The organism is Mycobacterium sp. NGS50 (assembly GCF_059812545.1).
The window spans coordinates 55,112-106,600 of the sequence record NZ_JCALCW010000002.1 but is presented as its reverse complement, the minus strand read 5'-3'; the positions used below and the strand labels follow the sequence as shown (position 1 = coordinate 106,600).

The 51,489-nt window shown below is 62.7% G+C and carries 66 protein-coding genes and 28 tRNA genes (1 of these 94 running past the window's edge); 33 read left to right on the top strand and 61 right to left on the bottom strand.

Features of this window, described 5'->3' with window-relative positions; translation table 11 throughout:
- The 5 genes from AC5Y36_RS02405 to AC5Y36_RS02385 form a co-directional block, all read right to left on the bottom strand.
- On the bottom strand, positions 1–38 hold the 5' end (the start) of the coding sequence (locus AC5Y36_RS02405; RefSeq protein ID WP_500039259.1) for a hypothetical protein. Its footprint begins 142 nt before the window's first position; 38 of the gene's 180 nt are visible here — the first part of the coding sequence; its start codon is at positions 36–38; the stop codon falls past the left edge of the window.
- Between the two features lie 14 nt (positions 39–52).
- Positions 53–505 carry a DUF7446 family protein gene (locus tag AC5Y36_RS02400; protein WP_500039258.1) on the bottom strand — a complete coding sequence of 151 codons (453 nt, stop codon included), beginning with the start codon at positions 503–505 and terminating at the stop codon, positions 53–55.
- A 224-nt stretch (positions 506–729) separates the two neighbouring features.
- Entirely contained in the window at positions 730–891 is a 162-nt protein-coding gene (locus AC5Y36_RS02395) for a hypothetical protein (RefSeq protein ID WP_500039257.1), read from the bottom strand.
- Between the two features lie 23 nt (positions 892–914).
- Positions 915–1,136, bottom strand: coding sequence for a hypothetical protein (locus tag AC5Y36_RS02390; protein WP_500039256.1), 222 nt, complete (start codon positions 1,134–1,136; stop codon positions 915–917).
- A 2-nt stretch (positions 1,137–1,138) separates the two neighbouring features.
- Positions 1,139–1,822 (bottom strand): nucleotidyltransferase domain-containing protein, encoded by a 684-nt coding sequence (locus AC5Y36_RS02385; protein ID WP_500039255.1) that lies wholly within the window; start codon positions 1,820–1,822, stop codon positions 1,139–1,141.
- A 505-nt stretch (positions 1,823–2,327) separates the two neighbouring features.
- Between AC5Y36_RS02385 and AC5Y36_RS02380 the strand changes: the two genes are divergently transcribed.
- From AC5Y36_RS02380 to AC5Y36_RS02335, 10 genes are all read left to right on the top strand, one after another.
- Positions 2,328–2,501 carry a hypothetical protein gene (locus tag AC5Y36_RS02380; RefSeq protein ID WP_500039254.1) on the top strand — a complete coding sequence of 58 codons (174 nt, stop codon included), beginning with the start codon at positions 2,328–2,330 and terminating at the stop codon, positions 2,499–2,501.
- A 314-nt stretch (positions 2,502–2,815) separates the two neighbouring features.
- Positions 2,816–3,097 carry a hypothetical protein gene (locus tag AC5Y36_RS02375; RefSeq protein ID WP_500039253.1) on the top strand — a complete coding sequence of 94 codons (282 nt, stop codon included), beginning with the start codon at positions 2,816–2,818 and terminating at the stop codon, positions 3,095–3,097.
- Positions 3,098–3,141: 44 nt separating this feature from the next.
- Complete coding sequence (locus AC5Y36_RS02370) at positions 3,142–3,489, top strand: hypothetical protein (RefSeq protein WP_500039252.1); 348 nt, start codon at positions 3,142–3,144, stop codon at positions 3,487–3,489.
- A 739-nt stretch (positions 3,490–4,228) separates the two neighbouring features.
- Entirely contained in the window at positions 4,229–4,699 is a 471-nt protein-coding gene (locus AC5Y36_RS02365; protein ID WP_500039251.1) for a hypothetical protein, read from the top strand.
- An 18-nt stretch (positions 4,700–4,717) separates the two neighbouring features.
- Positions 4,718–5,038: a DUF4031 domain-containing protein gene (locus AC5Y36_RS02360; RefSeq protein WP_500039250.1), complete on the top strand. Its 321-nt coding sequence runs from the start codon at positions 4,718–4,720 to the stop codon at positions 5,036–5,038.
- A gap of 193 nt (positions 5,039–5,231) precedes the next feature.
- Entirely contained in the window at positions 5,232–5,468 is a 237-nt protein-coding gene (locus tag AC5Y36_RS02355) for a hypothetical protein (RefSeq protein ID WP_500039249.1), read from the top strand.
- 11 nt (positions 5,469–5,479) lie between these two features.
- Positions 5,480–5,698, top strand: a complete 219-nt coding sequence (locus AC5Y36_RS02350) for a hypothetical protein (RefSeq protein ID WP_500039248.1) — start codon at positions 5,480–5,482, stop codon at positions 5,696–5,698.
- 81 nt (positions 5,699–5,779) lie between these two features.
- Positions 5,780–5,986 carry a hypothetical protein gene (locus AC5Y36_RS02345; protein ID WP_500039247.1) on the top strand — a complete coding sequence of 69 codons (207 nt, stop codon included), beginning with the start codon at positions 5,780–5,782 and terminating at the stop codon, positions 5,984–5,986.
- Positions 5,987–6,843: 857 nt separating this feature from the next.
- Positions 6,844–7,026, top strand: coding sequence for a hypothetical protein (locus AC5Y36_RS02340; RefSeq protein ID WP_500039246.1), 183 nt, complete (start codon positions 6,844–6,846; stop codon positions 7,024–7,026).
- Positions 7,023–7,364 carry a hypothetical protein gene (locus AC5Y36_RS02335; RefSeq protein WP_500039245.1) on the top strand — a complete coding sequence of 114 codons (342 nt, stop codon included), beginning with the start codon at positions 7,023–7,025 and terminating at the stop codon, positions 7,362–7,364. The genes AC5Y36_RS02340 and AC5Y36_RS02335 overlap by 4 nt, the downstream gene beginning before the upstream one ends.
- Positions 7,365–7,685: 321 nt before the next feature.
- Here the strand turns inward: AC5Y36_RS02335 and AC5Y36_RS02330 are convergent, their stop codons facing one another.
- Positions 7,686–8,123, bottom strand: coding sequence for a hypothetical protein (locus AC5Y36_RS02330; RefSeq protein WP_500039244.1), 438 nt, complete (start codon positions 8,121–8,123; stop codon positions 7,686–7,688).
- A 104-nt stretch (positions 8,124–8,227) separates the two neighbouring features.
- Here AC5Y36_RS02330 and AC5Y36_RS02325 point away from each other — a divergent pair, with 104 nt between their 5' ends.
- The 6 genes from AC5Y36_RS02325 to AC5Y36_RS02300 are packed head-to-tail and all read left to right on the top strand — an operon-like array spanning position 8,228 to position 10,875.
- Positions 8,228–9,043, top strand: a complete 816-nt coding sequence (locus AC5Y36_RS02325; protein ID WP_500039243.1) for a hypothetical protein — start codon at positions 8,228–8,230, stop codon at positions 9,041–9,043.
- 16 nt (positions 9,044–9,059) lie between these two features.
- Positions 9,060–9,512, top strand: a complete 453-nt coding sequence (locus AC5Y36_RS02320; RefSeq protein WP_500039242.1) for a hypothetical protein — start codon at positions 9,060–9,062, stop codon at positions 9,510–9,512.
- Positions 9,513–9,549: 37 nt separating this feature from the next.
- Positions 9,550–9,753 carry a hypothetical protein gene (locus AC5Y36_RS02315; protein WP_500039241.1) on the top strand — a complete coding sequence of 68 codons (204 nt, stop codon included), beginning with the start codon at positions 9,550–9,552 and terminating at the stop codon, positions 9,751–9,753.
- 43 nt (positions 9,754–9,796) lie between these two features.
- On the top strand, positions 9,797–9,997 hold the full coding sequence (locus AC5Y36_RS02310; protein WP_500039240.1) for a hypothetical protein: 201 nt from the start codon (positions 9,797–9,799) through the stop codon (positions 9,995–9,997).
- Between the two features lie 24 nt (positions 9,998–10,021).
- Positions 10,022–10,420, top strand: coding sequence for a hypothetical protein (locus AC5Y36_RS02305; protein ID WP_500039239.1), 399 nt, complete (start codon positions 10,022–10,024; stop codon positions 10,418–10,420).
- A gap of 35 nt (positions 10,421–10,455) precedes the next feature.
- On the top strand, positions 10,456–10,875 hold the full coding sequence (locus AC5Y36_RS02300) for an RNA polymerase subunit sigma-70 (RefSeq protein WP_500039238.1): 420 nt from the start codon (positions 10,456–10,458) through the stop codon (positions 10,873–10,875).
- A gap of 71 nt (positions 10,876–10,946) precedes the next feature.
- Here AC5Y36_RS02300 and AC5Y36_RS02295 read toward each other — a convergent pair whose 3' ends face one another.
- The 3 genes from AC5Y36_RS02295 to AC5Y36_RS02285 all read right to left on the bottom strand — a co-directional run bounded on the left by AC5Y36_RS02295 (position 10,947) and on the right by AC5Y36_RS02285 (position 14,294).
- Positions 10,947–11,072, bottom strand: coding sequence for a hypothetical protein (locus AC5Y36_RS02295; RefSeq protein ID WP_500039237.1), 126 nt, complete (start codon positions 11,070–11,072; stop codon positions 10,947–10,949).
- A gap of 391 nt (positions 11,073–11,463) precedes the next feature.
- Positions 11,464–11,754, bottom strand: coding sequence for a DUF6247 family protein (locus AC5Y36_RS02290; RefSeq protein WP_500039236.1), 291 nt, complete (start codon positions 11,752–11,754; stop codon positions 11,464–11,466).
- An 8-nt stretch (positions 11,755–11,762) separates the two neighbouring features.
- Positions 11,763–14,294, bottom strand: coding sequence for a hypothetical protein (locus tag AC5Y36_RS02285; RefSeq protein WP_500039235.1), 2,532 nt, complete (start codon positions 14,292–14,294; stop codon positions 11,763–11,765).
- Positions 14,295–14,444: 150 nt separating this feature from the next.
- Here AC5Y36_RS02285 and AC5Y36_RS02280 point away from each other — a divergent pair, with 150 nt between their 5' ends.
- Positions 14,445–15,206, top strand: coding sequence for a chymotrypsin family serine protease (locus tag AC5Y36_RS02280; protein ID WP_500039234.1), 762 nt, complete (start codon positions 14,445–14,447; stop codon positions 15,204–15,206).
- 620 nt (positions 15,207–15,826) lie between these two features.
- Here AC5Y36_RS02280 and AC5Y36_RS02275 read toward each other — a convergent pair.
- Positions 15,827–16,114 carry a hypothetical protein gene (locus AC5Y36_RS02275; protein ID WP_500039233.1) on the bottom strand — a complete coding sequence of 96 codons (288 nt, stop codon included), beginning with the start codon at positions 16,112–16,114 and terminating at the stop codon, positions 15,827–15,829.
- An 81-nt stretch (positions 16,115–16,195) separates the two neighbouring features.
- Here AC5Y36_RS02275 and AC5Y36_RS02270 point away from each other — a divergent pair, with 81 nt between their 5' ends.
- The 5 genes from AC5Y36_RS02270 (at position 16,196) to AC5Y36_RS02250 (ending at position 20,618) form a co-directional block, all read left to right on the top strand.
- Positions 16,196–16,474: a hypothetical protein gene (locus AC5Y36_RS02270; RefSeq protein ID WP_500039232.1), complete on the top strand. Its 279-nt coding sequence runs from the start codon at positions 16,196–16,198 to the stop codon at positions 16,472–16,474.
- A gap of 354 nt (positions 16,475–16,828) precedes the next feature.
- On the top strand, positions 16,829–17,494 hold the full coding sequence (locus AC5Y36_RS02265; RefSeq protein WP_500039231.1) for a vWA domain-containing protein: 666 nt from the start codon (positions 16,829–16,831) through the stop codon (positions 17,492–17,494).
- A gap of 180 nt (positions 17,495–17,674) precedes the next feature.
- Positions 17,675–18,574 carry a protein phosphatase 2C domain-containing protein gene (locus tag AC5Y36_RS02260; RefSeq protein ID WP_500039230.1) on the top strand — a complete coding sequence of 300 codons (900 nt, stop codon included), beginning with the start codon at positions 17,675–17,677 and terminating at the stop codon, positions 18,572–18,574.
- On the top strand, positions 18,571–20,190 hold the full coding sequence (locus AC5Y36_RS02255; protein ID WP_500039229.1) for a serine/threonine-protein kinase: 1,620 nt from the start codon (positions 18,571–18,573) through the stop codon (positions 20,188–20,190). The genes AC5Y36_RS02260 and AC5Y36_RS02255 overlap by 4 nt, the downstream gene beginning before the upstream one ends.
- Positions 20,191–20,402: 212 nt before the next feature.
- Positions 20,403–20,618: a hypothetical protein gene (locus AC5Y36_RS02250; RefSeq protein WP_500039228.1), complete on the top strand. Its 216-nt coding sequence runs from the start codon at positions 20,403–20,405 to the stop codon at positions 20,616–20,618.
- Positions 20,619–20,648: 30 nt separating this feature from the next.
- Here the strand turns inward: AC5Y36_RS02250 and AC5Y36_RS02245 are convergent, their stop codons facing one another.
- The 4 genes from AC5Y36_RS02245 to AC5Y36_RS02230 are packed head-to-tail and all read right to left on the bottom strand — an operon-like array spanning position 20,649 to position 21,856.
- The gene (locus AC5Y36_RS02245; RefSeq protein WP_500039227.1) at positions 20,649–20,966 is read right to left on the bottom strand and encodes a hypothetical protein; all 318 of its coding nucleotides are present in this window, start codon (positions 20,964–20,966) and stop codon (positions 20,649–20,651) included.
- 1 nt (position 20,967) lies between these two features.
- Positions 20,968–21,231 (bottom strand): hypothetical protein, encoded by a 264-nt coding sequence (locus AC5Y36_RS02240; protein ID WP_500039226.1) that lies wholly within the window; start codon positions 21,229–21,231, stop codon positions 20,968–20,970.
- Positions 21,232–21,236: 5 nt separating this feature from the next.
- Positions 21,237–21,530, bottom strand: a complete 294-nt coding sequence (locus tag AC5Y36_RS02235) for a hypothetical protein (protein WP_500039225.1) — start codon at positions 21,528–21,530, stop codon at positions 21,237–21,239.
- The gene (locus AC5Y36_RS02230; RefSeq protein ID WP_500039224.1) at positions 21,527–21,856 is read right to left on the bottom strand and encodes a hypothetical protein; all 330 of its coding nucleotides are present in this window, start codon (positions 21,854–21,856) and stop codon (positions 21,527–21,529) included. The genes AC5Y36_RS02235 and AC5Y36_RS02230 overlap by 4 nt, the downstream gene beginning before the upstream one ends.
- Positions 21,857–22,040: 184 nt before the next feature.
- Here AC5Y36_RS02230 and AC5Y36_RS02225 point away from each other — a divergent pair, with 184 nt between their 5' ends.
- From AC5Y36_RS02225 to AC5Y36_RS02215, 3 genes are all read left to right on the top strand, one after another.
- Entirely contained in the window at positions 22,041–22,556 is a 516-nt protein-coding gene (locus tag AC5Y36_RS02225) for a helix-turn-helix domain-containing protein (RefSeq protein WP_500039223.1), read from the top strand.
- Entirely contained in the window at positions 22,556–23,140 is a 585-nt protein-coding gene (locus AC5Y36_RS02220) for a DUF6036 family nucleotidyltransferase (protein ID WP_500039222.1), read from the top strand. The genes AC5Y36_RS02225 and AC5Y36_RS02220 overlap by 1 nt, the downstream gene beginning before the upstream one ends.
- Positions 23,141–23,304: 164 nt before the next feature.
- Positions 23,305–23,577 carry a hypothetical protein gene (locus tag AC5Y36_RS02215; protein WP_500039221.1) on the top strand — a complete coding sequence of 91 codons (273 nt, stop codon included), beginning with the start codon at positions 23,305–23,307 and terminating at the stop codon, positions 23,575–23,577.
- Positions 23,578–23,754: 177 nt separating this feature from the next.
- Here the strand turns inward: AC5Y36_RS02215 and AC5Y36_RS02210 are convergent, their stop codons facing one another.
- The 36 genes from AC5Y36_RS02210 to AC5Y36_RS02035 all read right to left on the bottom strand — a co-directional run bounded on the left by AC5Y36_RS02210 (position 23,755) and on the right by AC5Y36_RS02035 (position 34,796).
- Positions 23,755–24,597 carry a DNA-methyltransferase gene (locus tag AC5Y36_RS02210; RefSeq protein ID WP_500039220.1) on the bottom strand — a complete coding sequence of 281 codons (843 nt, stop codon included), beginning with the start codon at positions 24,595–24,597 and terminating at the stop codon, positions 23,755–23,757.
- 103 nt (positions 24,598–24,700) lie between these two features.
- The gene (locus AC5Y36_RS02205; protein ID WP_500039219.1) at positions 24,701–25,270 is read right to left on the bottom strand and encodes a metallophosphoesterase; all 570 of its coding nucleotides are present in this window, start codon (positions 25,268–25,270) and stop codon (positions 24,701–24,703) included.
- Positions 25,271–25,384: 114 nt separating this feature from the next.
- Complete coding sequence (locus AC5Y36_RS02200) at positions 25,385–25,930, bottom strand: helix-turn-helix domain-containing protein (RefSeq protein WP_500039218.1); 546 nt, start codon at positions 25,928–25,930, stop codon at positions 25,385–25,387.
- A 166-nt stretch (positions 25,931–26,096) separates the two neighbouring features.
- Positions 26,097–26,171 (bottom strand) — tRNA-Thr (locus tag AC5Y36_RS02195).
- Positions 26,172–26,189: 18 nt separating this feature from the next.
- Positions 26,190–26,263 (bottom strand) — tRNA-Ile (locus tag AC5Y36_RS02190).
- A gap of 4 nt (positions 26,264–26,267) precedes the next feature.
- Positions 26,268–26,340: transfer RNA gene (locus AC5Y36_RS02185), tRNA-Arg, on the bottom strand.
- A 7-nt stretch (positions 26,341–26,347) separates the two neighbouring features.
- Positions 26,348–26,422, bottom strand: a tRNA-Leu gene (locus tag AC5Y36_RS02180).
- A gap of 70 nt (positions 26,423–26,492) precedes the next feature.
- Positions 26,493–26,567 (bottom strand) — tRNA-Arg (locus tag AC5Y36_RS02175).
- A 15-nt stretch (positions 26,568–26,582) separates the two neighbouring features.
- A tRNA-Arg gene (locus AC5Y36_RS02170) sits at positions 26,583–26,656 on the bottom strand.
- A gap of 98 nt (positions 26,657–26,754) precedes the next feature.
- Positions 26,755–26,826: transfer RNA gene (locus tag AC5Y36_RS02165), tRNA-Ala, on the bottom strand.
- Between the two features lie 20 nt (positions 26,827–26,846).
- Positions 26,847–26,920 (bottom strand) — tRNA-Asp (locus AC5Y36_RS02160).
- A 1-nt stretch (position 26,921) separates the two neighbouring features.
- Positions 26,922–26,999: transfer RNA gene (locus AC5Y36_RS02155), tRNA-Ile, on the bottom strand.
- A 3-nt stretch (positions 27,000–27,002) separates the two neighbouring features.
- Positions 27,003–27,076, bottom strand: a tRNA-His gene (locus AC5Y36_RS02150).
- Between the two features lie 2 nt (positions 27,077–27,078).
- A tRNA-Ser gene (locus AC5Y36_RS02145) sits at positions 27,079–27,163 on the bottom strand.
- Between the two features lie 4 nt (positions 27,164–27,167).
- A tRNA-Glu gene (locus AC5Y36_RS02140) sits at positions 27,168–27,239 on the bottom strand.
- Between the two features lies 1 nt (position 27,240).
- Positions 27,241–27,316: transfer RNA gene (locus AC5Y36_RS02135), tRNA-Phe, on the bottom strand.
- A gap of 1 nt (position 27,317) precedes the next feature.
- Positions 27,318–27,391: transfer RNA gene (locus AC5Y36_RS02130), tRNA-Glu, on the bottom strand.
- Between the two features lie 4 nt (positions 27,392–27,395).
- Positions 27,396–27,467 (bottom strand) — tRNA-Gln (locus tag AC5Y36_RS02125).
- Positions 27,468–27,476: 9 nt separating this feature from the next.
- Positions 27,477–27,548: transfer RNA gene (locus AC5Y36_RS02120), tRNA-Gln, on the bottom strand.
- A 7-nt stretch (positions 27,549–27,555) separates the two neighbouring features.
- Positions 27,556–27,640, bottom strand: a tRNA-Tyr gene (locus AC5Y36_RS02115).
- Positions 27,641–27,644: 4 nt separating this feature from the next.
- Positions 27,645–27,717 (bottom strand) — tRNA-Asn (locus tag AC5Y36_RS02110).
- Positions 27,718–27,779: 62 nt separating this feature from the next.
- The gene (locus tag AC5Y36_RS02105; RefSeq protein ID WP_500039217.1) at positions 27,780–28,274 is read right to left on the bottom strand and encodes an HNH endonuclease; all 495 of its coding nucleotides are present in this window, start codon (positions 28,272–28,274) and stop codon (positions 27,780–27,782) included.
- A 43-nt stretch (positions 28,275–28,317) separates the two neighbouring features.
- Positions 28,318–28,392, bottom strand: a tRNA-Met gene (locus AC5Y36_RS02100).
- 14 nt (positions 28,393–28,406) lie between these two features.
- Positions 28,407–28,478, bottom strand: a tRNA-Val gene (locus tag AC5Y36_RS02095).
- 6 nt (positions 28,479–28,484) lie between these two features.
- Positions 28,485–28,563: transfer RNA gene (locus AC5Y36_RS02090), tRNA-Pro, on the bottom strand.
- A gap of 1 nt (position 28,564) precedes the next feature.
- Positions 28,565–28,640, bottom strand: a tRNA-Trp gene (locus AC5Y36_RS02085).
- 36 nt (positions 28,641–28,676) lie between these two features.
- A tRNA-Cys gene (locus AC5Y36_RS02080) sits at positions 28,677–28,747 on the bottom strand.
- 4 nt (positions 28,748–28,751) lie between these two features.
- Positions 28,752–28,822: transfer RNA gene (locus AC5Y36_RS02075), tRNA-Gly, on the bottom strand.
- 11 nt (positions 28,823–28,833) lie between these two features.
- Positions 28,834–28,906: transfer RNA gene (locus tag AC5Y36_RS02070), tRNA-Lys, on the bottom strand.
- 11 nt (positions 28,907–28,917) lie between these two features.
- Positions 28,918–28,991, bottom strand: a tRNA-Lys gene (locus tag AC5Y36_RS02065).
- Between the two features lie 4 nt (positions 28,992–28,995).
- A tRNA-Leu gene (locus AC5Y36_RS02060) sits at positions 28,996–29,070 on the bottom strand.
- Positions 29,071–29,075: 5 nt separating this feature from the next.
- Positions 29,076–29,165 (bottom strand) — tRNA-Leu (locus AC5Y36_RS02055).
- Between the two features lie 515 nt (positions 29,166–29,680).
- Positions 29,681–30,094, bottom strand: coding sequence for a hypothetical protein (locus AC5Y36_RS02050; RefSeq protein WP_500039216.1), 414 nt, complete (start codon positions 30,092–30,094; stop codon positions 29,681–29,683).
- A gap of 110 nt (positions 30,095–30,204) precedes the next feature.
- A complete protein-coding gene (locus AC5Y36_RS02045; protein WP_500039215.1) occupies positions 30,205–33,588 on the bottom strand; it encodes a type ISP restriction/modification enzyme in 3,384 nt (1,127 codons plus the stop codon).
- Between the two features lie 88 nt (positions 33,589–33,676).
- Positions 33,677–34,381 (bottom strand): hypothetical protein, encoded by a 705-nt coding sequence (locus AC5Y36_RS02040; RefSeq protein ID WP_500039214.1) that lies wholly within the window; start codon positions 34,379–34,381, stop codon positions 33,677–33,679.
- A gap of 49 nt (positions 34,382–34,430) precedes the next feature.
- Positions 34,431–34,796 (bottom strand): hypothetical protein, encoded by a 366-nt coding sequence (locus AC5Y36_RS02035; protein ID WP_500039213.1) that lies wholly within the window; start codon positions 34,794–34,796, stop codon positions 34,431–34,433.
- A gap of 775 nt (positions 34,797–35,571) precedes the next feature.
- On the opposite strand from AC5Y36_RS02035, the gene AC5Y36_RS02030 reads away from it, so the two are divergent.
- A complete protein-coding gene (locus AC5Y36_RS02030) occupies positions 35,572–35,988 on the top strand; it encodes an ASCH domain-containing protein (protein WP_500039212.1) in 417 nt (138 codons plus the stop codon).
- A gap of 493 nt (positions 35,989–36,481) precedes the next feature.
- On the opposite strand, the gene AC5Y36_RS02025 is transcribed toward AC5Y36_RS02030, so the two are convergent.
- The 6 genes from AC5Y36_RS02025 to AC5Y36_RS02000 form a co-directional block, all read right to left on the bottom strand.
- Entirely contained in the window at positions 36,482–36,829 is a 348-nt protein-coding gene (locus tag AC5Y36_RS02025) for a hypothetical protein (protein ID WP_500039211.1), read from the bottom strand.
- 98 nt (positions 36,830–36,927) lie between these two features.
- Positions 36,928–37,647: a hypothetical protein gene (locus tag AC5Y36_RS02020; RefSeq protein ID WP_500039210.1), complete on the bottom strand. Its 720-nt coding sequence runs from the start codon at positions 37,645–37,647 to the stop codon at positions 36,928–36,930.
- An 8-nt stretch (positions 37,648–37,655) separates the two neighbouring features.
- Positions 37,656–37,835: a hypothetical protein gene (locus tag AC5Y36_RS02015; RefSeq protein ID WP_500039209.1), complete on the bottom strand. Its 180-nt coding sequence runs from the start codon at positions 37,833–37,835 to the stop codon at positions 37,656–37,658.
- Positions 37,832–38,056, bottom strand: coding sequence for a hypothetical protein (locus tag AC5Y36_RS02010; RefSeq protein WP_500039208.1), 225 nt, complete (start codon positions 38,054–38,056; stop codon positions 37,832–37,834). Before AC5Y36_RS02010 ends, AC5Y36_RS02015 begins: the two co-directional genes overlap by 4 nt.
- A gap of 57 nt (positions 38,057–38,113) precedes the next feature.
- The gene (locus tag AC5Y36_RS02005) at positions 38,114–38,623 is read right to left on the bottom strand and encodes a hypothetical protein (RefSeq protein ID WP_500039207.1); all 510 of its coding nucleotides are present in this window, start codon (positions 38,621–38,623) and stop codon (positions 38,114–38,116) included.
- A gap of 28 nt (positions 38,624–38,651) precedes the next feature.
- Complete coding sequence (locus tag AC5Y36_RS02000) at positions 38,652–38,843, bottom strand: hypothetical protein (RefSeq protein ID WP_500039206.1); 192 nt, start codon at positions 38,841–38,843, stop codon at positions 38,652–38,654.
- 69 nt (positions 38,844–38,912) lie between these two features.
- Here AC5Y36_RS02000 and AC5Y36_RS01995 point away from each other — a divergent pair, with 69 nt between their 5' ends.
- Positions 38,913–39,212 (top strand): hypothetical protein, encoded by a 300-nt coding sequence (locus AC5Y36_RS01995; protein WP_500039371.1) that lies wholly within the window; start codon positions 38,913–38,915, stop codon positions 39,210–39,212.
- Between the two features lie 209 nt (positions 39,213–39,421).
- Here AC5Y36_RS01995 and AC5Y36_RS01990 read toward each other — a convergent pair whose 3' ends face one another.
- On the bottom strand, positions 39,422–39,682 hold the full coding sequence (locus tag AC5Y36_RS01990; RefSeq protein WP_500039205.1) for a hypothetical protein: 261 nt from the start codon (positions 39,680–39,682) through the stop codon (positions 39,422–39,424).
- 1,030 nt (positions 39,683–40,712) lie between these two features.
- A complete protein-coding gene (locus AC5Y36_RS01985; protein ID WP_500039204.1) occupies positions 40,713–42,332 on the bottom strand; it encodes a hypothetical protein in 1,620 nt (539 codons plus the stop codon).
- A 491-nt stretch (positions 42,333–42,823) separates the two neighbouring features.
- Here AC5Y36_RS01985 and AC5Y36_RS01980 point away from each other — a divergent pair, with 491 nt between their 5' ends.
- The gene (locus AC5Y36_RS01980; protein WP_500039203.1) at positions 42,824–43,039 is read left to right on the top strand and encodes a hypothetical protein; all 216 of its coding nucleotides are present in this window, start codon (positions 42,824–42,826) and stop codon (positions 43,037–43,039) included.
- A 55-nt stretch (positions 43,040–43,094) separates the two neighbouring features.
- Complete coding sequence (locus AC5Y36_RS01975; protein ID WP_500039202.1) at positions 43,095–43,292, top strand: hypothetical protein; 198 nt, start codon at positions 43,095–43,097, stop codon at positions 43,290–43,292.
- Positions 43,293–43,863: 571 nt separating this feature from the next.
- Here AC5Y36_RS01975 and AC5Y36_RS01970 read toward each other — a convergent pair.
- Positions 43,864–44,466: a hypothetical protein gene (locus AC5Y36_RS01970; protein ID WP_500039201.1), complete on the bottom strand. Its 603-nt coding sequence runs from the start codon at positions 44,464–44,466 to the stop codon at positions 43,864–43,866.
- A gap of 156 nt (positions 44,467–44,622) precedes the next feature.
- On the opposite strand from AC5Y36_RS01970, the gene AC5Y36_RS01965 reads away from it, so the two are divergent.
- On the top strand, positions 44,623–46,113 hold the full coding sequence (locus tag AC5Y36_RS01965) for an FtsK/SpoIIIE domain-containing protein (protein WP_500039200.1): 1,491 nt from the start codon (positions 44,623–44,625) through the stop codon (positions 46,111–46,113).
- A 473-nt stretch (positions 46,114–46,586) separates the two neighbouring features.
- Positions 46,587–47,435, top strand: coding sequence for a hypothetical protein (locus AC5Y36_RS01960; RefSeq protein WP_500039199.1), 849 nt, complete (start codon positions 46,587–46,589; stop codon positions 47,433–47,435).
- A gap of 287 nt (positions 47,436–47,722) precedes the next feature.
- On the opposite strand, the gene AC5Y36_RS01955 is transcribed toward AC5Y36_RS01960, so the two are convergent.
- Both AC5Y36_RS01955 and AC5Y36_RS01950 read right to left on the bottom strand, forming a co-directional pair.
- On the bottom strand, positions 47,723–48,772 hold the full coding sequence (locus AC5Y36_RS01955; protein ID WP_500039198.1) for a hypothetical protein: 1,050 nt from the start codon (positions 48,770–48,772) through the stop codon (positions 47,723–47,725).
- A gap of 101 nt (positions 48,773–48,873) precedes the next feature.
- A complete protein-coding gene (locus AC5Y36_RS01950) occupies positions 48,874–50,367 on the bottom strand; it encodes a PIN domain-containing protein (protein WP_500039197.1) in 1,494 nt (497 codons plus the stop codon).
- 320 nt (positions 50,368–50,687) lie between these two features.
- Here AC5Y36_RS01950 and AC5Y36_RS01945 point away from each other — a divergent pair, with 320 nt between their 5' ends.
- Positions 50,688–50,852 (top strand): hypothetical protein, encoded by a 165-nt coding sequence (locus tag AC5Y36_RS01945; protein ID WP_500039196.1) that lies wholly within the window; start codon positions 50,688–50,690, stop codon positions 50,850–50,852.
- Between the two features lie 338 nt (positions 50,853–51,190).
- Positions 51,191–51,451, top strand: a complete 261-nt coding sequence (locus AC5Y36_RS01940; protein WP_500039195.1) for a hypothetical protein — start codon at positions 51,191–51,193, stop codon at positions 51,449–51,451.
- Positions 51,452–51,489: the final 38 nt, after the last annotated feature.

Sequence of the window (51,489 nt, the reverse complement as noted above, 5' to 3'; positions counted from 1 at the left end):
GCCGCCTGCCGCAGTCGCACCGGGACGTGATCCTCCACCTGGACTCCCATCGTCACTGGTCGCGCTGCTCGTACCCGACAATCATGCCGCCCGGGTGCAGACCGTACCGGGACCCGTCCGCGTGTTGCCGCCCGATTTTCACCACCTCGATCTGATAGACGATCCCGTCCTCGTAGTCGACCTCCAGCGCCCCGTTGAACGCGTTGATGACGAACTCTGCGACGGATCGAACCGCCTCATCGGTCGCATCCTCTGGCTCACCGGCCAAGGCGTCTCCCGCCTCGTTGAGTTGCCCGACAACAACCCGTTCCGACGCACCGTTGAACTGAACACCGAACCGTCTTGCTTCCCAGTTCCGTTGCCATATTGACCTCCTTCTGTCAGGCAGAAAGGCGACGTTCGTCGAATGCCGCCGGCATACGACACATCTGAATCGGTCGGAAAACACGATGGGTGTCCGCACGAACTCGACAGTAGGTCCACACCCGCCCCAGCTGCGTCGCATCGATATACGAGACGCCCCCGGCCTCCCGGCACGCCATCCACGGATACTCGAAGTGCCACCACGAAAATCCAGCAACCGCCGGCAGCGGCCCATCTCGCAGCACCTGAGGGAAGTCGAGAATCTCGCCGGACCGGCACCCGTAACGCCCCACAGGATCAGCCACTCCGTTGTAGTTGGGCGCGTCAAGGATGACCACCTCGACCGCGGAATCGCCACGGGCACGGCTACTTGTTGTAACCGATACCGAGTGATTCATGCACGATCGTGTCGATCGCATCTGGAATCGACGAGTAAGGGATTGCCTGTACCAGCAACTCCAACTGAGCGTCCGTAAGCGTCACGCCCGCCCATTCTTCGACCTGCTGACGCGAAATAATCTCCAACATCGACTGAGATTCCTCCTTTTCGACTACTGGACTTCGGCATGAGTCGCGCCGTTGGCGTAGCGGGCAGCCCGTGTACAGCTGGCGCCGACAATCTCGATCTGCGGCACATCCTCCACAGCGCCACCGGTCGGGGCTATGGAAGCGACTTCAAACGGACCGCCGCGTATCTCGCGGCGACGGCCGTCCGGCCACACCAGAGCCGTGATCACATCACCGGAGATCAGATCGATAATCGGCTTGTCCACGGTCAGATCCCCAACCGAGGTGTTGCGTCAGCTCGGCCCGCCGATGCTCGCAGCTGTGCCTTGAGCCACGCCCGCTTGCCGGCCACGGTCAGTCCCTGCGCGGCCACGTTCTGCAGCAGGGGCTCGCCGGCGGCGGCCGCGCTACGCAGATCGCCTTCGGTGTATTCCACGACGTGGGCATCGTTTCCTGTCCACGCGGTCACCGATCGGGCGAGTTCCACCACCTGCTCCTCCCACACGTCTGAATCATCGTGGCGGTCATCCGATGGTTGCGGTTGAGACCGCTGCACCAGGAACAGGTCGATGTCGCTGCTGAGGGTCATCCGACCGGTGGCTGCGGACCCGAACACCGCGGCGTACACGGGTGGCTCACGCCACTGCATGAGCATCTCTTGAATGCCCCCGAGGAAGGTGATAGTGATTCGCTGCAACGCCAGGATCGGTTCGGCTGCAAGGTGTTCAGTGTTGATTCGGTAGATGTGGGTTCTGCCGACCTGGCCGTGCAGGACGATACCCTGGGCGGTCAGCCGCGTGAGGACCTTGCGGATGCCTTCGCCGGATGCCGAACCCACGATGCGCTGAATCTGGCTGATGGTGAACGTCTCTGTGGGGGCGCCGGCCAGCACGGCGAGCACATCGCCGTCCAGAGTGGGCGTAACCGTGGCGAATGGCCGGCTCAGCTGCATTTTCACCTCCCTGTGACCAACAATAGTTGGAATAACGCATCTATAGTTGGATTTCGGATGATGTCCGGCGACACAGCTCTGGCGTGAGGACACCTCAGCCTGGGCTGCCGCAGCACCCAAGCACCTCGGCGACTAACCCCGGTACGCCGTAGTCCGGCAGCATCTCCAGCCCGGCCACGACGCCTGAGGCATCGTCACCAACTCGTCGATGACCACCGCATCGGCTTCACGGACCCGCGGAACCCGCCGCTAGTTGTCGACGGTGTCAAGGGGACATCCAAGGCGGCCCGCGTGGCGGTACCGGAGAACGGTCCCGTAGGACAACCGCGCCGCCGCGCAGACCCACGTACGACCCAACCGAAGGAAAAACACCGCGACGCAGGCGCACCATCGGCCCAATGAGACAGACGCGGCGGCATGATGGTCGGAAAGACCACGTTTGCGGGCCGAGTTGCCAGGCCGGACGCAATTTAGTCCGCGAAACGCGCAAGCCGAGGAGACTGAGATGAACGTGATCCGCCGCGGGAGCGCTCTTCGCACCCCGACTGTCGGAGCTGTCGTCGGACACGAAGACGACGAGCGCGTATGGGTGGTCTGGGGCGATGCAGCATTCGCTCCCGCCGACCACCTTGATGAGTCCCGGGTCGAGCAGCTCAACGAGCTGGTCCCGGTCCGGTGAAGGTAGGCGGTAGAGAAATGAATGTTCACACCACGCAATCCCGGGTCGTAAGCAACTCGAGTACCCGGCATGATTACGGAACGGTAGTTGCTATCAACGGCAACCGGGTAATGGTCATGTGGGACCACCTGCCCTCTGGCGATCCGAACACCGGTGGACGTGCCCACTGGCACCTGGCGCACACCATTGATCCGGTCTAGACCGCGATAGGTAGGAACACCCATCCAACAGAGGAGATGATGTTGACTAGCCAAAAGCGGGAAGGTCGGCAGCAAATCTTGCCGGAGAATCGAGAGCCCTCAAAGGTTAGCGACATGGCCGTCGGCGAGGTCGCCTACACCGTGAAATGGGGTATGTGGGGTGATTCGGAGCGACGCTGCTGGCTCCATCCCCACTACACCGTGCAAACGTCTCCGTTCGGAACTGCGAACATGCGCATCGAGCGGCGCGACGATGGGCATCACGTCTGGGCGCCGGCTGGCGCCACTTGGCAACCAGTGAGCAAACCGGGCTATGCGAGCCCCCCGGATACCGCCTACATCCCCGTGGTCGAAGTCCACGACCTACACGACGCCAACCAGAGCGCGGATTCCTAAGTCCGTCCGCTAAAGGTACTACCAACCAGGGCAAGGAGTCTCATGTGAGTGAAGCACAAGACATGCGTCAACGCTATGCCCTCTTTTGTCGGCTGGAGTCAGCCGCGGCGGCCATCGATCCCTACGAACTCAACGTCGATGAGCTAAAAGCGATTGCCGACGCGATTGATACGGGCGCGAGTGCGGCGCCTGAACCAAGTGGGCCGGACCCAATGAACGTCGTACGGCTTTCGGCACATCGTAACTCGCCTAGTTGGGAGCAGGTCTGGTCAGTGTTCGTTGATGGTATTCGGCGTGAACGGGCGCGGGTCGGCCAGCTGTTGGGGATCGAGTCGACCGCTCCGCTGCCGAGTGATATTCCATCCATCGGGAGAACAGCGGATTTCGACTAGTCCGCGGAAGGTAATCCACGATGGATTAAGCGCAGAGGGAGATTCGAAGCTATGGACCTAGTATCTTGGCGTTTTCCGCTCAAGCCAAGGGTGAAAGCGCGCGCCGCTAACAGGGCAGCCGCTCGGCGGCTGGGCGGAGACTGCCCGATTAAGGGGATAGCCGACACTGATCGGTCGGCTATCTATTTCGACGTGACGGCAGAATCCCGGCACAGTCGCGAGCTCTTAACGAATTTTCTAGCCGCAGGCTACCCCGCCGGCCGCCGACGGCTCCAGATTGATATCAACCGCCGCACGTCTGATGGTCTAACACCAGCGAGCTTCCGTGGTTCGTCTCCCTGTGTCGGAGAACGCGTCAGCGTCTTCGAGCCGGAGGACCACGTCCGTGCACACGCGGTTGTCGAGAGCATCGTGCATCACCACCGGCTGGTATTTCTGCGGGTCGATTGGGAGTCGGTGTGTGATGACGAAGGGCCGGTATCCATGGTCATCAGCGGACAGCCCGGCTACGGAAAGGCAGTCCGGTGAAGGTACAACCACATCGCTTGGGTGATGGACGCTCCCCGAACTCTTCTGCTCCACAGGATAAACGCATGTCCCAGGCGATCCGCGAGATTCGTGAGCTGATTCGGCCATGGGGCGATGGCGACCATGCCCGGTTGATCCACGCCGTCCTGGACCGCAACGGCGTCTAGTTGTCCACCGACGGTATGCAGAATCGAAAACTAAGGAGATAGCGATGCCAGAGTCTGATAAGAGCCGCGGGCTCTACGGCAAGTATCGCGTCGAGCGGGTCGACGGCAAGGACAAAGGTCCGCATTTCGTTCTGGGGTACGCAACCGACCAGCACGCCCGTGTTGCATTGCGAGCGTACGCGGAGTCGTGCCGGGAAGACTACCCAGCGCTCGCCGCGGACCTCGACGCCGAACTGTCCAAGTACGCGCCGCCCGCGCACACGAACGACGGCGCGGTTCGGCGTTTGGCCGATGACAAAGAGCGTGAGTTCGTAGCAACGCTAGATCCGAGGCTTGACCTGTTCTTGAACTACCTGGCGGATGAATATAAGTTCCCGCTCACCGTCGAGGCCAGGCTGTCGGTATACCATTTTTTCGTCGAAGAATTGAACAACAACCCATCATCACGATATCTCATCGCGGAAGCCCTCACCGCCGCCGCCAACCGCCTAACCGCCGACAGAGCTGTCCGGTAATCGGAGGGAGAGGGTGCGATGACGGTGTACGTCGACGACATGCGTTTGCCCGCCCGTGTGGGGCGGATCGAGGCACGGTGGTCGCACCTGATGGCTGATACCGACGAGGAGCTGCACGCCTTCGCGACCGGCATCGGGCTACGTCGCAGTTGGGCGCAGTACCCCGGTACCTGGAAGTCGCACTACGACGTCACCGACAGCAAGCGAGCTCAGGCGATCCGCGCCGGCGCGGTCGCCATCGTCGCCGGCGGCCCGGAGTCGATCGCGCTGACTCGACGCAAGCGCCAGCAACACCCGCCCGCACCGCAACTCAGGTTGCCGCTCAACGAAGGCCAGTAGCCGTAGGAGGTGTAGTGCCCATGGAGAAGCCCATTGCGGAGCTCGCTCGCGGTGATGTGATCACTGGGTTCGCGTTGTCCATACACAACGCGCACGACCAGTAGACGACATCCACCGGACCCGCTCATTGTTAGTATCTGCAACTGAATCAAGGAGATTGAGCGATGAGCATCGTAGTTGGGAGAGGGCAATCATGAGTCTTGAAGAAGCGGCAAAGGCTTGTGCCGATGCGGCCGAAAACAACCTACGAGTGGCCGCAGACATTGCAGATCCACCTCCGGCTACCACGGGATTCCCAAGTGTAGACAATCTGATCGGGCAAGCCCTTCAGAGAGCCCAAGTGCTGTTGGAAGAAGGAGCGGACACGATGGGTGAAGCGGCTGCTGCCCTCACTGCCCAGATATTTCAGAACGAAACAGAGCCGACGTGAGGGGAATGACTATGGATGCGATCAAGGTTGGCGACAAGTGCACGATCTGCAGGCAGGGGCACGGCCTCCCCGCGCGCGTCGGCGTCACCGTTCGTGTCATGGCCCTCGCTGAGGGCTGGGCGATGGTGCGCTACCCGCGGGCCATGCCCTTCGTCGTGTCCGTCAAGGAGCTGGCCAAGGGTGTCCAACAATCAGTCCACCGCCTGATCAAAGGCTCGGATCATCGGTGAAAACTGCCCAGTCCAAGCACTCTTGAGGTAGGTGTGAGAACAAGAGGATTCTTCGCCAGACCACACAAGGTAGGCGAAATCGTGTACATCATCACCGGCGACGAGACCGATGACCACCTGAGCAGCACACGGTGCCGGATCACTGAAGACCACGGCAACTACGAATACAGCTGGGAACTTGCACCAGCCACTGAGGGCGAGGCGTTGCGTGTGATTGAGCAGCTAGAAGCGACCGGAAGACCGCCGATCTGGTCAGTGGCTACCCCGATGGACGAAAACGATCTGTGAACTGCCGGTTCGGGGGAGGCGACTCCCCGGATAACCGGATAAGGCCGGGCTGGGAAACAGGCACACGGGCACGTCGAGTAGGCCGGAAAATAGTTGCTCGAGTTCGAGTCGCCGAGACCTGATGTCGCATCCTTGCGGGAAGATGAGCAGATGACGGCGAAGCCCAGGCCACGGTCGACGACGATACGGGATCAAATCGTCGCTGCATTGAAGGCCGCGTATCCCCGAGCGCTGGTCACCGCCGCCCTGGCAGAGCAACTGCCCCCAGTCGTTGCCAAGATGCACGACGATTGTCGCGGATTCTTCTGCGGCAAACCGATTCCGAATGAACATCACCGAATTCCCGGAGTCGGGGTCGAACTCCTTGAATGCCACAAAAACTGGCACCTTGTTCGCCGCCGCTGTCGCGCCTCTGACATCCACCGCCACCTGGTCGCTCTGGAGCGTGACGGACGAGTAATCCGGGTGAGGCATAACCGATGTCCTCACCGGTCCGAGCCCTGGACAATAGACCCCGACGCCTCGGATCTAGCTGAGATAGCAGCCCTGAACCACACGTGGGGGAGATCCTGATGGCGGATGCTGCACGTGCATGCGAACGCACCAGCAGATGCGTTGGATGCGGATGTCGCTGTGATGGACGCTGCGGACTCTGGTGACATAAGGCTGGGGCTCATCGGCGTGCTTCCCACCTAGGTGTGGCTCGGTCCGCCAGGCGGTCGCCGTGGGGAAATTTGGCCCCCAACACGCCGGAGCGTCCCGGGCGAGCCTGCGTCAACGCGGCACGATTACCGAAGACGCATCGAGCCGCACGGCCGGCCGCGTGAAGGCGAGGGACGACAAGGAAGGACGGCGGTATGGGCTTCAAAGTTGGACAGCAGATCCGTGCACAGTTTCCCCATCGCCCGGATCTTCACGTCGACCTGATCCGCCGCGAGGACGGATGGCATCGGATCGAGGGTGTCGGGCCGCGTGTGCCCTACCTTGATAGCGAAGTGCAGTTGGTCACCTGGACGCCGCTGGACGGAACCGGCCAATGACAATCACCAGCACTGCCGAACAGCTCGCCGAATACAAAGCACAGATCGACAAGAAGTACCAGGTCAGAGAGACGTACGCTGAGGCGATCGCCCGCGTAGATGCGGCGGCGCAAGGCACACCCGTATGGCTGCTAGTGGACCCTAACGGAGTCATCGACGGTTGGCACAGCTACCGCGCCAAGGGCTGGGACAGCATCGACAACGTCTGGCGCCGCTTCGAGCCCCGTAAACGAGACCGCGACGCCCTACAGCGCTCGGGCTGGACCGTCCGTCGTGACGACAAGGCCGGCACCGGCCTCGCGGCGTTCCGCGCATCGAAAGCGGCGGGAGAGCCGTGACCGCACGCGGGCGTCCGACACAATGACTGAGTGGGTGGGGCCGCCCCTCGAATGCGGCAGGTGCGGGCTGGTACCAGTGCTGACGCAGCGCAACGGCGTGCCGCTATGGGCGATTCCAGCGCACACCTACCCGGGCGACAACAGCTGTCCCAACGGCCTACGTCCACTGCCGGGACAACTGCTGGCGATCAATCCGCCAGTCTGGGCCACCTGACGTCAGACGTTATTGACCAGCAGGAGGAATCGATCAATGTGTCCGGAGTGCCTCGGCGAGCTGCTCGACGATGGCAACTACTGCGGCTACTGCGGGTGGAACGCCACCTACCAGCGCGAGCACGCCGTCGAATGCCCGACCGAAATGGCTCTGACCGAGCTCACGATACGGAAAAGAAGGTGAGTGACTACATGACAACAATCCAGCACATCGAGAATCACGGTCCAGACATCGGCAAGTTCGTGCAGATCATCACTGCCGTATGGCCGGGCGCAACCGTATACGCGCCTGGCACTCGGTTTAGAGTGCGCAACGCTGACTGTCTCGGTTACCCGATCCCAAATGCTATGCGGGGTCGGACAGGAACCGTCATCACTGTCGACGGTCCAGTCGTCCTTGGCGGAGACGTTCATCGGCACGCCAACGTCGCGGCGCTGGACACGATTGGACTGCGCGATGTTGTCAGTTTGCTTGGCTTGGAAATCGAAATGATCCACATCGTCAAGTACGACGACGCGACAGACGCCATTGAACGGCTGTCTCATACCTGGATGGAGTCTGAATCCAGTGCACCGCAACCCGACAATGGCTGGCTCCGTGAAAGTCTCGCGTCTGTCCGGCCTAGGCATTAGTCGACGGGCGAGGGGTAATGAAGACCGTGATGTCGAGTGAACCTGTCGTGGGTGGGTGTCCGCCGTGGTGCGATAAGCCGAATGGCCATGGCTGGGAGGACGAGTGGCCCGAGGGGTTCATGCGTGAGCATGTGCATCTGGTTGGCCGCCTCGATCAGTACAACGCGATCCTGGTGCACGAATACGAGACCGCGACAGCCCAGGGCGCAAAACGAATCCGCGAAGTAACCCTCGACGTCGAAGCGCCAACCCAACTCGACGTTACCGCGGCCGGTCAGGCCCTGGCCTTCCTCGCCGAGGCGGTCGCATTGGTCCGCAATCTCACCGATGACACGAGGGGCGGCATCGATAGACAGGATGCATGTGACGAAACGGTGGTAGTCGTCCCGACGAACGACTCCAGCGCGAAGGAGGCCGTCGATCGTGCGATCGCGGCCGGCTACCCGCCAGACTCTCTCGACATGGTCACACGAGCGCGTTATGCGTGCGAGTGGGGCAACGGCGATGCACTGCACCAAGAACTGGCAGACGAGGTCGAGCAGCTGCGAACTGTCGTCCGCCAACACGCGACCAGGGAAGACGGCACGACCGGCGGGACGCAGCCACACACGCGATCGCGCGTTGCTCGAACCATAGCTGCGAACCAATGGGTCGACTACATCGAATCGGCCGACGCCGCGGAGGACAAACTGGTGCTTGTCGACACCGACAAGGGTGCCCGAATTGCCGTAGGACATCAGTCCTGGAGCGCGTGGGTCGAGGCAATCGAGCACTTCGCGGCCGGCCACTGCGACCGTGCCGACTGCTACGGCAGTGACAACACAGACCGTTGAAGAAAAGGGGAAAGCGGTGGCTGAGCAACGTGATCATGTGATACGCGCCGTATTGCCGTGGCGCAGCGTGCAATTAACGGAATGTGGCCGAGAGTTCGACGATGTGGCCTCGGCGATCACCCGCGATCAATTCATTGCCCGGGTGAAGGACTATGGCAAGCAGCGCACCGCGTTCACCGTCTGCATGACCTGCTGGAACACGGTCACGAGTCATCGCCATGACACATGGGACAACGACCCGATAGGAGTCATCGGCCGCGAGGCCGAGCGGTGCGGCGTTTACCGGATCTACGTATCACAGACCCCGGAACGCGACCAACTAACAGCCGAACTACGGGCAATAGAAGCTCTGATTGCCGCACACCGCGACGAGTTCGACCAGTACATCGAGGGCCTTGGAGAGACCACCGACCTAGCCGCCGCCCGGCGCGCACGGGCTCCCGGACAACGAAAACCGCGCCGCGCATAAGGCGAGCACAGAGAACTGAAATCAACAGGAGACCACGATGACAGCGAACAACACCGCCGGGATCGCATCGGTTGAGGACCTGCAGCGCCTTATCGACCCGGAGGTCTGGGCGGCCCGCTACGAAGACCAAACCACAATCGGCCAACAGTGGAGCTGGGAGACCCGCCGCCAGAACTCAACCGCAGCTGCCCGACGCGTACACGCCTTCCTAACCGAACGTCGCGACACCCGCGTCGACTGACACGACAACGACGAACTCTGAACAGACGTAAGGATAGAAACGGATGCGACTCGTCATCGAAATGCTCGAAGAATACCCCGGATACGGCCATATCCATCAAGAGGGCTGCATCCACCGACCCGGCGACCCGGAAGATATCGGAACTGCATCCAACAAAACAGACGCAGTTGAACTCGCCGCTGAGGTCACCGGCTGGGCCGCCACCGACTACTACTTCGCGGACTGCGTAACCCTACCCCGCTAATCCGCTGCAACGAGGAGAACAGCCATGAGCACACAGACAGACAGCACCCGTACCGAGTCCATTCTCGATGCGCACGAGTGCGATTGGATGGGCGACGACGGCAACCAAGGGCGCTGCCGGTGCGGGCTGATGGTCACCACCGAGGATGAGTGGAGGCATCACGCCGAGCGAGCCGTAATCAACGAACTCTGGTCTCCAACCGCCGAAATGATCACCTCCCCAGAAGCTCTCGAACAGCTTCCGGAACGCTCGGTCATCGCGGTGCACCCTGGTACGGAGAACACCGTGTTCCTGCGGATAGTTCTCGGCGACCCCAACCTGAGCGCCTGGTGCAACCTCACGGGCACCTTCCGCTTCACCCCAGGGCTATTGCCGGCCCTCGTCCTAGAACGCGGCCCCCAAACAAGCCCGACCAGAAGCTAACGCGAACTGTCGGTACCTGATCGGAACATCGAGCCATGACCGAGAACTGGCCGGACGACCCGGACGAATGGGCAGACAGGTCCGCAACGGACCCCGCTGAGCTCGACGATGACTTGGAGCGCGCGGTCGATTCGATAGGTGCCGGACGGCTGCTGTTCAGCATCGCCGATGCGCTCGCCAAAGGTATGAAGTCCACGCAGTCGGCCGCTCGTGCCTACCGGGTTCTGCTGGCCCGGATGGAGGGGCAGACCTTCGATCAGATCGCCCAACGGGAAGGCGTCTCTCGCGAACGCATCCGGCAGGTCGTCTATACCGTGCGTCGGATCGTCGTCGCATCACCGAATCTCTTTGATGGTTTCAGCTCACTCGATCAAGCCGCTCGAAACGAAGCCCTCAGCGGGCCTGAGCGTTTCCGCAAATGGAGCTGGCGTAAAGGGTTCAGCAACGTTGAATGAGGCAGCGGTAGGACGGCAACAACCGCCGGTCGACGCTCATGCTGGCCAGAGATGATTCAGGCGTTTGTTGATCATGGCAGGGCGATCCGCAGAGCGTTGCTGATCTCCCGCATCGTCACGGGCGACAGCGGTGGAGATTCAGCAAGCTCATCGTGATAGAGCGGCACGATGTCATCGACCAAGACGTATCCGGCCACGCATTCCGCGACTCATAGCTGGGCACTGCGGGTGTGGCGGTCCCGGGCCTTCCGCCTCTCTGTCCGGACAGGTTCACTATTGAACTCCGCCGCCAGGTCGGCGTAGCTGGCATCAAGCACGTACTCGCGAAGCGATTCTGCCCCGGCTTGCAACAATGCGCGTAGCGCGCTGGCCTCGGACTTGACCTGCGTCCCTCGTTGCTCGCCCGTTGGCTAAGCGCGGTGTCGATATGCGTGTGGACAACGTCGGCGTTCCCGCTGTCGCACAGCAGGTGGGTGTACCGTCGCAACACGTCATCGAATGCCGCGCGAGGCAGATCCAGGATTGCCGCCACGATGTCCGCGGCCGCCGCTGCCAGATCGTCGGGGTCGGTGCTCTCAGCGTTCATGGCTACAGGGTGATCCACTCGCCGGAAGAGGTTCGTGCACGCAGGCCGGTGTAGTCGCCCCGCTCGGCTCGCGTCACGGCGATTCGTTCTTCTGCTGTCGGCGGATGCAGCCGCAGATGAGCCCGGCCCCACCACGTGTTGATTACCGCCTGGACTGGTGTCAGGTCGAAATCGTCGTCGGCCTGCGCCAGAGCGCGCCGGAACTCGGCCTCGAAGTCGACAAGATCATCGGGTGCCACCGCGGCCAGGACGGCACGGATCGAAGGTCCGCTGCATTCCGGCTGCGCACCCATGCGGGTGGTTAGACGGTGATGGGTTCGACGACTGCCATCGCGGATGTCGAATAGTTCGCGTCCGCGTCGCGTCCCTGCCGCAGAGCTTCCAGGCCCTCCAGATACAGGTAGGTGGCCAGGATCGCTGGGTAGTCGGCGTTGCGGCCTCGGCGGTGATCCCACCGTGCCGTCCACAAGATCGCTGCCGCCTGCGCCAACGTGACTTCGTCGTCGTCACCGTCGAATCCCCATGCCTGCCCGAACAACGTCAGCGTTTCTTCGAGTTTATCGGCCGGAATGCGCATCGTCCCAGGGATTGTGGCCCGAGACTGCGTAGCGGCGCTCGCCCGCCCGGTCTGCGCCAACGCCTGCAACACGCTGTGCGGCCGGACGGATTCGGTGACACCGCCCGGTAAACCCGCGATGAGATCGCTGCCTTGGCGTTCGTCGTTGGACACCAAATACACCAACTGCCCAGCCTCCGACTCCTTGGCGTACGCGGCCAATTTGCGGCCCGGCGGGCCCCCACCCCAATCCGCCATGAAACTCCCGGACAGCGGCTGCTGATCCAGCAACTCAACACCCGTCGGGGCCGGCACACTCAACGGCAACAACGACAGCCCATCAGCAGTCGCCATGATGTACCGCAGCACCGGGGCAGGCAACCGCGAATCCTCCGTCACAAACACACCGACCGCGATCGGCGTAGCAGCCCAACCCCGACTCGTGAACACCCGATCGAGACCAGCCAGATGCATATCGGCCGCCTGACGCTCCGGCGTCAACTCCGCGAAGTAATCCGGCTCCACCGCGACACCACCATCAGCCCTGCGGTGCGCGCCACCGGCCACCGCGGCGGCACCGGCCGGCACGGCCGCGGCCGCCAGCAGCGACGCCCCAGGCCCAGACGGCGGCGCAGCGAACACCGGCGACCCGCCGCCCGGCGCGCCGCCCCCACCGCCGGCACCCATGCCTGGCCCCATCATCGGGGCCCCACCTGGATAGGCGCCGAGCGCGCCACCTGTGCCAGTCGACGCGCCACTGCCGGGAGCCGTGGTGGCTCCGCCGGTAGCGGACTGCACCGGGCTATCGCCGGTCGCCGCAGCGGTGTGTGTGGCAACCGATGCCGGATCCGCGCCCTGCTGCGGCGCTTGACTCTGCGTCGCCGGGACATGCTCGTCGGCCGACAACTCCGTCATCGGCGCGCTGACGTGGACCGGCGGGGGAGTGACCGCCGGACTGGCCGGCGACGGCGGCCCCGGGTTGTTGAGGGTCGGGTTCGTGTTAGCCGCGCTGTACGGATCAACCGCGCGTTGCGGGCCGGTGAGCTGGGTGTGGGTGCCCTGCGCCCCGTCTCCGCCCAGCTTCGCTCCGTCGGGGCCCAAACCGTCTTTGTCTCCATCGGGGGCTTTGTGGTCGCCGCCGGCACCGTCATGGTCGTCGTCGCCCTGCGCCTCCAGGAGCTTGTCTAGGTCGTCCTCCGAGATGGGCTGGCCGTCTTTTCCGGCGAGTTTGGAGACGGTGTCACCGACCGTCTTCGCAACGTCGCCGCCGGGGGTTTGGCCTCCTCCCGGCTGGCCACCACCCTGGGGCTGCCCACCCATCGGCATACCGCTCATCGGCATACCGCCCATCGGGGCACCACTACCCGCACCATCACTGGCACCACTGCCCTCACCGCCGCCCATCGAGGACGGGCTGAACGAGGCCGGTGCAGCAGCCGGGGCCGGTGCAGGAGCAGAAGCCGCTGCCGGAGCCCCTGGAGCCCCCGGAGCCCCCGGCGCCGCCGCCGGAGCACCAGGGCCCTCGCTGACCGCAGCGGGCGCCGGAGCCCCCAACGGAACCCCGCCCATCATCCCGCCGGCCGGCGGCGTACCCGGCATCGTGCCCGTCGGCGCACCCTGAGGCAAACCACCGGGCTGTTCCTGGCGGGGCGGTGGTGCTGGTTGTTGGAGGCCGGGTTGCTGCCCGTTCTCGTCGAGCGCGTACCGCTCGTCGATCTCCGGCGTCCCACCAGGCGGATCAGCGATCTCGTCCGGATTCGGATTAGCGAGAGCAACCTCGCCCGCGTCCAGTTTGAATTCCATCGTCGCCAGCAAGGTTGCCACCGTGCCGCGCTTCTCGAGTACATCCGCTGCGTGCCGGGCCTCGATGATCTTGGCCTTTGCGTCGTTAAGCCCCCCAGTCTTAGAGGCCAGCTGCCATTGCTTATGCAGATCAGCGTGCTGCTCAACGGCGGCCTTCATGCCGTTTTTCGCGGCTTCGATCGCACTCGCCATGTTCCGGACCCAGCCAGCGGACTTGGCAAACCCGCTGGCGTGGGCCTGGTGCAGCGACACGTGGATCCCGAGCTGCTCAGCGACCTCATCCAGCGTGGCGCTGGTGGTCTCAGTTGTGGCGTACTGATGGCCCTGACCAGCGTATTTAGCGGCCTTTTGCGCGGTAGCGGCATACACCATCAGCGTGGACGCCACTGTGGAGTACGCGTCCTCGTCCCAGGTCGGCCACGAATCACCGATAATCTCCTCGGCTCCGGCGCCCGTCGGTTTCTCAATCGTCATAATCTGGCCCCCACCAGTGCGTTTATTATCGCCAGGGTCACATTTTGGCGAGTACAGCAATCCTACGTCGACCAAACCCCCTATGCGCTGGAACAACGCGCCATTAGACTGTCTTATCGGAAGGGTCCGACCAGCAGAAAGGAGGACGCCATGAACACGTGGAAGACGCGCGCGGCCATGGCTGCCTCCACGCTGCTCGCCGGCGGCCTACTCCTGGCCACCCCAGCCACCGCATCCCCGCCCCTGCCGTCTTCACCGGCCATCCAGCCCGGAACCGGCCTGGCGGTGTACAACGCTGCCGCCGACGACGGCAGCGCCTGCATCGCGGGCTGGCCGGTCCACACCGACACCGGCGCACCCGGACTGCTTACCGCCGGTCACTGCGACCACGGCGGCAAAGTCTCGATGCTCTGGCGCGTATCTGGTCAGTACGAGACCATTGGCAAATTCCGTGAATCCGTCGTGCCCAACGACCTCGGCGAGACCAACGATATCGGCCTGATCGCGCTCGACACCGTGATACCGACAGACCCGCGTATCGTCGGGATTCGCCCCGTCACGGGCCTTGCCCACGACCTCAAAGTCGGCGATCAGCTATGTAAATTCGGCCTCGCCAGCGGATTGACCTGCGGGCCGATTGAGAGTGTCGGGCCTGATCGGCTGGGTTTCCGTGCCCGGAGCGAGTGTGGCGATTCCGGTTCACCGGTTTACATCCGTAACTCGGATGGAACCGCGACCGCTGTCGGCGTACTCACAGGTCTCGCGGCCGCAAAGCCATGTACGGAACCTTCGGCGAATGGTGACGTCACTGTTGCGACGCTGGTGGCTCCCTACCTCGAGCGCTGGCATCTCAACCTCGATTTCGCCGGCGCCGGGACAGCTCAACCCGTAGGCCACGGCCACGGCCGGTAACGGACCCGGTAAAGCGCGGCCAGGAGGCGCGGCGCTTTACCGGGCAAACCCCCACCGGATTGTCGGCTCCCGCCGCTAGCCTGCAGATCAGGAAGTATGCTCCCCGCGCATGCGGGGATGAACCGTCCGAGATGGCGGCGGCGGTTGAGCAGCACGCTATGTTCCCCGCGCTGGCGGGGATGAACCCATGCCTGAGTCGGTGTAGTGTTGTCAGCGCAGACCCCCCCACACCTGTGGATAAGGGGGTCTAGCTGTTTCCATGTTCCCCGCGCATGCGGGGATGAACCGCTGCGTGATGAACCGTCGATCGGGCAGGTGGCCGCGGTACTCCACGACGGCGTGCACTGGATCATCACGGGCAAGCACGATAGCGCTGGCATGGCGCCCCGCCGGCGAATACTTTCGCATGCCGGCCGCCGCCTTCCCGTGGCGGCGCGATGTGCGGAAGCTGGCTCGCGTCCGGCGCGAGTCTGCGCCTGGCTGTTAGTCCGGCAGTGCTGACTGCCTGATAGTGCTGTTGTGGGACGTCGGCGCGTTTGCCATCTACGAGCGGACTCGTGCTCGTTAGCTTTCGATAACGCAATGAGGTCGAAGTCTTCTGGGCCTCTTTCGAAATGCGCTCACAAGCGGGGGAATCGTGCTTCGCCGATCCAGAGCAGCATCGGCTCGCCGTTATCGTCTTCCTGCCACAGGATTTGAAGGTCGTGGGTCGGATGTTGGACGTCGACGAGCCATACAGGGGGAGGGGACACGGCCGCGGTAATTGATCGCGGCCGTGCTGCGGCCGACTCCGGAGTGGTTTCGATGATGTCGAGGGCGGCATCGAGTGCGGCCGCGATTGGGTCGCCTGCCTCCACGAGGCCGTTGTAGAACTGTCTGGGCTGATCGTTAATCCAGTTCAACGCCACACGCCCATGCTACACGGCGGTGTTGCAGTTACGGCAATGTGGTCGTTGCGGGGATTCCGTGGCAAGGGTAACGTGGGGGACGTGACACAACCCCTACTCGAGGTGGATAGCCGCAGGCGACTCAACCTCAGCAAGGTCGGCCGCCACGACCGCTACACCGTCACTGAACATGCAGACGGCACCATAACGCTCACGCCAGCCATCGTGTTGAGCCCAGCCGAAATGCACTATCTCGCCGACACAGAACTCCAAGAGATCGTCCGCATCGGCCGCAGCAATAGCGGAAAGACCATGCATCTCGATCGCCGGCGACAGGGCGGAGCACCCACCGAAGATAACGGAGGAAGTGCAGGACAGTAAGTCCGCGCTCTTCCCCCGGCGGCTGCGATGAGCCCGAAGCCGCTGCAGCTTGCAGCACTCTGCGATGGTGCGACCGGGAGAAGTCCACGGGGTCGAAATGCTCCAACGAGGCGTTCCCACTCGGCAATTGCGCGCGGAGTGCCCAAATTCCACGATCTGTGATCGTGCGTCGGTGTCATCGATGTGGCAACGCCATCAACCACAACCTGCAGTTCATCTCCGGGAGTCTGGAACCTCAAAACCAACACACTATTACCGGTCCGCTCATAGTCTCACCGTGTGAAGCGTTACCGTTCCCATCGTTAGCCCTTCGGGTGTGTTGGTCGGCGGTCATTGCGTGGTAAGAAGGGGCGTATGGAGCCGCTGGGGAAGATTCTTCCGATCTATTTCGTTGCGGACGAATCGGGTTCGATGGGTCCGTATGTCGATGAGCTGAATCAGGGACTGGTCTCGTTGCATGATGCGTTGCAGCGGGAGTCTTTCGCCGCCGCAATGGTCCGGTTCTCCGTTATCGGCTTTGCGGAGTCAGCACAGACCTACCTTGAACCAGAAGACCTGCGGAATCTGTCGACCATGGTCCCGCTACGGGCTCGGGGCTGGACATCTTATACTGCTGCATTCGATCAGTTAGCGTATCGGGTTTCGGTGGATGTCCCTAACTTGAAGCGGCAGGGGTACATCGTGCACCGCCCAGCGGTGTTCTTCTTGACCGATGGGCTGCCGTATCAGCATGAGGATTGGCGGGCCGCACGGGCAAACCTGCTTGCCCAGCCAGCAGCCCCGAACATCGTTGCGTTCGGGATCGGGGATGCGGATGCCGAGATTGTCCGGGAGGTTGCTACCCAGCCTCATTATGCTTATGTCGCGGCGCGGGGCGTTGATACCGGAACGGCGCTGTCGGAGTTCATCACCTCGTTGACGCAATCAGTGATCAGCTCGGGACAGGCGTTCGCCTCAGGTAACGCGGAACTGCAAGTGGAGAAGCCCGAGGGTTTCACTCTCGCGGTCGACATCGTTTAGCTAAGGTCTCCGTTGATGAGTTGGCGCGATCGGATTCGATGGCACCGAAGCAGCGTTCCCGACGAGGTACCCATGATGCCCATCGCGTCCGGGTACCCGGCGGGATCTCCGAGCGGATCTCCCGCAGTTAACAGCGTTCCGGAGCATGTTCCGTCACGGGTAGTTGAGGAACTCGATCCTGTGTACGTCCCGCAGATTGTTGTTGGAGTGCCGTCGCCTGCCGTCGAGCCCTCAGTGATTGGGCACGGCTTCCGCTCGTTCCCGTTTCGCCCGGACACGGTGGTTGATGGCTGGTCCACCGGCCGTCTGACAGTACGGGCAGCGTCGATGCGTGGGCATCTGCACCGGTATAACGGTGCACCCCGTCAAGACGATTTCGCCGTCCACCACCTCCCAAATGGCCGCGTGATCGTCGTTGTTGCCGATGGTGTCTCACAAGCGGCTCAGTCTCACATCGGCGCCGCCACGGCTACCCGCTACGCGGCGCAATGGCTCCAATCAGAGCTTGCCGACAATGTGTCCGAGACTGACTGGGCGACGATGGTCAAGAGCACGGCATGGGCGCTCACCGAACAAGCACAAAGCCTTCTTGGGCTCGACCAGCCTGACGCTGTCCTTGCAGAAAAAGAACTCGCGACTACATTCGTGTGCGCGGTCATTGAGCCGACGGACTCCGGCCTGCGGGCATACCTTGTCGGCGTCGGTGATTCTTCCACGTGGTTGCTGTCGCCGGCAGGAGAGTTCTTCAACATCCTCGGAGGCAAGTCGCCATCCGATTCGGGAATATCGTCGTCGGCGGTGTCAGGGCTTCCCCGTGTCCCCGCCGAGCTGACACCGGCGGTGATCGATGTCGGACGCGGCAGTGTGCTCCTGGTCGGCACGGACGGGATAGGCGACCCTCTCGGAAGCGGTCAGGGCGCGGTGGGGAACCTGCTCCGCGATGCTCTGATCGGCCGCATACCATCGCTGATTGAGTTCGCTCGTGTTGTCGATTTCAGCCGCGAGACCTTCGACGACGACCGCACTCTTGTCGCTGTGTGGAACGCACCTGGACATCCCGATGAGGTTTCGGGGTGGTGACCAAACCCATCGACCGCGACCGCCTCGGTGACTTGACGAAACTCAACCGGGGCGGGCAGGGAATCGTCTATGACGCACCAGCGGTCAAAACCAAATTCGCTGCCGCAATGGTGTACAAGGAGTACACACCTCAGTCCTTGCGGGATATGGATCCCGACACACTGTCCGCTATGCCCGGCTTTCTTGAATCATTGCCCTATGAGGCTGGTAAGCGATTGATCTCTCTGGCCACCTGGCCTTGCGCTACCGTCGAGGTCAATGGCGCGGTGACAGGTTTCGTCATGCCAAGGATTCCTGACGACTTCTACATCTCATTGACAACAGTCAAGGGTGCAACGCGTACCCTCGCCGAGTTCCAGCACCTGCTTAACCCGCGGCACTTCCTAGACAAGCTCGGCATCGCCATCACCGACGAGCAGCGATGCGCTCTGCTTCGAGAGGTCGCCTCGGCCCTCACCTTCCTGCACAACAACAACATCTGCGTCGGCGACATCTCGCCGAAGAACCTTTTGTTTAGCCTGACGCCACCAAAGGTGCACTTCCTCGACTGCGATGCCATGCGCGTGGCCGGCGAATCCGTACTGCCTCAGGCTGAGACACCCAACTGGTGGGTACCCAATGGTGAAGAAAAAGCCACCCCGTACTCCGACACCTACAAGCTGGGGTTGCTGGCGTTGCGGGTCTTCGCCGGAGAGCAGCACCTCAAAGACCCGAAGTCCCTGCCTGCGTCATCGCCAACATTGCTGCGACAGCTTGTCACCGACACGTTGACCCGCGCAGCCGACTCGCGCCCATCGCCAGAGGCGTGGACGCAAATTCTTGGGCGAGTCGTTGAGGATATACAGCACCAAGAAGATCAGTCCGAGGCAACACCAAACACTACTGTCGTAGCCAGCGCGCCGACCCCACCCAGGCTTGATACGCAGGCCTACGCACTCCAGGCAAGCGCTGTACCAAGGCCGGTTCCCTTTCCGGCGGCTACCGCTCGGGCGCCGTTGCGGCAACCGACGAAGACAGGTAGTTCGGCGCTGAAAACACTGGGGCTGTTGGGCGCCGCGCTGTTATTCATCATCATCATCATGGTGCCCGTCCTCATGGACCTGGCAAAACTGAGCACGAATATCCACACCAACAGCGGGGCTTACACTCCGCACACCACCCCGTACGCCGCTGCGCCGACCCCGTCATACACCAAGACAACAACGCCCAGCTGGTCCACCACTACCACGACAACGCCGCGGCCAAGGACCCCCGTCACTAAGCTCAATTGGGACGGCATCTGGGCACGCGACTACACCGAACACGACGGCGACTGCGACTACGGGCTCAACTACTGGGTTGTTCAGCCCGGGAACGATACCGGGATGTCCGCGCTGAAACTCGGATGCTTCCCGACCAGGGTGGTCGGCGATCTCAACGACAAAGGTCATGCCTTGTCATGGTGGACAGCCGTCATCTTCGCCGTCTGGGATCCAGGCCGAATCATGAGTGAATACGAGAAGACAGGCGACCTGCAAATGATCGGCCTCGCTAAATCATGTTTGGCGCGTGCCGGTCTAACAGATTTCCATGAAGGTCCGATACATGATGACTGTTTAGTCAAGCCAAAGGTTTAAGCAGTGATCGCCGCCGCAACCGTCCACCTGGCGGGTAGTGGGCGGGCGGCGACCGGGGATCGATGGGATAGGTCCGCGCGAGTGCCTGGGCGCTAACGAGGCCCGATCCCTTGCAGCGCAATGCAATAGATCTCTTACAGTCAGTGAAATAGATCTCTCACGATTTCGGAATGCAACTACCAGTCGTCATGCTCAAAAGCTATGCTAAAAGCATGACGGCTAAAGAACCGCGCAAGGGCACGACTATTTGCCAGCTCGGCGAGCCGTATCCGCATCGCTTCGACGACAGCGGGGAAAACCGTGAACGTTGTCGGCGCTGCGGCTGGACGGAGGGCAACTACTGGCACAACCCGTCGCTATCGAGAGCCGAATTCCCGTACGAGGAACGGGTCCACGAAATCGACTGGTCGGCGGTGCCGTTCAATTGAGCACCCCTAGATGTGGTGTTCCACTGTTGATTACACGGTTCGGCGTGAGGACGCTCTGTAGGGCGAGACTGTCCGCTCCTCCAGGTGCCAGTGCTTGGCCGGGTAGAGCCGACGCACTTCTTCGAAGCGGCCGGTGATGCCCTCTACCGTCAATGAGCTGTCCGCGTTCTTCGGCGTTGCCCGGTATTCGGTGCCGTAATCCTTGAGTTCGTTGGCGTTGCCGACGAGATAGCCCGATAGGAGCCGGCGTAAGATGTCGGTCAGAGTCTCGCCTTGCGCCTGGGCCTTTGCGTGGCCCGCGTCCCACTCGGTGTCGGGTATGCGCACCGTCCTGCGGGGAGCGCCCACGTCAGATCACTTCCTTCAACGTCCGGTCGTATTGATGTAGCAGTTCGCATACCTGTTCGTCCTTGTGGCTGCCTTTGAAGTGAATCAGCCGCCGATCCGGCGTCCAACCATGGCCACCGGTCGCTGCACCCCTGCTGGATACGTAGACCGTGGCGATGGCGAGGTCTTGCGAATGGTCCTCCACCCACAAGATGCCGCTCACATTCGGATCGGGTAGCACCACATCGAGGCCAACCTCCTTGGCGACGGCCGCGACCCGATACATGCCTTTCACTGCCGCGCCAGTCCCTTCGCGCTGCTGGCGTCGAGGTAGTCGTTGAGAGCCTTGAGGGCAGCGCGCTTGGCGTTCCGCAGCCCATCCTCGTACCCGATGCCGATCTGGTTGTTGTCCTCGTCGCGCACGGTCCAGGTGCGCTCGTTGGTCCCGGTCGTACACATGGACTGTCGGATGCGTCCCGTGATGCTGATTTCGATATCTCCGGCTTCGCCGCGGTCGTAGTAGCCGAAGGTCTCGCCGTCGTATGTTTCCCAGGTGACATCACTCGCTTTGACTGCCGCGCTCATGGCGAGACGCTCAATCCCAGAGCGTCGCGAACCGCTGCGACAACTTCGTTGCGTTTCTTGGTGATTGGCCAGTGTCGGACCTCGATACCTTCTCGGTTCTCGACGTCCACCTGCCAGCCGATCCACACGTCGGGATTCTTGCGCCACCACTTGTCTCGGATCTCGACTAGGCCGCCCCCCGGATGGCGAATCGTGATGCCTCGACTGACGCCGTGCCGGACACGGCCGTAAGCGGACTCGGCGTACGGCCGCTCGGTTACGCAAACTTCGACACCGATCGCAGTTAGGTCTGCGGCGAGGCGCTCCCACCGTGCGCTAGTCGTCATGCTCGTAGCATACATTCATAGCATGACAATGCAAGGGGCGGCGGTGTGTCATTTTGCGTTGTTGCCAGTCCCGCGCCGGACACTCTCGGCATGGCAGACGACCCGCCGGGGAGGCCGTCACTCGGGGCGACTTGGCTGAGGCCCAATCGAGCGTGATATAGCAGCAGGTGCTATAGTTGTGGTTGTGGGCAGGATCGAAACGCTTCGTCAGGCCATGGCTGAAACATCTACCAGCCAATCGCTGCTGGCCCGCCTCAGCGGGGTCCACCAGCCCAGCATCAGTCAGTTCCTGGCGGGAAAAATCGAGTTCAGCGACGAACAGCTCGATCGACTTCTGTCGTGCATGGGATTCCGACTTGAGGTGACACGCCGTGCCGAAGTTCCCGAGCTGACACGATCTGAATGGCGTTCCTGGAGGCTGCACCGGCAACTGGCAACGCACCTGACCCGCGTGACTCTGGAGCAGTGGCGACCCACAGTGCTGGCGAACATCGAACGGCTGCGCAGCGGGGTCAGGGGCCGACCGCACACCTTCAACCTCACCCGCTGGCACGAGGCAGTGACAGCGGGAGATCTAGGATTCCTGCGCCACGCAACGACCGGCCTCGATCGCGACGCCATCGAACTCCGCGAAGTAACCCCTCTGGGAGGCCTTCTCCCGGAAGCGGAGCGGATGCAGGCACTACGAGGAGCGGTCTGATGCGACGTGACCAGTTGGAACATGCGATCCGCGCAGCCTGCCAAATCACTGGCCAGCCCGAAGTCATCGTTATCGGATCCCAAGCCATCCTGGGCACCTACCCGGAGTACGAACTGCCCATGGGAGCCACCCAGTCCCTGGAAGTGGACATTCTCCCAATCACCGACGACAACAACCGGACCATAGAACTCGCCGACCTAATAGTCGGTGTCGCAGGCGAACTCTCACTGTTCGAACAGCAACACGGTTTCAGCATCGACGGCGTCGACCTGACCACCGCGGCGCTTGCGGACGGCTGGCGAGACCGACTTGTCAAGGTGCAAAACGCCAACACCGCCGCGCCCTCGGGCCATCCGCGGTACGTCGGCTGGTGCCTGGACAAGGAAGACCTATGCGCGGCGAAGCTGTGCGCGTTCCGCGACAAAGACCACAATTTCGTCGACGCCTTGCTCCACGCCAGACTGGTCGACCCGGCCGTTATCGATGCCCGAGTCCAGACCGTCGACCCCCGGTACGGATCGAGCATCAAGCGAGCACGAGACTGGCTCGCGTTCCGCATCAGGGCCAACGACCGATCGCGCTGATCACTGAGGCGAGCACGCCGCCGAACCCCATCGCGCGGTGGGCTTGGATGTGGGCCACAGGATTGGGATGTCCCGGTGAGTAGTCGCGCCCGTGGCTGGCGGGCCGCGGTCGCCAGCATCGATGTCTATCGTGGCCGGTGTAGCACCGCTGTTACCTTTGCGTTATGCCCACATCGCGGCGCCGCCACGCGATCACTGAAACACCGTCAGTCGAGGCTGCGCTCAACGAGCTGCGTAAAGAACTCGGCACCAGCCGTCCCGATCTCGCTGAACTCGTCGTCCTCGGCTCCGCTGCCAAGCTCGCGTCAATTCGCGCCGAACGCGACAACGGCGCCACACGGCGCCGGCGCCTGGCCGACCGTGTCCGATCCCGCACCCTCAACGTCGACATCGACGCGGGGGACACTGTCCGTCAGACCGGATGGGTCCACAAATAACCGTGGACCACATATTGATCGACAATTCCGCGTTCGCCCGGCTCGGCTCACCAGCTCTGGAACAACGGCGTGCCGAGGGGATCGCCGACGCGATTGAACAGGGCCGGGTCAGTCTGTGACCGGCGAGTACCAGGAATCACCCGTTGACAGGGCGAGGGGTGGGCCGGGGCCGCGCATCTAGCCGCGGCGCCGGCTGCGTTCACGGTTGTGCTCCACATCGGTGGACACCAGGTCCAGATCCAGGTGCGATCCGTGGGCTTGGCGCGCCTCTGCGAGCCGCTGGCGTGCGATGTCGGCATAGGCGGCGCTGCGCTCAATGCCGACGAACCGCCGGCCTTCGGTGATCGCCGCCACACCAGTGGTGCCTGACCCAGCGAACGGGTCCAGGATCCGGCCGCCGACCGGGGTGGCTCGCAGCAGGTAGCGCATCAGATCGACGGGCTTGGCGGTGATGTGCCGTCGTTTAGATCCTCGCGGCGACGCCATCGAGTACACGCCCGGCAAAAATGGTGGCACATGATCGGGATCGGGTGCGCCGTTACTGCCCCATAGCACATACTCGCAATCGTTGGCGAACCCGCGCTGCGGCCTCGCATTGCGCTTAGCCCACACCACAATTCCGCGCCACCGCCAACCGGCGACCTGCAACGCATCACTGAGCGCCGGCAACTGGCGCCAGTCGATAAACACGAGCGCGACCCCACCGGGCCGCACCACACGCAGTGATGCTGTCAGCCAGCGTTCACACCACAGCGTGAATGTTCGCTGATCGCGCTCATCGCCGCTGAAATCTGGCAGGGCATGTCCCTGCGCTGAATCACTGCTGACGTATTTGCGTGCCGCGCTTCGGCCGGTGCGCGCCGCCGACCCGGTGCCGCCCGAGCAGTAGGGCGGATCGGTGACAAGAGCATCAAATGCCGCCTCTGGCAGCCGGGGCAGTACGTCGAGGCACTCACCGGCGATCACTTGGTCACCGTCGTCGAGGCAAACGCTCACGTCGAAGATGTGGTCGGTGGTCATGGTTAGCCAATTTTCCTTCCACCAAGCACCGGATGTGCTCAGTCGAAAGACCTTGCCACAAACCACCGACACCGTTGCTGGTTAGTGGATCGATCCTTCGCAGTCACCGTCGCATCATCTCCTCGGACAGTTCCGCAGCTGACGCCGGCCGTAGGCCCCATGCCTCCAGCGAAACACAGATCGATCGTTTCCCCGAGCGCCGCTCGTACGCGTGGGTGTGTCCGTGGACCAGCCACATGCCCAAGTCCGGAAGTTGGTACTGGTCGAACTGGGTGCGCGAGAACCGATCCGGCGTCCCGGCATACGGGAAGTGGCTCAGCAGCACGCTGTGATCGCCAACCTTGGTGCGCGCCACCTGCTGCACACTCTCGAAGACCGCGCCGAAGTCTGCGAAGTGGCGTTGCGCGCGTCGGTACATCGGAGACACCGGGTCGTGGTTTCCGGTAACGAGGTGCATCGGTACCCGCAGCGTCGCCAGCTGCTCCAGCGCGATGTGCATGGACTCGACGCCGCCACTGCAGATGTCGCCGAGTATCCACAGCGTGTCGGTGTCGGGTTCGAGCTTGTAGAGCGCCGCCATCACGGCCGCGTCGTGCGCTGCGTCGGTGTCGAACCCGCGCAGGCCCGCGAGCTTCGGGTGTGCCAGGTGTAAGTCGGCTGTGAAGTAGTGCATGCCGTTATGTTGGCAGGATGCGCCGACAGCGGGCGAACGGTTTTTGTGTCAGCGAAGGTGCAGCCGGGCAAGCATGGCGACCGCCGCCGAAATGGCGAAGATTACTGGTGCTGGCTAGCTTGAAACGGCGTTAAGCCCATCCTCTGGACTTCCTGTCTCTTCAAGGATCACCGGTTGCCAAGCCTGTTTGACGACGGCTGCTAGCACGAGGTCAGTCCACAGGTCTGCCAGGAGGGCCCCGTCGATATAGGTGACGACGTCGTCGGGTGTGCCTTCCCGTAAAACGATTTCGTAGACGCGTGCTCTTTGGCTGCGATCGGCGAGGTCGTAGCAGCGCCCCGGGTCCGACCAGTTCAGGTGCAGCGGCAACTCGACGTTCCGGAACGCCTCGTTGAGGGCGAGTCGGGGTAATCGATTAGGCACTAGGACGGGCCGGCCGTGATCGAGGCCGCGTTGCTCGAACTCGATGCGCGGTTGCATCGCGATCTCGAACCCGGCGGCTGACAGTAGTCGGGCTGCGACGTCGAGGGTTGGCGACTTGCGGCCGTGCTCATATGCCGACAACGTCGATCGCGACGTGCCGGCGCGGTGAGCGAGCGCGTCTTGCGTCATGGCAGACGCTCGACGCGCTTCGGCAAGAAGTCGAGCGGGAGCCGACATAAAACGCAAGTGTATCCGATTGGATACACACCGACCGTCCAGGTGCAATGAGTGCCGGCCGTGCACACCATGCTGGCCGGGCATCATCAGGCAGTTCGCGCTGTGCGGTTTGGAGAGCGGGAGGGTTTGCTGCTCTCGGCCCTGGCGAGCAGAATTCTCCTCTTTGAGCCGGTGACAGGAATCGAACCCGCGTGGGCCGTTTTACAAGAACGGAGCACAAGCCAACATGTGCAACACCGGCATTGTGAATGAAGTCGAGTGCGCAGGGCGAGGATTGAACTCGCGACATCCGCCTTATAAGAGCGGCGCTCTCACCGACTGAGCTACCTGCGCAGTGTGCCCGCGGCGGGAGTCGAACCCGCAATTTCCGGTTTAGGAGACCGGTGCTGTGTCCGTTGAGCTACGCGGGCGGGGCGGTGTCCCCGGCGGGAGTCGAACCCGCACCTGGGCCGGGTTTAAGCCGGCTGCCTCTACCGGTTGGGCCACGGGGACGGGTGCGCCGACCAGGCCATCGATTGTCCAGGTCGGCTGAGGGAGTTTCACGGAGCAGGTGTGAGAACGGTCTCCCGGGAAGGACTCGAACCTTCACGTGACGCAGCTTCGTAGGCTGCCGCTCTTTCCATTGAGCTACCGGGAGGTATGCGGGCAAAAGTGCCCCTGGACGGAGTCGAACCGCCAACCTTCGCCGTCGGAAAACGATGCTCTGTCCTGTTGAGCTACAAGGGCGTTGCGGAAGACGGAGGTAACGCTCCCCAACGGCATCGCCGTCGTACCGGCTAGCAACCGGCCCTGCCGCTTCGGCAGTTCGTCTTCCCCCCGGGGTGTGGAGATACGGGGAATCGAACCCCGGACTCCTGGGTGCAAACCAGGTGCTTTCCCAACTGAGCTATATCCCCGAGCGCCGTTGCCGGCGTCGCGAACCTGACGGGACTCGAACCCGCGACCTCCGCCTTGACGGGGCGGCGAGCTGACCGACTGCTCCACAGGTCCTTGGTTGTCCGGGGAGGGATTGAACCTCCGGCCTCCGCTGTATCAGAGCGGCGCTCTTGACCGACTGAGCTACCGGACAGTGGGTGTGCGGCGGGACTTGAACCCGCTGAATCTTGGATCACAACCAAGTGCCTCGACCACTTCGGCGTCGCACACAGCGGAAGGCAGAGGACTCGAACCCCAGGGCTTTCGCCCCGCGCCCGTTTTCGAAACGGGATGCGCCACCACGGCGCGCTACCTTCCTGAGCACCCCTGACGGGAGTCGAACCCGTTCCTCCGCTGTGAAAGAGCGGAATCCTTACCGGTAGACCACAGGGGCATGGTGCCGACGGCTGGTGTCGAACCAGCGACCTCCGACTTTTCAGATCGGTGCTCTTCCGGTTGAGCTACGACGGCGTGGCAGTCCGTAGGAGAGTTGAACTCCTGCTGTCTGGTTGAGAACCAGGTGTGCTGCCGTTACACCAACGGACCTGAGTTGACCCGCCAGGATTCGAACCTGAACTGACTGAACCAAAATCAGCCGTGCTGCCGGTTACACCACGGGTCATCGTGAATGTTGCCTCGCCAGGATTCGAACCTGGACTGACTGATCCAGAATCAGCCGTGCTGCCGGTTACACCACGGGGCAAAGAGCGTGGTCTGCGCGGAGGGATTCGAACCCACTGAGCCGAAGCAACTGGGTTACAGCCAGTCGTGACACGCCATCGTCACCGCGCGCAGATAGCTACCCCGGCAGGAGTCGAACCTGCAACCGCCGCATTAACAATGCGATGCTCTGCCAGTTGAGCTACGGGGCACTGTGTTCGGCGGTTTCGGGTGAACACACACCGGATGTGTGTGATGCACACCCGGTGTGTGTTCACACCAGCTCGGGAACCCGGTAACGCTGCCGTTCACGCGGTTCGTAGGGTTCCCAGAGCAACCTCATCCCTGCCTCGGCCGGTGTGCGGTTGCCTTTGCTGCCGTTGCACGGTTCGCATGCGGTCACGAGGTTCTCCCATGTGTTTGGGCCGCCTCGCGACTCCGGTATCACATGATCGAGGGTGTCGCCGTATTCACCGCAGTAGACGCAGGTGTAGGCGTCTCGTGCCAGCAGCCCGGCGCGGCTGACCCGGTTGCGGGGCCGGTACGGCACGTGGACGTACTGGTGCAGGGCCACCGATACCGGCAGCTCGACCACGGTCGAAGGGCTGTGTATGTGCACGGCTGGGCTGTGGCGCTCGATCACGTAGACCGCGCCCCGCAGCAGCAGCCGGACCGCCTCCTGCCAGCTCACGTGGGTCAGCACGCGGTAGTCGGCGTTGTACACCGCCACGGTCTGCTGACGGTCGATGCGTTGACGTAGATGCCTCATGCCGCGTGCCTCCTCTCTGGGTTGTCGTCGTGTACAGCGTTTGTTGCGCGGGGTGGATTCGAACCACCGACTTCTGGGTTATGAGCCCAGCGGACTAACCGAACTGTCCTACCGCGCAATGCCTGTGATGCGTGCCCCTGGAGAGAATCGAACTCCCGACATCCTCGGTGTAGGCGAGGAGCTCTCCCGCTGAGCTACAAGGGCGAATGGTGGTCGGGATGACACGATTCGAACGTGCGAAATCTCCTGCTCCCAAAGCAGGCGCCTTACCAAACTTGGCTACATCCCGTTGGCACGGATGACAGGACTCGAACCTGCAACCTGCGGTTTTGGAGACCGCTGCTCTTCCCGTTGAGCTACATCCGTAAGGTGTGGCCCCGCATGTTGGTGGGGCCAATTTTGAGCGGCCGGCGGGAGTTGAACCCGCGTCGTCGGCTTTGCAGACCGATACCTTGCCGCTCGGTCACGGCCGCGTCGAACCGGTGACGGGAATCGAACCCGCTCAATCTGCTTGGAAGGCAGAGATGCAGCCGTTACATCTCACCGGCATCGTGTGTTGTGCGCCGTCGAGGTTTCGATCCCCGTACCCGCCGATTAAAAGTCGGCTGCTCTCCCGATTGAGCTAACGGCGCGTGAAATACGGTGCGCCGCCAGGGACTTGAACCCTGGACCCACTGGTTAAGAGCCAGTTGCTCTACGCATCTGAGCTAGCGGCGCGCTGTGCCCCGCGAGGGAGTCGAACCCCCAACCTCTGGAACCTAAATCCAGCGCCTCTTCCCAGTTGGGCTAGCGGGGCATGCGTGCGCTCGGCAGGATTTGAACCTGCACGCCGGGGTTGCCGGCACCTGGGCTTGAACCAGGCGCGTCTACCGAAGGTTTCGCCACGAGCGCGAATGCCATCACTGTGTAGTTATCAAAGTGCCTATAAGACAGCGGAAAAGGCGGCTGTCTTAACACGGGTGCACACGGGGTCCGGGTGCGGTGCTGTAGGAAATGATGCGCCGCAGACGAAGCGATGTCTACTCGTTTTTCAGCCGTGTTTGCGTGCAGCCCAAGGCGATTGGGTGTGACTAACTACAGGAATGTCAGGCGACATTCCTGCCAGCGAAAACAGTGCGGATAAGAGATGTGTGAGAGTTTTCTTCTGGCCCTTGCTTCCGGTCGGGGCACACGCCCACTGACGGGGCGGAAGAGTGGTGAATTGACCGGAAGCACGGTCGCTGCCAGAAGACGTTGCGCTGCTCACTCGATATGAGTTGAGCGGTGGCGTCAACGGTGCCCGCATACGACAAGGCCGCCGTGGATGCTTTGCGCACCCCGGCCATCAGCCTGTAGTCGTAGCGGAGCATGATCACCGACCAAGGATACCAGCGGTGGGGCCGAGAGCCCCCGGATCACCGGATACCTTACGTACGGTTGGCCGCGTACTCGCGGACCTCGGTGGCGTTGTCCGCCCATTTGACGCCGGCTAGATTGCCCCCAATCTCCTCGGGCTCGATCTTCACGCAGGTGTCGTCTGCGCTGCCGGTGTAGGCCACCATCGGACGCTCTACCCACTGGCGGCCGACTATCCCGCTTCGATCGGCCGTGACGGGTAGGTATCGCTTATGCTGCGCGAGCCGGTCGGTGTGTTCGCGCAGGCAGGCGTCGCAGACGTTGAGCACCAGTTCCTCGCCGTCGAAGCTGTCCCAAAATGTGCTGCCGTAGTGACCGTACGTACGGAACTCGGTTGCTTCGGAGGGTTGATTGTCCGCGTCGTCGAATATGTTCATCAGCGTCTTGCCGCACTTGAAGCACGGCAACATGGCTTCCTTGCTCATAGTGTTTCTCCCTTCTGATATGTACAAAGGGGGCTTGGCGAGCTGGATGTAAAACCCGTCACCGTCGTGTTCGGCTCGCGGCGGCGGGGCCGGCGTGTGCAGTGCTTCGATCAGTTCCCGCCGAAGGTGAAACCCAGCTGTCCCTCGCCGCTGTCTGGCTGCTCTGCGTCTTCGGCTGTGTGGTCGGGTCGGCGCTGAGGGTCGTTGGCCGCGGCGCTCGGCCACGTGACCCCGGCGGCTGCCAGATCGGTGTAGCTGGCTATCGGTTTAGCGAGGATTGTGCTGAGCAGGTCGGCCTGGGCCTGCTCTAGTTCGACGAGGCGACTCAGCACCGACAACAGGTCGATGAACTCGCCGTTCCATTCAGGACGCCACGAGGTGGCATTGATGTCATCGAGGGGGCTGGTCTTGCGTCCGGTCGGGTTGGCCTTGCGGTAGTTGAACCATGACTTGACGACCTCACGCCCGCCGACCGTGTATGCCCACACTTCTTGGGGGACAGGGCCGAATGAGCCGGAACCGACATGAACTGTGGCTGTGTCGGGATCGTAGGTCAATGTGGTCGGTATCGCGTCGACTGCTGTTTGGTTGGTGACCCGGCGAGGATCACCGGAAGGGTAGCGGACGCCATCGGAGTGGCCATCGGCGAAAGCGTCACCGTAGGTGTGCAGCCAGATCACCTCCCGTCCCAGTTCGATCGCCCGCTCGAACAGGGTGGGATCGCTGGTGATCGGGACCCGCACGCCCGGGGTCTCCAACTCGGCGACGAACTGTTCGGTGAAAGCCGGGTGCGAGGTGATGCCGGCGACGTATGCGACGAGGTCCTCGGCTGTTAGTCCGCGTCCGCTGACCGTCGACAGCGTTCCGAGCAGCCCCTTAGCCAGATTCACCCGCCCGCCGGGATGCTGCATGGGCAGTACCCGCCCACCTCTGCCGTTGAAATGGTGTGCGTCTGGAATCAACGCCGAGAACACCACTCCGGGACCGTCGCTGATCGGCTGAGAATGCTGCTCGATAACGAACACTTGCCCGGGGTGGCGTGCTGCCCAAAGCTCGGGCCGGGAGCGGTCGAGTAAGCGGCGATCAGCAATGATCCACTGTCGGTCAAACGTCCGGTAGCCGTAGCGGACGATGGATACCGACTTGAGATATGCGGAGGTCTCCGATGCGAACGTCCGCGTGGTGTTGGGCTCTGTATCGTCCGCGGCGAAAGGGTCTTTCGTCATCGACAGGGAGGAGGCATCGGTCTCTTTGAATAGTTCGGCTTTACGGCGCGCCTCCGATGTCCCGATGAGGACCTTCAGTCGCTCCTTGAGTACTGCCGGGTCCGGGGCGCTGGGCCAGTTTCGGTTTGCGGTAACTCCGGTGCTGCTCCACGGCAGCAGGTCGTTCAATGCCGGGTAGTCATCCCATTGCGACCGGGCCGCCGGTGTAAACGGTGCCTGCCATGCGATCCGAGTGGGCTGCCACTGCGCCCCATCAAGGCTCAGCGCGGCCAATGCAGCGTATTTCTCGGCGCGATGGCCATGCACCGCGGTGTAGTGGATCGGGGCTGGAGTCTGCGAATCGCAGTTCGGCATACGAGTGAAGATGGCGATTGCCAGCGGCTGCTGGACCCCGGGAAATATGCGAGTGGCTACCTCGGGCCGTTGCCCTTCTGGTGACACATCGATAATCCATCCTTCGCTGGTATTGCGCCGCAGATACTCGCGCATCCCTTTGAACCCTGGCCCCCGTAGATACCCGGACGTCGTGATGTAACAGACGATGCCGATATCCCCGTCGGGGTCGGTCTTGTTGGCATCGAACACTTTCCATGTGCCCCAACGCCAAAAGTAGACGTACAGGTTCTTGAGGTTGAACTCGTGGCGGCCGTTACCCTCAGCGCGAAAGGCATCCATCGGCTTGTACGGATCCCCGCCGCTGCCACCGTTTTCAACCCAGCCGCCCATCCCGTCAGCCCGCTCACGGTAAGGCGGATTCCCGATGACCACTGTGACTTTCGTCTTTGCCTTCACCCGTGCGGCCCGTTTACGTGACCGGCTGATCAACTCCAACCCCGACCCCAGTTGCGTTTGCTCCGCATACGGATCGTCGAGAGTGTCGGTCACAAAGAGACCCAACCCCTTCTCCGGGAGGGTTGCCCCGATGTCGGCAAGCAGATCGGTGGCGCGCAGCTCCGCGACTGCGAACGGCCCCATCTGTAACTCGAAACCAAACAGCCGAGTTGCCAGATCGGTGACCGCCCCAGCAACCGACCCCTTGCCGTCACGCTCCTCGACTCGCTCAGCAACATGCTCGATGACCTGCTGCAGGTACCCGCCGGTGCCCATCGCCGGATCAGCGATCACCACCGACGGATCTGCGAAGCCATCCGCACGATCCAGACGCTGCACGAGCACGTCCTCGGCAATGCGCACCATCTGTTCAACCACTTCGTGCGGCGTGTAGTAGGAACCGGACAGCTTGCGCAGCTCAGGGTCGTACTCGCCCAGGAACCGCTCATACAGGTGCAGGTAGGTGTCACGGTTGCCGGCGCGAACCCTCGTCCAATCAACGACCCCGATCACCCGCACCAGCAGATCGAGAGTCACCCGGAAGTCAGCGGCCACATAGTCGGTGAGCAGTTGCAACGCCCGCGACATCAACGAGTGTTGTCCGGCCAACTTGGCCCCGACTTCATGCAGCCCGCCAACAGTGATATCGATGTTCTCGGTGCGGGCCAGCAGCAACGCGAACGTCACGGCCTGGGCGTATCCGTCCGCGAACACCTCATCGCTGGCGGTCGGAAATAGCAGGGCACGCCAGTCCCGCGCCAGGCCGTGGAACGGCTGGTCGCTGCGGCGGGCGCCCGACGCGATCGCCCGGGCCTCTTGGTCCAGCTGGTCCAAGACTTCCCCGCGGAGCAGCCGGCACAGGGGAGCGACCTCTTTGACCAGCGTGACGACACTGGTGATGTCGACGGGATCCCATCTCAGGAAATCCGTGAGCAACACCTCGAAGTCGTCCCCGCAACTGAGCCTCGCCCCGGCCCCGCGCAGTGTCCCCCCGGTTAGATGCACGGGATCACGCACAGGCTCACCGTGGTGATACAGCCGCCACTCAGTACCGTTTGTGTAGATCAGGTTCGGGAAATCACGCTGCCGCTGCCACTGCCGCAGGTTATGCCCGGTGAACGAGTCCGGGTCCAGGTTGGCGCCCGGCCTCTTAACCTCCAAATAACCGGTGATCGCCCCGTCGACCCGGATCGCATAGTCGGGCCGAACGCCGCGGTCTTTATCGCTCACCTCGGCGTGAGGCACCACCGTCAACGAGAGATTCTGGCCAGCCGCGCCCAGCAGCTCCTCGATCGGTGCCCGGATCGCCGCTTCGGCCTCTCCGGGGCCCGCCAACTTACTCTTGCACGCAACCCCAAGCGCCGACGTCGCATCCGTCAGCCATTGCACTGGCATAAAAATCCTCGCAGGTCGATCCGGGCCGGTCCCGCCTAGCATCCAACATCGGGACTCAACAGCACGGTATTTCCCGCGGTCCGCGGACAATCATGTCGGTCGAGAGGCCACCGGTTCCCCTATTCACGATTCACGTCAACGGCACAAATCCAACGGCCACCTGGCCGGACCGCAGAGCGCGGGCGAAACCTTGTGCTTCGGCGATGTGCGCGGGTAGATAAGCCGTGCCGATCACGACCATAATCCCGCCCACGTATCGGATGCGGTTAGCCAATACCGGTGGATTGCAGTCGGCTGACCAGCAGTCCACACCTACTTCAACCGTGATTTGGTTCGCAGGGTCAAGGACCGCGGTGGCCCCCGCCACTGGGTTATCGTTCATCCCCAGCTGCGGGCCCGGAACGGCAAAACCGACGCGGGTGTAGTGCGCCACGGTGGCCACCACCCACTCATTGTGGGGGTCCTGTTCCAGGAACACCTGTTCTAAGGATGGGTTCACGAACATAAACGGCCACGGGTGGTCGCGGTTATCGCTGGTGTGCCCCGGAACGAGCAGAGCGCACGCGCTGAAAGTCAGCAACGCCGCCGAGGTGGTCTGGACGATGCCGTTATCGACCCATCCGGCGGCCTGGCAATCAAGATGGTGTAGCGACGCGGCCGCGAAATCGTCGCCCACCTGCGCCACCTGAAGCGCCGGGCGCGTTCCTCCAAAACTCTGCCCGCAGGTCTGGCAGTCTTCTGGCCACAGATTGCGCGCGAGGGCGGCGAGCCCCTTCACGCCCAACATGCGGCGAGTCCGCTCGTCGACCGTAAACGGATATGAGTCGTCCATCATGGTCACAGCATGCCCGAGACCACCGACAACGTCGATTTACGATCGGTTGTCAACCGTCGGCTAGCGCCGAACCTGATCGCTTAATCGTCTGCGGATAGGTCGCCGCTCCAGAAAGGTTATATACAGCCTCGGTGACAATGCTCTTGCTAAACCCTTCTCGCACGAGAATGTCCACAACCTCGCCTGGCGTGCCCCCGTCATAGCCGAAGTTGACGCCGTACAACTCGAGCGTGTGGGCGTGCTCATCGACAAAGCGAACGAGTTTTACCGTGTCGGCACTGGACTGATGCCTATGAGGATTGGTCGTGAAGGTGAGTTCGACGTGATCCCAGGGACCGTACCGGCCGCGCACCTCACGGTAAAAGTCCCACGCCTCCCAAGTGTCACGTGGCTTACCGCGGTTTGTCAGCAACATGGATCCAACCCTAGTGCTTGCTCGGTGTCAGAGTGTCCAGCTCACTCGGATTCCTGGCATTCGAGAAGTCTGCATCGACCTCGCACACGTGTTCATCGGGAAGCGCGGCAACGGCTCCGGCCGAGATGACTACCAGACCTCCAAAAAATCGGCGCCGGAAACGTGTTAATCCGCGGCGTGACAACCGGTGCCGCTCATGCTCGAAAGGGCCGCAAATAGAAGCAGATGAAGACATCGGTAGAGGAGCGCGAGAGCACGATGGATACCTCCGTGAGACCCCGTATAGACCCGGGGGCGGCGGCATCTGCGCGTGCCATCATGGCTGCAAACCCGTGCGTGTTGGGGTGGCAGCGTATCGAGTCACGGGCTTGCGGTGGCCGTCGTTCCCCGGCACCTGGTGCTGGTCCGGTGATTCTGTGGCGTCGGCGCCGTGACATGTTCGGTCCGGATTGGGATCTGCTTGACCCGGCTGATGATCCGGCGTTGTGGGTGGCTGAGCAGGTGCCGACAGAGGTATGTGTCACTGATCGGTGGGTGCGGCGGCACCGTGACATTCTCGGTGGCCGTAGTTTCAGTGCGGCGGTCGTTCGTCGTGATCTCGGGCGGCCCTGGGCCATCAGCGACGGTGCGTTACGGCCTGGATTCACGGTCGCACTCAATGTTGAAAACGGACGTTGGGTGTGGGAATTGACTGATGAGCGGTCCGCGTGTTGCGGCGGCTATCTGGCGCGGTGGCCCGACTGATGAGCGAGGTGACAACATCAAGGCTTTAACTGTGCGGCAGCCGTGGGCTTGGGCCATCGTCAACGGCGGCAAGAACATCGAAAACCGCACCTCGGTGTGGGGTTATCGCGGTCCGGTGGCCATCCATGCTGGGGCGGGCTGGTCCGAGCGCGGTGATCGTTCACCGCTGATTCAGCAGGCGGCCCATGGCTGTTCGCTGACCGGGGTGTTGGTCACCTCAGCGGTCATCGGGGTGGTTCATCTGGTGGATGTCCATCCTGATGCGGGGTGCTGTCGGCCGTGGGGGGAATCGGAATACGTCGAGAACGGTGGCCGGCCGCGCCGCAACGTCGTGCATCTTGTTCTTGAGGACCCCAGACCGCTGCCCGAACCGATTCCGTGCCGAGGTGCCCTCGGGTTGTGGTCGCTGCCGGCCGACATCGCTGAACTTTGTGGTCAGCTGCTATGACTGCGGCCGACAAGGGGCTTGGCGTCGCGGCCCAGGTGCACCTGCCGGTCTTGCGCTCGGGTTTGCGGTGGCTTTACGAGACGGATCAGCCGCCGGCCGCATTGCTCCAGCACCATGGCCAACGTCTGCGGTCGGTGGCTAACCGTTGTTTCAGCTTTGTTCCGTCGGGTTGGGCTGGTCACGTCGTGGTGGTAGTCAGTGTCGCCGAGGTCGAGTACGGTGCCGAGCCCGGAAGTCCGCCAGCGAACCCTTTGGCTCCTGGTGAGCTTGAGGCGTTCGCTGGGTTACTGCGGCAGCTCGGACACAGCATCGTGTCGTCCTGGAACGGTCATCCGTGGGTGTCGGGCAGCCTTGCTCTGTCGCGTCCGGCGAACCCGTCGTTGCTGGCCGCGGTCCAGCGTTACCACGCCGGGTGTCCCCGCCATGGCGGGGTGTTCTGCCGGTGCGGCTGGTATGCCGAAGGTAACTGGCATGTGATCGGGCTCGGGAGCGTTCACGGGGATGCGCGGACTCGTTCGTAAGGCTGGATGATCGTCAGGTCAGTCGATATCTGGCTTGGGTCCAGGCACATCGGCAGGGTGATCTGTAACTGGCGGTTGCTCGATGTGGCCGGCATGAGTACGACCGCGAGCCACCCCCCGTCTGACCGTCTCACCCACGCTATCTGCCGTGCCGCCATGTGGGCCTCGATGCGCAGACCGAACGCGGTGACCCATAGCGGTAGCCGATCCGCTGGCTGGCGCCCGGAGCTGGGGAGTGCGTCGTGGGCGGAGACGGCGACCTCGCGATCTACCCGGAACAGGGTCGGGTAGGTGGGGTCCCAACTCCAGTCATCGAACATGTGTTCATAGTATGGGGTCGGCTCGCCGGATTCCCTCGGAGTGCGCCCGGCAGTCCCGCTCTGTCGAGCATCGGTGCACCCGGTGGTATCCGGCGGCTTTATCCGTCGAGAGGGTCGAGGGGATCGGTGCTGGTGAGTGTGTTGTCGTTCAGCGTGTCGCCCGTACCGTTGCCGGTTGGTCGGCCCGGACCGGTCTGCAAGTGGAGCTCGGCAGGGAGCACGCCCTCGCGCCAATGCTCTAGGGCGTCAGCGAAGAGCCGTTCCTCCCAGTACCTGCGGTGAACGCTTCGGTGTCCTGGCCCAAACGGCCCACAGCGCCCACGCACCAACACATCGCATCCGTGAGTGCGATCAAGTCGCGTGACGTAGATCCCGGCGCAGTCGGCGGCCGTGAGCCGCAGCGCCGACGGCTGGCTCGGCGTGAGGATCATCATCGAACCAAAAGCCGCCAGATTGCAGGTCGCCGCAAGAGCCGATCGCCACCCCGCCACACTCACGAAGCCGGCAATCCGCAACGGTGCGGGTGGCGGCAAGCTGGACACACCCACAGGCCAGCGTTCCCACAACGCAAGGGCCTGCCGAACAAGGACGGGGCCTGGCCCAAACATGAATCGCTCCTTGAACCCTGGTATCCATTCGATCACCGGAAACCCGCGGTAGTCAGACAGCTTCGAATAGGGCAGAACCACGCCGCCCCAACCGGCGGCGTCCACAACCCGCTGCACGCAGTCCCTGTCGATGTCGGCGGCCCAGCCCCTCGGCTGCTTCATGACTGGACGCGGCAACGGCATCCCGGGGAGCATCGCCTGATCGGACACAGAACTCCTCAGTGCGCCGGGATCTGTTGGATCAAGAGCCAGCGTTCGGCGCGCCGACGTGCATGCCCACGCGTCAGCCCGGCGAATGTTCGCAGGACCGCGCTCCCGTTGAGGACGTGGACGTAGGGGATGCCGAAGTGGCGGCGCGCCACAACGCGGATCAGTCGATGGTCAACGAATGCGCTCATGAGTGATCGTCGACCGGTCGCGGAACCGACACCCAGACCTTGCCGGTCCCGTACACGTCACTGCCCGGCGGGTAGAGCCAGTAGCCGCGCTGCTCACGCTCATAGGGCTTCAGTTCGTGCCAGGCCAGCGGCGGCTCGCTGTTACCGCATTCGCGTCTGTCGAGATGGCTGCAAGTGCAGTGGCTACCCAACAGGCAGACGGCTCTCGTCGCATTGCTCATATGCTGGTCCTGGGGTAGGGCGCTGGATCTGGGCATGTCGGGATCGTGCGCACGCGGTCAGCGGTATGAAGTCGGCAGGTTGGCCCAGAACTCGCGTTTCTGTGCGACGCGGGCGGCTTTCCGGTGTCGCCGTTGAGCGCGGGCATCGACGGCATACCGCCAATTCAGCGCTGTTATGCGGTCCCGGCGGTTCGCGTAGAGCGCTATCTGCCTAATTTGCTGATCTGTCAGCCCGGCGATACCGCCGTCGGAATCGTGCGAGGTGAGGATTACTCGGCCGCGAAGTAGTGGCACCGTCCGCGGAGTGAATCCGGCTGCGAACCGAAATAGCTCGGTTGCCGGCCGGTTGACATCTCGGGGCGCTGACCCCGGTCTGAAAGCGAACCAGAAGTCGAGCGTGCCGAAATCCGTTGTTGCCGTGGTCAAGCTGTCCACACAGCTGAGCGTCGGGTGGTAAGGCGCGTGCATATAGGCGGTCATGGTGTTGAGATCGGCCACCTGGATCACTTCGAAAGAGGACGGATGCAGATACTGATTAATAGGGTTGATGAACAGCGCATTGAACATGGCTGTGATCCTAGTCTCCTTCGTGTCGTTAGGGGACGATGCAGACGTCGTTGTCGTCGACAGTCACCGTCACGCCGTGCGAATTTGAGCTGTCAACTGTGACCTGTAACGCGTTATCGTTGATGTAGATCACGACTTCAGCCACGACGCCGTCGGGGAACGTCACCACTGTGACGGCTTGGCCGGCACCGTTAACCGAACACGAAATATTCGACTGCATCGACATACCTTTCAATTCCCTTCTCGTTGTCGCCGCGCCGGGTCGCCCGCAGCGCAGTGCTGAGCTACGCTGATCGCAGGAGCTGACCCCGGTCCCACTGACCGGACAAGGCGCCTTCCGCCCCGGCCATGCGGCCGGGGCCTCTTCTTATCTGCCGTCGTCACCAGACTCCCGTGCGGTCACTGTCACTACGGTCCAGGCGGCGGACCGATCTCCGGCTTGATCTGGCGTTCCTCGACGACCATCCACCCGCCGTCCGCGAGCTGGACCCGGTACGTCGGTATGACCTCGGTGACGGTCGCTGAAACGCCAGCACCCGAACCGACGCGTACCCTAGATCCGACAGGCCAGCGGATTGCCGTCTGTTGACTTCGGTCGCTCATATCAAACCCCCTGTTGTCGTGACCCCTGCTGTGCCGATGATCGATGCCCGGACTGTCTGGATTAGACTGCCGTACATAGCCGTTCTGTTCCTAATGGCTTATCCTTTCAACGATTCATCGAGCACCCATGAATGGATCATGTAGGCCGGTAGTGTGCCCCCCGCGCACAGATCACAGGTCAGGGATGGCGTGACTTCAGCCGTGTTCGAAGTGTGGAAAATGATCGGTGATGGCCTGTGAGTTTGTCGCGAGCCATTCGGTACGACCGGATAAAGAGTCGTGCCATGAGATTACGGCGTAGCCGTTGGTGATGAGGTCGTCAAGCCTATCCGCGATGAGCCGTGTACGAGAACCGTCATCGCGGCTCAGTCGTTCGGGTTTGTAGCACTGATCCATCCATTCCGCAACGGACTGCGCTGTGGCACTGGTAGCCAAAGTTAGGTGGTTGTTGGTCATTTGGCGCCGAACTCCTTCAAGCAGAATAGATCACCGTCGTGCGACGCAGACCGTGCAGCGACCCCAGGCGAACAGCCAGTGATGCAGCCTTGGCTGGTGGCAGCGCTTGCGTGACACCACGTCGCTTCCTTCTACTACTGCAGACTTATTGGGGACAATCTGCTGGCCGGTTTGCACGCGCCGTCCCGTCTTCGCATGCCCACGGGGCCGTGGATCGTCGCACCCGTCCGTGGATCACAACGACCGCGAGCATGGTTACGATCATCCTCTCGGAAGCGGCCAGCGGTTCGGATCTGCTCGCGTGTTGGCATGGAGAACTGTGCGGTCGCCCTACCGGGGGTCACCGTTCAGCTGGGTAGCTGGGTGTGGTGCCTGAATAGGTTCGCCGCTTCCCACGGAAAGGACAGACGGTGCCCGGGCCCCTCAAGCGCTCCGGACTGCCACGGCGATGCCGGGGGTGAAGCGTCTTCAACCTCGCCACGGTGAGCTGTCGTGGGTGATCGGCGATCGGTACCGGTGGCGCCCTGTCGCTGACTCACGGTGTAGACCATGCCGTCGTGGATGTGTCACGTCCCGTGGGGCGGTGTACCTCGTGACGCTGCAGGTCAAGCCCGGTGCCGTAGGTGTGGGGGTGCTTGGCGGCGCCGGCGTTGGCGGCTCACCGGGACCAGGTTGAGGGCGTGTCGTCGTCGTGTCGCGCCGCGTGAGGGATCCCGCGACCAGTTGCCTTACGGTTCGCTGGACCAATTCGAACTAGATCGACGGAGTGTGACGATATGAAGTCTTTGAGTGCGGAGATTGCAGGGCTGGCGGGTTTGCTCGAAGATGCGGGGCGGGTCGCCGCGCACGTCCAGGACGTTCTCGTCGATCTCGATCGGAGCGGGTCCCTTAGTTGTCTCGACGCCGAGCTGCTAGCCGACGCCGTGCGCGATGTCGAGGGGGTTCGAGTCGCTCTAGGGCAGGTGGCGGGACGGTTGACGTGACGCTAGGGACCCTTGGTCCCTGACTCTTTGAGAGGTGTCTTGAGTTTTCAGGCTGCCTTTTGCAGCAGGCAAGCCTGGTCGATGCGGTCCGTGACGTGAATATCGATGGCATGCAATGCGTTTCGTATCGGTAGCGGTGCCGGTGGTTGGTCGGCGGCCAGTAGGGGTCGTAGCAACCGGTCGTGGACTTTGGTGTAGAAGACCGCGAAACGCAGCCCGTCGCCGGTGAGCCGGTAGAGGTTGCGGCCCGGAATGCGGGTGATCAGCCCGTTGATCCGGAGTCGGCTCAGGTCGTAGCTGGCCTGGTTGGTGGTGTAGGGGGTGCCGCCGAGCAGTCCGGTCATCAAGGCGCGCAGGCTCTTGTTGGTGATGCCGGTGACGGCGAGCAGGGTGGTGCATAAAGCGCCGGCCAGGGCTTGGACCCGAGGATCGCCGAACCGTAAGGCCGGGGCCCTGCTGCCATCCTCGGTGAGGGTGGGTTGTGCGATCCGCTCAAAGGCTGGACTCGCAAGGACACAGCCCTGGCCGACACGTTCAGTATCGAGCAATCGGTTGTTGACGGCACGGGCCTTGGCCTGCAGCTCGTCGAGGTGGGTCAGGCGGCGCTGGCAGCGCAGGTCATCGGGTGAGTTGATGACGGTCTCGATGCGCAGCGCCCGCCCGTCTTTCAAGTACTGCTTGATGCGGGAGTTCTTGTAGAAGGCGTTGACGGTCACCTCGGTGCCGTAGGTGACGATCTTCGTCTTGGGCACGCAGTCAAGTTCGACGGGCCGTCCTGGTCGTCGGGGGCCGTGGAAGATCAGTTCCACGCTGTCGGGGCGGCCGATGTCGAGATTGTCGGCGACCAGCGCCTCAAAGAACCCCCGCGCGTGTCTTGGGGCGTCGAAGACCAGGGTGCGCGAGACCTCGATCTGGCGCATCGATAGCTCCCACCAGTAACCGGCAGCGCGATCGGCGTCGGTCAGCGGTAGCGGCAGACGGGCAAGCCAGCGCTGGAAGAATACCTCGATGGTGCCGGGGCCGAGCCGGTCGCAGATTGCCTGTAATGCGGCCGGATCAGCGCAGGTGGCAAACCCGTTGGACAGTTCGGTGAACTCGACGCCGGCGTGGCTGGCCTGGCGTTTGGCCCACTCGTGGCCGTTGAGCCACACCTTGATCGGGTACGGGAAGTAGGCGCAGACCTTGATGAACCCCGGCCCGAAATCAGCGTCCCAGACGTAGAAGTAAAAACACGTCACGCGCCGGTCGGCCTTGGTGAACGAAAACCACGGGACCCCGTTGTCGCCGGTGCGCTTGGAGCTGGCGAACACGTTCTGGAACTCCTGAGCAATCCCGACTGCGACCACCCCGGACCGCCCAGTTCGCGCCTGGGACGCCAGATACGGTCGCATCACCTCGACCTTGCGGTCGCCCTTGCCGAACCGCACCAGCGGGATCGCGTTGTCGGCGGCGAAACGATCCACCGCCTTGCGAAACGCCGTGCCGATTTTCTCCAGGATCGCCGGCGAGGGAATCCGATAGCCCAGATGCGTGGTCATAAACGAAACCACCTGCCCGCCCACCTGCAGGTTCGGCACGTAGCCGTTCAGATAGATCCGATCAAGGCACTCCACATCGAGCACCACATGCCCGTCCAGCAGATCGTTTACCCTCACCACCGCAGCCATGGCTACAAGCCTGCTCGGCCCAACCGGCCTTGACCAGCACCGGCGCCAAGGCGAGCCGCGATCACCGGAGGGCAGGCTCGGACCGCCCCTTAACCAGCTACCAGCCGCAACGAACACACCCCACCGGGCCACCCACCTCGGCGGTCCGAGGCTGGCCTCACTGGAAACTCGGGTTGAAAACGTGTTGCGACGCGTGTCGGCGGCGATCACGGGTAAGACTGAAACCTGCGGTTGAGCGCTGCCGCAACGGCATTGTGCCGCCGGCATTTGGTGCGAAGCGCAATGTTAATTGGCGCAAGGCGCTTCGGGCCTGGCGCCTGAACTGGGGCTGATGGGGGACGGGTTTGCATGGCTGAGATCAGGGTCATCTATGACCGCGATTCGGACGCGGATCAGACCGCGGCTGCTGAGCTCGCTGCGGAGATCACGCGCAAGACCGGCCGCGAAGCGACCATCACGAGGGAACAGCACCCGCCCACGTGGAGTGCATGATGAAGTGGTCGACACGCAACCGCACATGGATCAGCGGGCCCTATGCGCTCGAACGTCAACGAGTTCCGTTGCATCTATCGGACGGCCGACAGGAATTCCGCTACGAGATCACCCGCGAGGGCGACTGGATCGGTCACGCGCTTTATCTCAGCGATGCCAAACGCTTCGCCGAAGCACACGCAGCGCAACTGCAGGCGGGCGTGATCACACGATGATCGCCGTGGTCCGCTTCAAGTGTAAGAACCGACATTCAAGGAAATGAACTGAGTAATGAGCCAACCAAAGAAGATAGCAGTGGAACTCACGGTTGAAATCGACCTTGAGGCATGGGCATTGGACTACGGTCTTGTCACCGATGAGGGCCTTGCTGATGAAGCGGCGGCCAGCAGAGATTTGAAACAGCAGGTACCCGCTGCGGTGCAGCATTATCTGTCTGCCCAGCTTGGCTACGCGGCCACCGTGTCGTAACCATGCCGGTACCAAGCATCCGTTACGAGCCGACTTCGGCTAGGGGGTATGGAACTTGGCGTCGACGACGGGCATGGCTATGAATCCGCAAGTGATCCTGAATGACGCCGTAGAGCGTGTCGCACTGTATGAACGTAGCGCTTACCGATACACGGGACGGGTTGGTTCGACGGAGACGGTCTACGCGCATGTGCACCGCGTTATCTCGCACCCATTTCGCGAAGGTGACAGCGTCCGCATCGGCGATGGAAGTGCGCGCTGGACGGTAGTCGACGCCGGCGCGCAGCACGTCCGAATACGATCCGACGCCGGATGTGAGCGAGTCATGCAGTACGACGATGTTGCACGGCTGCAGGTGGTCACAGGCCCCTGAAAGCTATGGGAGGTCCGGGTTGTGGGTACGGGGTGAGCCAGAAGAGGCTGTAGTCGTGGAAAACGAGGGCTTTCTCCGCGGATTCGTTGACCGGCTGATTCTTGGCGGTGCATGGACATGGGCAGACGCCGAGAGAGGAATAGGCGAGCTGCGTGGTCGAGATCTGCTGGATTGAGCCCGGCCCAGGGTTATCGGCGGTCAATCAAGTGGAGACCTGATTGGTGACGTGTTCGGAACCACGACAACGCGGCCGTCGTCGAGTACCCCGAACATGTACCCCGGCGGTAGGTCGTACCATCGGCCAAAGTGGCGGTACTGTGCCGCGGTGCCGCCCAGGGCGCGGTGGGCCGGCATCGGCAACAGGTAGCCATCGTCGTCGTACATTGGATCGCTGCTGCCCGACCATGTCGTGTACCGGCATCTCGCAGCGGCGGCCTCGCCCTCATCCATCTCGACGGGGTCCTCGAGGACCTCCAACACCTCGGCGCGGCGCGCTGAGAAGCCGACAGGCTCGTAATCGGGGTCGGACTCCAGGGAGCTCGGTGGCAGTGGCTTGACTCGGTAGAGGGCGCCGCCCCCTTCTACCTGGAGCATCGGGTGCATGGCCCATGCGCGAGCCAGAGCCTGGTCCGTTGTGAAATACACCCGTTTGGGGTTGCGATCGCTGTTGTAGCCCGAGCTGCGGGCGAAGGCCTCGGTCTGTCGTTCCCACGCGGACATCTGCCGACGGCGCTCGTGCGGCGACTTGATGTAGTCACCCTCGGCGATGCCGCGGCGGCCACCGTGCCAGTAATCCACCACCTGGCCAGCATTGCATCAGGGAGTCCAGCCCGGGATGAACGCCACTCGGCGCGCACCCGGCGCAAGTATGCGGGCGAATGAGTGCATATAAAAATATGTATGTGTGTACGTGTCATTGTATGTATGTCAACTGACTCGGGCGTACTGTCACCAGTCATGAAGATCAACGAGGAAGACATCGTTTCCGCCACCGAGGTGGCCAGAGGCGCATCACGGCTCATCAATGGAGCTGCAGCTGGGCGCCGGTTCATCGTGATGAACAGCAACGAGCCGACCGCCGCGATCATTGGAATGGAAGATCTCCGGCTGCTCGACCAACTCGCTAGCGCCGTTGATCGGACTCTGACCGGCCCGCCCGCACCCCCGGATAGCGGCCGGTTCCTGCTCGACGCCGTAGGAATCACCGATATCGCAAGTTGGGATCCGCGGCAGACCTGGGAGGAAACGGCAGGCCTCGATTTCCGTATCCCGCTCGGTGTGCGAGGTGATGGACGGAATGGCCCAGGCGGCCTGGTGGCGATCGACGCTACTCACAATGGCGATGGCCGAAGCGGAGGCGTGATTCAGGGGATAACCGGCTCTGGAAAGAGCGTGGTGCTCGCCGGAGCCATACTGGGCCTGTGCAGCATGTACGGGCCCGACAAGGTCGCCCTGATCCTGATGGATTTCAAGGGCACCAGCACGTTCGCGGGGTTCGAGGCACTGCCGCAAGTGATCGCGCTGATCGACGGAATCGACCTGCATCCCAACCGCATGGCTGAGGCAGTAGACATCATTCGGACCGAACTCGCGCGCCGCGATGAATTACTGAACAAATGGGCCAGAGGTTGCGACGCGACGGCCTACTGGCGCCTTGCTGGTGAGGTGAATGCGGACTTGCCGCCGCTTCCGCGCCTGGTCATCGTGCTCGACGAGTTTCAGGAATTCCTGATGGCACATCCCGAGCATGCATCGCTGTTGGAAGAATTGATCCGAAAGGGCCCCCATTACGGGATGCATGTCATCTTATCCGGCCAGCAGATTCCCGCTGAGCTTCGGCGATCCGTCATGGAGAACATCGCGTTCGGCGTCTGTCTCAAGGTGAGATCTGCCGCTGATTCACGTGCGGTCCTTGCCAAGACGTACGCGGCCAAGGACCTGCCGACTGGTGCGGCCATCATTCACCGGAAAGGTGGCAGTTCCGCCGGCCAGCCCGAACTTGAACGATTCACAGGTTTCGATATCGAGACACGGTGTGAAACGCCTACCGGCGCAGTCAAAATACGTGAAGCCCTCATTTCACGCATCGCAGGCACTGTGTCGCAGACCAGCGCCAGCGGCCTGGGCTGGACGTTCGATAATCCGAAAGCGGCCGCCCTGGTGCAGAAACTGTCCAGCTCGGGGCTCAACAGTGTGCGGCGGGCCGCTACCGAGGCAGGCTACAAATTGCCGCCCCGCGGCCAAGACATTGGTACCCCGGTCGCGGGCGTCAATGATCTCAAACCCGGTGACGTCATCATGGGTGCCAACAACCGCAACGGGGTCTTCCTCGGCGTGGTTGACGGGCAGGCGATGGCCATCAACGAACAGGGTGAAGTCGAACCACTCGACCAGCTCGCGGTGTTCGACGGCCCCCACGAAGGACTGTTCCGGCTTCCCGACGCATAGCGGAATAGAGCGTGATCGTCCTCGGCACAGCGGCCGCCGCAGCCTCGTGGACGACCCGCAGGCACCCGCCGACAACCACATCGGCGGGAGAGGGGTTTCCGACCTCGGCGAAGCACTTCCCCGCCGTCCGGTTCCACAGATCTGGCGTTGACTTCCTGGTGCCGGTTCCGGCTCCGCAGGCTGGGATATCGACCAGCGGCATGCCCACGGCTGGAGTGTGTCGTGAGTGGACAAGGAAACGACCCGACACGGAATTCTCTTCGCCGCGATCCGCGCGCCATCGCCGTAGGCTATGGCCACAGCCGCCTCGCCGTGATGCGGCCACTCCAGCGGAACCGCGAACCGCACTCGCATCCCGCAGGCACGGAGGAATGTCCCACGGGCAACACGGAGGTTTGCAACGTCCTGATTTCAGGGTCCGGAGCCGTGGGTGCGGAGCACAGCTCCTCACCCGAAGATCAGGAGGTTGTCCCATGTCTACTACCCCGAACGCACGTAAGGATGCAGCGCGCAAATATCAGCGCGAGCATGGCGTCCCGTACACCGCGGCGTTGGCGGCTGTGTCGCCGGACGCTGATGCCGCGTCGCGACGGCCAGCAAGCTCCGGCGTGGATCGTGCAGCCGCAGTCATCCAGGCGATCCGCCACTTTGACGAGGCAACGGCAGGTGTCTTGGGTCAGGCGACGGCCTTGAGGAAGCTGCGAACGCTGCTCTCTCAGCACGTATCAGTGGCGCTGGGGAACAACGACCCCGGAAAGCGGACCGTAATCGACGTATTCACCCCTGAGGTGGGGTTGTGGGAGGACACCATCGGAGTCGCGTTCGCGCAGGCCTACATGCTGGGGACGACCGGCAGCATCCCCGACAGTGAGACGGTTGACCTTTCCTCGCCGCTTCGCTGCAGCTTCACCCGTGTGGCGGACATTGCCATCTATCCGCTCAGTGTGACCGAGGAGCCTGCTTTGTTGCAAAGAATCGAACGCGATGATCCCCCTTCAGGGGAACTGGTTATCCGGGTCCGTAGGACCCGCGCCAGTACACCGGCAAGTGCGGTGCAACTCCAGCGGCTTCGCGGCGGTGACCTCACCTACATCGCGTGGCAGCATATTTGTGAGACCACCGGAGGACACCCTGAGCTAACGCTCGAGGAACTACTGGAGGGCGAGTTGTTCGTCAGCATCAATGGGACGTATCTCGACGCGGTGGATCTGGCGGAAAAGGCCATGGCCGCCGCGCTGGTCCGGTCCAGCGTGGACGACCCGGGCAGCACCTCCAAGGTCACCACGGACGACATGAAAACGGCATTCGAGTTCGCCGATTAGCCAACCCGGAGCGGCTTCTGCGCGATGGACATTCGGCCTCGGCGCGGCGATCTCTGATGCAGCTGAGTCCGAAACCTTTCCGTGCGACGGGAACGTCAACGAACATCTACGACCCGGTCGCTTCGATTGCCGCCGGCTGGCGGTTCCTATCGCATTGGCATGCAGTGAGCCTTGAGACCGGCGATGGTCTTGACGAGTTTATGGCGCGGTCGACAACCCCGGCGAACCCTACGGTCAACCGCAATCCTCTGCCTCGCGTCATTGACCGGTGGTGAGCCGGCGCGCGTTCACCGCTTTACGAGTTGTCGGGGCAGAGCCCAGCGGAATGAGGGCGCAAGCAATGCCGGCTTCACTGCCGCGGTAAAGGTAACCACGATGACGAGAGCCCAGGCGACGACCAGAACCCCGCCCCCGATCAAATTGGCAACGGAGTGCGCACACGCCGCGCCGAGAGACCAGACCCAGGCGAACCTGGCCGGGCTCGTACCGCGGGAAGTCGCTTCACCGCCTACCCAGAAAGCAGCAGCCAGCGCGGCGCCTGACCAGATGGCCGCCCACACCAGCCAGCTAGCCGCCGTGTGGTGGTCCGCGTAGTAGAGGTGCAACACCCAGCGGAGCCCGATGTTGACCGCCAGGGCCGCCACGAGCGTCATCCGCCGCTGCCCCAGGAGCAGTACCAGAGCGGTGCCGGCAAACAGGAGTTCTTCCTGGAATCCGGAAATCAGATAGATGGGAAGCTGCTGCGTAAAAGGCAGCGCGTCGGAAGTGATCGCGGGACACCACTCCTTGAGATCTGTGCTGGTGATGTAGACGGCGCTGGCGGCTTTGCAGATGATCCAGGTGCTAGCTGCCACAACGAATACCGACCACGTACGCGGTGCCGACCCGGCGGGGCGATACTGGTTCAGGCGGGTCGACTGCCGGGTCATCGCAGCCAGGAGGGCTGCTGCCGCACCTGCCTGGAAGACGCGCGCAAGTATGGCAGCGGTGGTACCGGATATGCCGCTGCCACCGACACCACATGCTGGGAGCGCAATCCAATGTGTCAGGCTTGCTATGGCGTCTTCGCCAAACACAGCTAACAGGGATGCCGCATAGCCGATAATGCGAAGTGCGCTGCGGCCGTTGCTGCTACGTCCGGTTGTGATGAACCATGCCGCCACCACGAAGGCCGCAATCTGACCCGTTAGACCCAACAAATTGATTGGGTCAAAGACGATGACGACCGAGACGGAATAGTTGAGGATGATGCAGGCAAGAGCGGCGAACAGAAGGGCTGGCAGGGTGGGTAGCCAACCACCAGCTGAATTGGGGTACCGGATGGATTGGTCCGTCATGGGCCGTCATCATAGGCGCTGACTCGGACATCCCGCGCAGAGCTTTGACGGCCGTTGATGCTGAGACAGATCAGGTAGTCCACATAGCGGCCGGGCTTGAGCTATTCGCCCCCACCCTCCTCGGAGCTTGTCTCGGTGCCGTTGCGTTGGCGTCGCTGAGCGTCCGTGGCCTGACCGTCACCGCTGGGTTGCTGTTTGCGGCGAGTCCAGTCACCGATGCTCGGGAATGTAAAGCGGCCGGCGACGGATCCGAGGTCGAACTTGGGTACGTACGAGCTGATGTCGAATTTCGGTACGTACGAGCTGATGTCGAGCTTCGGGAGGTTCGGCGTGAAATCGAATAGGGGACGTTGCAGCTTGGCGAGGTCGGCTAAGGCGGCGGTAGCGGGGGTGTCGATGTTGAATGCGGCGAAATTCGCGGGGGCCTTCAATCCGGGGACTTGGATGTAGTCCACGAGGTTGGGGTATGTCGAGCGGATGTCCGCGGCGAGTTGGGTGGTTTGGTTCACCCGCTCGTCGAGTCTAGTCCAGCGATCGCGAATAGGGTCATCGGGAAGTGCTGCGCCGCTGATGACCGTCAGGTCGAGGAGTTCACCGTCTGGAGAGACGGTGATATCGCCGGACAACGTGAGGGGCTTGGTTAGTTCGTCGACATCATCTGAGGCGGTAATGACCGCCAGGACGTCGACGTCGGTCGTCACGGCGAAGCGTGCTGTCCATCCCAGTTCGCCGCGGCCGGCGGCGTCGTAGAAGAGCCACCCCTGGCTGGGCGGTCGTGCGCCCAGTGCTTTGGCGGCAACCGTGTGTACGGGGAGCGCGGCCGCACGGGGTTGCAGGGGCAGCCCAGAGACGGCTTCAGCGAGGCGGGATGCCAGCTGCGTTTGGTCGAGTGCGGAGGCGAGCTCGCGTAGGTCGATGTCTGCGATAGGGGCGAAGCGTGCCGCGATGTGTTGTTCAAGGCTGTGGGCGTTGACGACGTAGTGGACACGGTCGGTGAGTCCAAGGCCTGCTAGCTCGGCGATGAGATCCGCGTGGAACAGGATCGGGCAGTCGTTGCGTTGGCCGCTGTTCTCTCCTGTCCAGTTGGGGGGTTTTGGGCCGAAGTCGTTGTGGTTCTCGCTGATGAACCAGATTTCGGCATCTGGGTGTTGTTCGGCGGCGGCCAGGACGCTGTGCCAAATCAGGGTGTCGCGGTAACCGTCTTTGTCTTTGGTGCCGTAGGGCGCGCGGCCCTCGGATGCGCGCCTGGCGATGTCGAGGTGTTCAACGGTGGGTATGGGTGCGATGTCGGCGCCGATTTCAGTGAGGCGGGTGCGTAGCCGTGCCTCGTAGGTGGTGCTGTGTTCGTCGATAGCAGCCACGAGGGCGGCCTGCTGCTTGCCCAGCTTCAAGGCGCCGAGGGCCAGCGCCGTGACCCGGTCTTTCAGCGTGGCCCACTCGCGGCGTAACACGTTTACGGTTTCGATCACGACCAGTTCCGGGACGACAATTTTCAGGCCCCAGTCGTCGCGGTGGTCGATCAGCGACGACCATGCGGCGCTGTCGAGGCGCGGTGACGCGACGAAAGCGTTCGTGTCGGGAATGAGGACGGTCACGGCACCCATTCTGGCTGAGGATGGTGCTCCGGCGCATGCCTCAGCGAGGACGCCTCCGGCGCCGCTGAAAGTCTCGTTGGCTAAGCGGACGGCCTGGTGCCCTTGCCAGGGGCGGACTGGGGGTTTCCCTGCTTGTTGTCGCCGCGTTTTACCAGGTAGGCGAGTTGGAGGAACATTTTTGCGGTGGTTGACCGGTTTGTCGAAAGGCCGGGCATATACCTCCGCTGTGAAGGGCCAGAAAAACGTGGCATCCGCGGCGACGGAAAACGCCAACCGCGGAGATATTTAACGAGTGAAGGGCCCCACACGGAAGGAACGTCATGTCGATCACCATCATCGCCGTTGTGGCGATATTGAGCGCGCTGCTGGGTTACGTCGTGCGAACGATCGGGAGCACTGCCGGCGTCGTCGACGTCGGCCGAGCTGCCGGCGCCGTCCTCGCGGAAATCATCCGCGCCATGGGCGGCGGTGGTCCCCATCCATGATGGGCGCGGAGCGCCGGACCACCGGCCCGGCATCCCTAGGCCTGGCCACGCCCGGCCTGTGCGGACGGACCACCTCCTGGGGTCGCCGCCGGGGTGTCCGCGGGTCCGTCCACAGGCGAGAAATTGCGGCTGGAGTCGTGTCGCCGCTGACGATGTGGTACCGGCGTGGAGCAGACTTGGCGAGGCAGAGGAAGTTCTACCCGGGGGTCATGCTATGTCCGTCCCCCCAGCATGAACTCGACTGGTGCGGTCGGTGGGAAAGGTCATGGCCAGTGAGGAATGGACGGTTTGAGGACCGGGTCAACAGCCGGGATGTTGTGCTCCCCGTGGTTTGTGCTGTGGCGACTCTCGCGCTCGCCGGCATCGCCTACCGGATCGTTGTGACCAGCGGACCCGGGTGGGCGAGCACACTTACCCTGGCGGCCGCAGCCCTGTGCTTATTGGCCGGCCTACATTGCCTGTTCAGTAGGAACCGCCTCGAGAAACGGCTCGCCAAACGCCGTGAACGGTTGGACCGCTACATCGAACGATCGTTGGACGACAAAGCGCTGCAGTCGGCGATCACGAAGTGGTCAAAGCGACGGGTCGACGACCTCTAATGGATACTGCCGATGAAGAAATCGGGGGGAACTGCCGC

What these genes read in the sequence shown, in the direction of transcription:
- AC5Y36_RS01990 (WP_500039205.1), bottom strand. Translation starts at nt 39,682, where the DNA reads ATGACCAACAACCACCTAACTTTGGCTACCAGTGCCACAGCGCAGTCC.
- AC5Y36_RS02005 (WP_500039207.1), bottom strand. Translation starts at nt 38,623, where the DNA reads ATGTTCAATGCGCTGTTCATCAACCCTATTAATCAGTATCTGCATCCG.
- AC5Y36_RS02365 (WP_500039251.1), top strand. Translation starts at nt 4,229, where the DNA reads ATGCCAGAGTCTGATAAGAGCCGCGGGCTCTACGGCAAGTATCGCGTC.
- AC5Y36_RS02400 (WP_500039258.1), bottom strand. Translation starts at nt 505, where the DNA reads ATGCGACGCAGCTGGGGCGGGTGTGGACCTACTGTCGAGTTCGTGCGG.
- AC5Y36_RS02325 (WP_500039243.1), top strand. Translation starts at nt 8,228, where the DNA reads ATGAAGACCGTGATGTCGAGTGAACCTGTCGTGGGTGGGTGTCCGCCG.
- AC5Y36_RS01960 (WP_500039199.1), top strand. Translation starts at nt 46,587, where the DNA reads ATGTCTACTACCCCGAACGCACGTAAGGATGCAGCGCGCAAATATCAG.
- AC5Y36_RS02045 (WP_500039215.1), bottom strand. Translation starts at nt 33,588, where the DNA reads ATGCTAGGCGGGACCGGCCCGGATCGACCTGCGAGGATTTTTATGCCA.
- AC5Y36_RS02105 (WP_500039217.1), bottom strand. Translation starts at nt 28,274, where the DNA reads ATGAGGCATCTACGTCAACGCATCGACCGTCAGCAGACCGTGGCGGTG.
- AC5Y36_RS02050 (WP_500039216.1), bottom strand. Translation starts at nt 30,094, where the DNA reads ATGAGCAAGGAAGCCATGTTGCCGTGCTTCAAGTGCGGCAAGACGCTG.
- AC5Y36_RS02010 (WP_500039208.1), bottom strand. Translation starts at nt 38,056, where the DNA reads ATGAGCAATGCGACGAGAGCCGTCTGCCTGTTGGGTAGCCACTGCACT.
- AC5Y36_RS02015 (WP_500039209.1), bottom strand. Translation starts at nt 37,835, where the DNA reads ATGAGCGCATTCGTTGACCATCGACTGATCCGCGTTGTGGCGCGCCGC.
- AC5Y36_RS02250 (WP_500039228.1), top strand. Translation starts at nt 20,403, where the DNA reads ATGACGGCTAAAGAACCGCGCAAGGGCACGACTATTTGCCAGCTCGGC.
- AC5Y36_RS02205 (WP_500039219.1), bottom strand. Translation starts at nt 25,270, where the DNA reads ATGCACTACTTCACAGCCGACTTACACCTGGCACACCCGAAGCTCGCG.
- AC5Y36_RS02210 (WP_500039220.1), bottom strand. Translation starts at nt 24,597, where the DNA reads ATGACCACCGACCACATCTTCGACGTGAGCGTTTGCCTCGACGACGGT.
- AC5Y36_RS02300 (WP_500039238.1), top strand. Translation starts at nt 10,456, where the DNA reads ATGACCGAGAACTGGCCGGACGACCCGGACGAATGGGCAGACAGGTCC.
- AC5Y36_RS01955 (WP_500039198.1), bottom strand. Translation starts at nt 48,772, where the DNA reads ATGACGGACCAATCCATCCGGTACCCCAATTCAGCTGGTGGTTGGCTA.
- AC5Y36_RS01965 (WP_500039200.1), top strand. Translation starts at nt 44,623, where the DNA reads ATGAAGATCAACGAGGAAGACATCGTTTCCGCCACCGAGGTGGCCAGA.
- AC5Y36_RS02235 (WP_500039225.1), bottom strand. Translation starts at nt 21,530, where the DNA reads ATGAGCGCGGCAGTCAAAGCGAGTGATGTCACCTGGGAAACATACGAC.
- AC5Y36_RS02230 (WP_500039224.1), bottom strand. Translation starts at nt 21,856, where the DNA reads ATGACGACTAGCGCACGGTGGGAGCGCCTCGCCGCAGACCTAACTGCG.
- AC5Y36_RS02375 (WP_500039253.1), top strand. Translation starts at nt 2,816, where the DNA reads ATGGCCGTCGGCGAGGTCGCCTACACCGTGAAATGGGGTATGTGGGGT.
- AC5Y36_RS02280 (WP_500039234.1), top strand. Translation starts at nt 14,445, where the DNA reads ATGAACACGTGGAAGACGCGCGCGGCCATGGCTGCCTCCACGCTGCTC.
- AC5Y36_RS02200 (WP_500039218.1), bottom strand. Translation starts at nt 25,930, where the DNA reads ATGTCGGCTCCCGCTCGACTTCTTGCCGAAGCGCGTCGAGCGTCTGCC.
- AC5Y36_RS01980 (WP_500039203.1), top strand. Translation starts at nt 42,824, where the DNA reads ATGAAGTGGTCGACACGCAACCGCACATGGATCAGCGGGCCCTATGCG.
- AC5Y36_RS02310 (WP_500039240.1), top strand. Translation starts at nt 9,797, where the DNA reads ATGCGACTCGTCATCGAAATGCTCGAAGAATACCCCGGATACGGCCAT.
- AC5Y36_RS02350 (WP_500039248.1), top strand. Translation starts at nt 5,480, where the DNA reads ATGGATGCGATCAAGGTTGGCGACAAGTGCACGATCTGCAGGCAGGGG.
- AC5Y36_RS02220 (WP_500039222.1), top strand. Translation starts at nt 22,556, where the DNA reads ATGCGACGTGACCAGTTGGAACATGCGATCCGCGCAGCCTGCCAAATC.
- AC5Y36_RS02025 (WP_500039211.1), bottom strand. Translation starts at nt 36,829, where the DNA reads ATGTTCGATGACTGGAGTTGGGACCCCACCTACCCGACCCTGTTCCGG.
- AC5Y36_RS02285 (WP_500039235.1), bottom strand. Translation starts at nt 14,294, where the DNA reads ATGACGATTGAGAAACCGACGGGCGCCGGAGCCGAGGAGATTATCGGT.
- AC5Y36_RS02040 (WP_500039214.1), bottom strand. Translation starts at nt 34,381, where the DNA reads ATGATGGACGACTCATATCCGTTTACGGTCGACGAGCGGACTCGCCGC.
- AC5Y36_RS02000 (WP_500039206.1), bottom strand. Translation starts at nt 38,843, where the DNA reads ATGCAGTCGAATATTTCGTGTTCGGTTAACGGTGCCGGCCAAGCCGTC.
- AC5Y36_RS01985 (WP_500039204.1), bottom strand. Translation starts at nt 42,332, where the DNA reads ATGGCTGCGGTGGTGAGGGTAAACGATCTGCTGGACGGGCATGTGGTG.
- AC5Y36_RS02340 (WP_500039246.1), top strand. Translation starts at nt 6,844, where the DNA reads ATGGGCTTCAAAGTTGGACAGCAGATCCGTGCACAGTTTCCCCATCGC.
- AC5Y36_RS02315 (WP_500039241.1), top strand. Translation starts at nt 9,550, where the DNA reads ATGACAGCGAACAACACCGCCGGGATCGCATCGGTTGAGGACCTGCAG.
- AC5Y36_RS02240 (WP_500039226.1), bottom strand. Translation starts at nt 21,231, where the DNA reads ATGTATCGGGTCGCGGCCGTCGCCAAGGAGGTTGGCCTCGATGTGGTG.
- AC5Y36_RS01975 (WP_500039202.1), top strand. Translation starts at nt 43,095, where the DNA reads ATGAGCCAACCAAAGAAGATAGCAGTGGAACTCACGGTTGAAATCGAC.
- AC5Y36_RS02380 (WP_500039254.1), top strand. Translation starts at nt 2,328, where the DNA reads ATGAACGTGATCCGCCGCGGGAGCGCTCTTCGCACCCCGACTGTCGGA.
- AC5Y36_RS02355 (WP_500039249.1), top strand. Translation starts at nt 5,232, where the DNA reads ATGAGTCTTGAAGAAGCGGCAAAGGCTTGTGCCGATGCGGCCGAAAAC.
- AC5Y36_RS01945 (WP_500039196.1), top strand. Translation starts at nt 50,688, where the DNA reads ATGTCGATCACCATCATCGCCGTTGTGGCGATATTGAGCGCGCTGCTG.
- AC5Y36_RS02290 (WP_500039236.1), bottom strand. Translation starts at nt 11,754, where the DNA reads ATGGGTGCGCAGCCGGAATGCAGCGGACCTTCGATCCGTGCCGTCCTG.
- AC5Y36_RS02360 (WP_500039250.1), top strand. Translation starts at nt 4,718, where the DNA reads ATGACGGTGTACGTCGACGACATGCGTTTGCCCGCCCGTGTGGGGCGG.
- AC5Y36_RS02035 (WP_500039213.1), bottom strand. Translation starts at nt 34,796, where the DNA reads ATGTTGCTGACAAACCGCGGTAAGCCACGTGACACTTGGGAGGCGTGG.
- AC5Y36_RS02385 (WP_500039255.1), bottom strand. Translation starts at nt 1,822, where the DNA reads ATGCAGCTGAGCCGGCCATTCGCCACGGTTACGCCCACTCTGGACGGC.
- AC5Y36_RS02215 (WP_500039221.1), top strand. Translation starts at nt 23,305, where the DNA reads ATGCCCACATCGCGGCGCCGCCACGCGATCACTGAAACACCGTCAGTC.
- AC5Y36_RS02265 (WP_500039231.1), top strand. Translation starts at nt 16,829, where the DNA reads ATGGAGCCGCTGGGGAAGATTCTTCCGATCTATTTCGTTGCGGACGAA.
- AC5Y36_RS02330 (WP_500039244.1), bottom strand. Translation starts at nt 8,123, where the DNA reads ATGAGACAGCCGTTCAATGGCGTCTGTCGCGTCGTCGTACTTGACGAT.
- AC5Y36_RS02395 (WP_500039257.1), bottom strand. Translation starts at nt 891, where the DNA reads ATGTTGGAGATTATTTCGCGTCAGCAGGTCGAAGAATGGGCGGGCGTG.
- AC5Y36_RS02305 (WP_500039239.1), top strand. Translation starts at nt 10,022, where the DNA reads ATGAGCACACAGACAGACAGCACCCGTACCGAGTCCATTCTCGATGCG.
- AC5Y36_RS02335 (WP_500039245.1), top strand. Translation starts at nt 7,023, where the DNA reads ATGACAATCACCAGCACTGCCGAACAGCTCGCCGAATACAAAGCACAG.